Below are 57,671 nucleotides of genomic sequence, written 5' to 3' on the forward strand. Positions count from 1 at the left end.
GGCCCGGCGACCGTGGTGGTGTCGGGTCCGCCGCAGGCGGTCGCGGATCTGGTCGAGTCGTGTCAGGCCGACGGTGTGCGGGCCCGGCTGATCCCGGTGGACTACGCCTCGCACTCCGCCGCCGTGGAGGAGGTCGCGCAGCAGCTCCGCACGGAGCTGGCGGGGGTGACGCCGCAGGCCGGTCACATCCGGCTGGTGTCCACACTCACCGGGGACTGGGTGGACCCGGCGACGATGACCGCCGACTACTGGTACGACAACCTGCGCCGCACGGTCCAGTTCGACACCGCCGTGCGTACCGCGATCGAGGCCGGTCACACGACGTTCGTGGAGATCTCGCCGCATCCGGTGCTGACCATGCCGGTGACCGCGATCCTGGACGACCTCGGCACGGCCGGGCACACGTTGTCGACGCTGCGGCGGGGTGAGGACGACCCGACCCGGCTGTTGACCAACCTGGCCACCGCGCACACCATCGGCCTGCCGGTCGACCTCACCGCGGTGCTGGCCCGGACCGACACCGTCGCGCTGCCCACCTACGCGTTCGAGCAGCAGCGGTTCTGGCTCGACCCGCCCGCCCACCGGGCCCAGGACGTCGCCTCCGCCGGCCTCCAGGACGCCGGGCACCCGCTGCTCAGCGCCGCGGTGGAGTTCCCCGACAGCGACCGGCTGGTCCTCACCGGCCGACTCTCCGTCCGCACCCACCCGTGGCTCGGCGAGCACCGGGTGATGGACGCGATCCTGCTGCCCGGCACCGCCTTCGTCGAGCTGGCCGCGCACGCCGGCGAGCAGGCCGGCGCACCGGTGGTGGAGGAACTCACCCTGCTCGCCCCGCTGGTCCTGCCCGAACTCGGCTCGCTGCAGATCCAGCTCGGCGTCGGCGAGCGCGACGAGACCGGCCGTCGGTCGGTGCAGTTGCACTCCCGCCCGTACCGGGACGGATCCGACGAGATCCTCGCCGACGTGGCCTGGACCTGCCACGCCACCGGCCAGCTCGCCCCGCGCGGCACCGAACCGCCCGCGTTCGACCTCGGCGTGTGGCCACCGCCCGGCGCCACCCCGGTCCCCTCCGACGCCTTCTACGCCGGCATCGAGTCGACCGTCTTCGGTTACGGCCCGGTCTTCCGCGGCCTGCGCGCCGCCTGGACCCGGGGCGACGAGGTCTTCGCCGAGGTGGCGCTGCCCACCGACCACCACGCCGAGGCCGGCCGGTTCGGCATCCACCCGGCGCTGCTCGACGGCGCGCTCCAGGCCATGTCCATCGGCGGCTTCCTCGGCCGGATGGGCGACGGGGCCGACGCCACCGCGCCCCGGCTGCCGTTCGCCTGGACCGGTGTCACGCTGATCGCCGCCGGTGCCACCGCGCTACGGGTCCGCGTCGCCGCGGCCGGCGACGTGGGCGTCACGTTCCAGGTCGCCGACGCCACCGGCGCGCCGGTCCTGCACGCCGACTCGCTGATCATGCGCCGGGTCACCGGCGACGCGCTCGGCGCCGCCCGCTCCGGCCGACATGAGTCGCTGTTCCAGGTGGACTGGCCGGCGCTGCCGGTGACCGCCGGACCGTCGCCGGCCGCCACCGGATGGGTGGTGCTCGGCGACGACCTCGCGCTCAACGCCGCCGCCGAGGCCGCCGGCGCCCGGGTCCGCCCCGACCTCGCCCCGGAATCCTTCGCCGAGCTGCTCGCCGGTGGGGAACCCGCCCCCGAGACGCTGATCGTCCCGGTCGGCCGCACCGGCGAGGGCGCCGGCCCCGAACTGGCCGCGCAGGCCCGGGCCGCCACCCACCGCGTGCTCGACACCGTCCAGGCGTTCCTCGCCGACGACCGGTTCGCCGCCACCCGGCTGGTGCTGGTCACCCGCGGCGCGGTCGCCACCGGGCAACCGGCCGGGGTCGACCTGCGGCAGGCCCCGGTCTGGGGGCTCGTCCGCACCGCCCAGCTCGAACACCCCGACCGGCTCCAGCTGCTCGACCTGGACGCCGACCCGGCCGGCGGTGACCTGCTCGCCGCCGCGCTCGGCACCGGCGAACCGCAGCTCGCCGTGCACGCCGGCCAGGTACGCGCCCCGCGCCTGGCCCGCGTACCGGCCGGGCTGGCGCCCCTGCCCGGTGGCGTCGACCCGGACGGCACCGTGCTGATCACCGGCGGCACCGGCGTGCTGGGCCGGCTGCTGGCCCGGCACCTCGCCACCACCCACGGCATGCGGCACCTGCTGCTCGCCGGGCGGCGCGGCGCGACCGCCGACGGCATCGACGACCTGGTCGCCGAGCTGGCCGGGGCCGGCACGGAGGTCACGGTCGCCGCCTGCGACGCCGCCGACCCGGACGCGCTCGCCGCGCTGCTCGACGGCATCCCCGCCGCGTACCCGCTCACCGCCGTGGTGCACGCCGCCGGCGTGCTCGACGACGGCGTGCTGGAGTCGCTCACCCCGGACCGGATCGACGCGGTCGGCATCCCCAAGATCGACGCGGCGTGGCACCTGCACCGGCTGACCGCAGGCCGGGACCTCGCCGCGTTCGTGCTCTTCTCCTCGGCCGCGGCCACGCTCGGCAGCGCCGGCCAGGCCAACTACGGCGCCGCGAACGCTTTCCTCGACGCGCTCGCCGCGCACCGGCGGGCCCAGGGGCTGCCCGGCATCTCCCTCGCCTGGGGCCTGTGGGAGCAGGCCAGCGGCATGACCGGCCACCTGGCCGACGCCGACGTGCGGCGGATGGCCGAGCAGGGCGCCGCCGGGCTCGCCACCGAGCAGGCACTGCACCTGTTCGACGCCGCCTGGCGGCTGGACACCGCCGCCGTCGTACCGATGCGGTTGGACGTGGCGGCGCTGCGCGGCCAGGCCGAGGCCGGCGTGCTCGCGCCGCTGCTGCGCGGCCTGGTCCGGGTGCCGCTGCGCCGCTCGGTCGACGCGGGCGGCGCCGGCACCGGCGGCGTGCCGCTCACCCAGCGGCTCGCCGGCCTGGCCGACCCGGAGCGGCGCAAGGTGCTGCTCGACGTGGTCCGGGCGAACGTGGCCGCCGTGCTCGGCCACGCCGGGCCGGAGGCCGTCGACCCCGGCCGGCTCTTCACCGACCTGGGCTTCGACTCGCTGACCGCGGTCGACCTGCGCAACCGGCTCAACACGTTGTCCGGGCTGCGGTTGCCGGCCACGCTGGTCTTCGACTACCCGACGCCGCACGCCCTCGCCGAGAAGCTGGCCGGTGAGATCGCCGCCGACGCCGCCCCCTCCACCCAGCCGCTCTTCCAGGGCATCGACGCGGTGGAGGCGCTGCTCACCACGCTCGCCCTCGATCCGGCGACCCGGGACCGGTTCACCACCCGGATGCGCGACCTGCTCGCCAAGGCCACCGACGTCGCCGGCCCCACCGGCGAACCGGACCGGCCCGATCTCGACGCGGCCAGCGACGACGAGATCTTCGACTTCATCAGCAAAGAGTTTGGAATCTCCTGACATGACCACCGCGGATCAAGGCAGGGACGCGATGAGCGACGACGACAAGCTGCGGTACTTCCTCAAGCGGGTGACCGCCGACCTGCACGACACGAAGCGCAAGCTGCAGACCGTCGAGGCGCGGGACACCGAACCGCTCGCCATCGTGTCGATGAGCTGCCGGTTCCCCGGCGGCGTACGCTCCCCGGAGGACCTGTGGGACCTGGTCGCCGGCGGGCGCGACGCGCTCACCGAGTTCCCCGACGACCGGGGCTGGGATCTCGACGCGCTGTACGATCCCGACCCGGACAAGCCGGGCAAGAGCTACACCCGGGTCGGTGGCTTCCTCGACGGCGCGGGCGACTTCGACCCGGCCCTGTTCGGCATCTCGCCCCGTGAGGCGCTCGCGATGGACCCGCAGCAGCGGCTGCTGCTGGAGACGTCCTGGGAGGCGATCGAGCGGGCCGGGATCGACCCGCTGTCGCTGCGCGGCAGCGCCACCGGCGTCTTCGTCGGCCTGAGCACGTCCAACTACGGAATGGGCCTGCCGTACGTGCCCGACGGCGTGGACATGTACCTCGGCACCGGCAACACCACCAGCGTCGCCTCCGGCCGGATCTCGTTCACGCTCGGCCTGAACGGCCCCGCCGTCACCGTCGACACCGCCTGCTCGTCCTCGCTCGTGGCGCTGCACCTGGCCGGGCAGGCGCTGCGCCGCGGCGAGTGCGACCTCGCGGTCGCCGGCGGCGTCACCGTGATGGCCACCCCGGGCGTGTTCATCGTCTTCTCCCGCCAGCGCGGCATGTCCGTCGACGGACGGTGCCGGGCGTTCGCGGCCGGCGCCGACGGCACCGGCTGGGGCGAGGGCGGCGGCGTGGTCGTGGTGGAACGGCTCGCCGACGCCGAACGCAACGGCCACCCGATCCTCGCCGTGATCCGCGGCAGCGCGCTCAACCAGGACGGCGCCTCCAACGGGCTCACCGCTCCGAACGGCCCCTCCCAGCAGCGGGTGATCCGGGCCGCGCTGGCCGACGCCCGGCTCGGCGCGGCCGACGTCGACCTGGTCGAGGCGCACGGCACCGGCACCACGCTCGGCGACCCGATCGAGGCGCAGGCGCTGATCGCCACGTATGGTCAGGACCGTCCCGCCGACCGCCCGCTCCGGCTGGGCTCGGTGAAGTCGAACATCGGTCACACGCAGAGCGCCGCCGGCGTCGCCGGGCTGGTCAAGATGGTGATGGCGCTGCGGCACGGCACGCTCCCGGCGACCCTGCACGTGGACGAGCCGTCGCCGCACGTCGACTGGTCCGCCGGCGCGGTGGAGCTGATCACCGAGAACCGGCCCTGGCCGGAGCTGGGCCGGCCCCGCCGGGGCGGCGTCTCCTCGTTCGGGGTCAGCGGCACCAACGCCCACGTCATCGTCGAGGAGTACCGCCCGGCCGCCGTAGAGCCGGCGGACGGGCCGCCCATCGACGAGACCCAGGCGCCGCCCCGGGCCGGGCTGGTCGCCGGTGGCGTCACCGCCTGGCCGGTCTCAGCCCGCAGCCGGGGCGCGCTCGCCGGGCAGGCCGCCCGCCTCGCCGCACACCTGCGCGCCCACCCGACCGACCCGACCGTGGTGGCCTGGTCGCTGGCCACCACCCGGTCCACGCTGGACCAGCGGGCCGTCGTCGTCGGCGCCGAGCCGGCCGAGTTGCTGGCCGGGCTGGACGCCCTGGCCGCCGGTCTGCCGGCGGGCAACCTCGTGACCGGTAAGGCGGCCGCCGCCGGTGCCGGCCCGGTCTTCGTCTTTCCCGGCCAGGGCGCCCAGTCCGCCGGGATGGCCGCCGGGCTGATCGGCCGGTGCCCGGTCTTCGACGCCGCGTTGGCCCAGTGCCAGACCGCGCTGACCCCGCACCTGGACGTCGACCTGGTGTCGGTGCTGACCGGTGACGACGAGTCGTGGCTGGATCGGGTCGAGGTGGTGCAGCCGGTGCTCTGGGCGGTCGGCGTCGCGCTCGCCGCCGTCTGGCGCGCGGCCGGCGTCACGCCCGACGCGGTGATCGGCCACTCCCAGGGCGAGATCGGCGCGGCGTGCGTCGCCGGGATCCTGTCCCTGGACGATGCGGCGCGGACGGTGGCGTTGCGGTCCCGGACGCTGTCCGCGCTGCGGGGCACCGGCACGATGGCGTCGGTCGACCTGTCCGCAGACGAGGTGACTGCCCGGCTGGGCGGCTTCGACGGTGTCGGGGTGGCGGCGGTGAACGGCCCGGCGACCGTGGTGGTGTCCGGTCCGCCGCAGGCGGTCGCCGATCTGGTGGACGCCTGCCAGGCCGACGGCATCCGGGCCCGGCTGATCCCGGTGGACTACGCGTCGCACTCGGCCGCCGTGGAGGAGGTCGCGCAGCAGTTGCGCACCGACCTGGCCGGGGTGACGCCGCAGCCCGGTCACACCCGGCTGGTGTCCACGCTCACCGGGGACTGGGTGGACCCGGCGACGATGACCGCGCACTACTGGTACGACAACCTGCGCCGCACGGTCCGCTTCGACACGGCGGTCCGCACCGCGGTCGAGGCGGGGCACACGACGTTCGTGGAGATCTCGCCGCATCCGGTGTTGGCCATGCCGGTCACCGCGATCCTGGACGACACGGGCACCGCCGGGCACACGCTGGGCAGCCTGCGTCGGGGTGAGGACGACCCGACCCGGCTGTTGACCAACCTGGCGACCGCGCACAGCATCGGCCTGCCCGTCGACCTGACCGCCGTGCTGGCCGAAACCGACACCGTCGCGCTGCCCACCTACGCGTTCGACCACCAGCGACTCTGGCTCGACGGCAGCGGCGGCCCCGACCGGGAGAGCCAGCCGGCCGACCACACCGGGCCGGATGACAGTGGCTTCTGGGCCGCCGTCGAACGCGACGACCTGCCCGCCCTGGCCGGGCTGGTCGCCGGCGAGGACACGCACGGCGTCCAGGCGCTCGACGCGCTGGCGCCCGCGCTGCCCGTGCTGCACCGCTGGCGGCGGCAGCGCCGCCGCCAGTCGGACATCGACAGTTGGCGCTACCAGGACACCTGGAAGCCGCTCATCGGTCTCACCAACCGCGGCATGGCCGGCAGCTGGCTGGTCGTGCTGCCCACCGGCGAGATCGTCGAGCCCTGGCAGGAGGCGTGCGTCGAGGCGTTCACCGCCGCCGGCGCCACCGTCGTGCCGGTGCCGGTCGACACCACCGACGCCGGCCGGGACGTGCTGGGCAAGCTGCTGGGCGCAGCGCTCGCCACCGGTGCGGGCGAGGTGACCGGCGTGGTATCCCTGCTCGCGTTCGACGAGCTGAGCCACCCGATGCACCCGTCCGTGCCCGGCGGCTTCGCCGCCACCGTCGCGCTGGTCCAGGCGCTGGGCGACATCGGCCTCACCGCCCCGATGTGGGCGGTCACCTCCGGCGCCGTCTCGGTCGGCCGGGCCGAACTGCTCCGCTCGCCCGGCCAGGCGATGACCTGGGGCTTCGGTCGGGTCGCCGCGCTGGAACACCCGCAGCGCTGGGGCGGACTCGTCGACCTGCCGGAGGCGGTCGACGAGCGCAGCGCCGGCCTGCTGGTCGCGGCGCTCACCTCCGCCGGCGACGAGGACCAGATCGCGGTACGCCCCGGCGGCCTGCTCGGCCGGCGGCTCACCCGCGTCCCGCTCGGCGACAGCCGACCCGCGCACCCGTGGCAGCCCTCCGGCACCGCGTTGGTCACCGGCGGCACCGGCGCGCTCGGCGGGCACGCCGCCCGCTGGCTCGCCCGCAGCGGAGTGGAGAACGTCATCGTGGCCAGCCGGCGCGGCATGGACGCCCCCGGTGCCGCCGCGCTCGTCGACGAACTCACCGCGCTCGGCGCCACCGCCAGCGTGGTCACCTGCGACGCCACCGACCGGGACGCCCTGGCCGCGCTGATCGACGGCATCCCCGCCGAGCAGCCGCTGCGGGTGGTGGTGCACGCCAGCGCCGTACTGGACGACGCACTGATCAACGACGTGCGGATCGACCAGATCGAGCGGGTCCTCGCCGCGAAGGTGGACGTCGCGTACCACCTGCACGAGCTGACCCTCGACCTCGACCTGGCCGCGTTCGTGCTGTTCTCCTCGTTCGCCGGGTCGGTGGGCAGCTCAGGCGTCGGCAACTACGCCCCGAGCAACGCGTTCCTCGACGCGCTCGCCCAGCACCGGCGCGGCCTCGGCCTGCCCGGCACGTCCATCGCCTGGGGGGCGTGGGCCGGCGGCGGTATGGCCGACGGGCCGTTCGGCGAGCTGCTGCACCGCCACGGCGTACCCGAGATGCCGCCGGAGGCCGCGATCACCGCGCTGCACCAGGCCGTCGACCACGGCGAGGCGTTCCTCACCGTGGCCGACATCGCCTGGGAGCGGTTCTCCGTCGCGTTCACCGCGACCCGGCCCGGTCCGCTGATCAGCGATCTGCCGGACGTACGCCGGTTGCGCACCGCCGAGCGGACCACCGGCGGCGAGGTGCCCGACGGCCCGGAGTCGCTGCGCGACCGGCTCGCCGGGCTGCCCGCCGGCGACCGGATGGCGGTGCTGCTCGCGCTGGTCCGCAGCCAGGTGGCGGCCGTGCTCAACTACCCGTCCGGGGAGTCGGTGGACGAGCAGCGCGCGTTCCGCGAGCTGGGCTTCGACTCGGTCACCGCGGTCGAGCTGCGCAACCGGCTCGGCCTGGCGACCGGGGTGGCGTTGCCGGTCACCCTGGTCTTCGACTACCCGACGCCGACCACGCTGGCCGAGTACCTCTACGCCGAGGTGGCCCAGGACGACGTGGTCACCCCGACCGCGTTGCTGGACGACCTGGACCGGATCGCCGACGGGCTCGACGTGGTGGCCCGCGACGAGGCCGCCCGGGTCCGGGCCACCGTCCGCCTCCAGGCCATGCTCACCCGGCTCGCCCAGGGCGGCGGCGGCGACGACCTCGGCCGTCACCTCGGCGACGCCAGCGACGACGAGCTGTTCGCCATGGTGGACCGCGACCTCGGTCTGTCCTGACCCGCACCGGCTCACTCCCGTCCCCTGCGAGGAAGCGGCTCCCGATGGCCAATGAAGACAAGCTCCGCGACTACCTCAAGCGGGTCATGGCGGACCTGCACGACACCCGCCGCCGGCTCAGCGAGGCCCAGTCCCAGGAACTGGAGCCGGTGGCGATCGTCGCGATGAGCTGCCGGCTGCCCGGCGGCGTACGCGACCCGCAGGAGCTGTGGGAGCTGCTGATCGACGGCCGGGACGCGGTCGCCCCGTTCCCCGACGACCGGGGCTGGGACCTCGACCGGCTCTACCATCCCGACCCCGACCACCCCGGCACCTCGTACGCCCGCGAGGGTGGCTTCCTCGACGCGGCCGGGGACTTCGACGCCGCGTTCTTCGGCATCAGCCCCCGCGAGGCGCTCACCATGGACCCGCAGCAGCGGCTGCTGCTGGAGACCGCGTGGGAGGCCGTCGAGTCGGCCGGCATCGACCCCGCCGCGCTGCGCGGCAGCCGCACCGGGGTGTTCGTCGGGACCAACGGGCAGGACTACGGCACGCTGCTGATGATGTCGCCCGACGGCGACGAGGGCCACTCGATGACCGGCGGCGCGGCGGCGGTCGCCTCCGGCCGGGTGTCGTACACGCTCGGCCTGGAGGGCCCGGCCGTCTCCATCGACACCGCCTGCTCCTCCTCGCTGGTCGCGCTGCACCTGGCCGCGCAGGCGCTGCGGGCGGGGGAGTGCGAGCTGGCGCTCGCCGGCGGCGTCACCGTGATGGCCACGCCTGGCCTCTACATCGGGTCGAGCCGGCAGCGCGCGTTGTCCCCGGACGGGCGGTGCCGCTCCTTCGCCGCCGCCGCCGACGGCGCCGGGTTCTCCGAGGGCGTCGGGTGGCTGCTGGTGGAGCGGCTCTCCGACGCCCGCCGCAACGGGCACCCGGTGCTCGCCGTGCTGCGCGGCAGCGCAGTCAACCAGGACGGCGCGTCCAACGGCCTGACCGCCCCGAACGGGCCCGCCCAGCAGCGGGTGATCAGCCAGGCGCTCACCGCCGCCCGGCTGGCCACCGCCGACGTGGACCTCATCGAGGCGCACGGCACCGGCACCACGCTCGGCGACCCGATCGAGGCGCAGGCGCTGCTCGCCACGTACGGGCAGGACCGCGGCGACGCCGGGCCGGCACTGCTCGGCTCGGTGAAGTCGAACATCGGGCACGCCCAGGCCGCCGCCGGGGTGGCCGGGGTGATCAAGGTGGTGCTGGCCATCCGGCACGGACTGGTGCCGGCGACGCTGCACGTGGACGAGCCGTCGCCACACGTCGACTGGTCGTCCGGGGCACTGGAGCTGGTGACGTCGGCGCGGCCGTGGCCGGAGCGCGACCGTCCCCGCCGGGCGGCGGTCTCCTCGTTCGGCATCTCCGGCACCAACGCGCACGTCATCGTGGAACAGGCGCCGGAGGCGCCCGCGTCGAGCGCGCCCGTCCCCGCCCCGGGGCTGGTCGACGCCGACGTCACCGCCTGGCCGCTCTCCGCCCGTACCCGGGGCGGGCTGGCCGGGCAGGCCGCGCGGCTGGCCGCCCACCTGCGCGCCCACCCGGCCGAGCCGGCCGCGGTGGCCTGGTCGCTGGCCACCACCCGGTCGGCGTTCGACCAGCGGGCCGCCGTGGTCGGGGCGTCGGTCGAGGAGCTGCTGTCCGGCCTGGACGCGCTCGCGGCGGGCACGCCGTCGGCGGCGGTCGTGACCGGCACGGCCGAGCGGCCTGCCGGCCCGGTGTTCGTGTTCCCGGGTCAGGGTGCGCAGTCGGCGCGGATGGCTTCCGGTCTGGTGGGTCGGACGCCGGTGTTCGACGCCGCGTTGGCCGAGTGTCAGGCGGCGTTGGCGCCGTACCTGGACGTGGACCTGGTGTCGGTGCTGACCGGCCACGACGAGTCGTGGTTGGACCGGGTCGAGGTGGTGCAGCCGGTCCTGTGGGCCGTCGGCATCGCCCTCGCCGCGGTGTGGCGGCACGTCGGGGTCACGCCGCAGGCGGTGATCGGGCACTCACAGGGGGAGATCGGCGCGGCGTGCGTCGCCGGGATCCTGTCCCTGGACGATGCCGCGAAGACGGTGGCGTTGCGGTCACGTGCCCTGTCGGTGCTGCGCGGCACCGGCACGATGGCGTCGGTCGACCTGTCGGCCGACGACGTCACCGCGCGGCTGGCGGGCAGCGCGACGGCGTCCGTCGGCGCGAGGTCGGCCGGCGACGACACCGGTCCGGCCGCGAACGGATCCCGGTTCGCAGGCGTGGGAATCGCGGCGATCAACGGCCCGGCGACCGTGGTGGTCTCCGGTCCGCCGGAGGCGGTCGCCGACCTGGTGGAGTCGTGTCAGGCCGACGGCATCCGCGCCCGGTTGATCCCGGTGGACTACGCGTCGCACTCCGCCGCCGTGGAGGAGGTCGCCCAGCAGTTGCGTGCCGACCTGGCGGACGTGACGCCGCAGGCGGGTCACACCCGGCTGGTGTCCACGTTGACCGGGGACTGGGTGGACCCGGCGACGATGACCGCGGACTACTGGTACGACAACCTGCGCCGCACGGTCCGCTTCGACACGGCGGTCCGCACCGCGGTCGAGGCGGGGCACACGACGTTCGTGGAGATCAGCCCGCATCCGGTGCTGGCCATGCCGGTCACCGCGATCCTGGACGACACCGGCACCGCCGGGCACACGCTGTCCACGCTGCGTCGGGGTGAGGACGACCCGACCCGGCTGTTGACCAACCTGGCGACCGCGCACAGCATCGGCCTGCCCGTCGATCTGACCGCCGTGCTGGCCGAAGCCGACAGCGTCGCGCTGCCCACCTACGCCTTCGACCACCAGCGGTACTGGCCCGCCCCGCCCCGCTTCGTCACCGAGCGCGACGGCGAACCCGACCCCGACCGCTGGCACTACCGGGTCACCTGGACCCCGCTGCCCGACCTGCCGCTGACCCGGCTCACCGGCGCCTGGCTGGTCCCCGTACCCGCCGACCTGGCCGACGACCCGCTCGTCACCGGCGTGCTCGGCGCGCTCGGCAACGTCGGCGCCGACGCCGTACCCGTACCGGTCGACCCGGCCGACGACCCGGCCGCGCTCGCCGACCGGCTGCGCGCCGCGCTGCCCGCCGACGGGCCCGCCGCCGTGCTCTCCCTGCTCGGCCTCGACGGGCGGGCCCACCCCGAGCACCCGGCCACCACCCTCGGCGTCGCCGGCACCGCCCACCTGGTCCAGGCGCTCGGCACGCTCGGCGTCGAAGCGCCGCTCTGGTGCGCCACCCGCCGCGCGGTCACCACCGGCGACACCGACCCCGCCCCCGACCCGGCCGCCGCCGCCGTCTGGGGCCTCGGCCGAGCCGTCGCGCTGGAACACCCGGCCCGCTGGCGCGGCCTGGTCGACCTGCCCGACCAGCTGGACGCGACCACCGCCGCGCTCCTCGGCGCCGTGCTCGGAGCCGACGGCCCCGAAGACCAGATCGCCGTCCGCGCCACCGGCGCCCACGCCCGCCGGCTCAGCCGGTCCACCGACCTCGCCGACGACACCGTTCGGCTGCGCGACACCGTGCTGATCACCGGCGGCACCGGCGGCCTCGGCGGGCACCTGGCCCGCTGGGCCGCCCGGGCCGGCGCCGCGCACGTGCTGCTGGCCAGCCGCCGCGGCCCTGACGCCCCCGGCGCCGGCGACCTCGCCGCCGAGCTGACCGACCTCGGGGTACGCGTCACCGTGGCCCGCTGCGACGTCACCGACCGCGCCCAGCTCGCCACGCTCCTCGCCGACCTGCCCGACGACGCGCCGCTGCGGGCCGTGCTGCACACCGCCGCCGTGCTCGACGACGGCATCGTGGACACCGTCACCCCGGCCCGCCTGCACACCGTCGCCGCGCCCAAGAGCGCCGCCGCCGACCACCTCGACGCGCTCACCCGCGACCACGAGCTGGACGCGTTCGTGCTCTTCTCCTCCGTCGCCGGCACCACCGGCAACGCCGGCCAGGGCGCGTACGGCGCGGCCAACGCCCACCTGGACGCGCTCGCGCACCGGCGTCGCGCCGACGGGCTGCCGGCGCTCTCCGTCGCCTGGGGCGCCTGGGCCGGCGCCGGCCTGCCCGCCGACAACGAACGCGCCCAGCAGCGGCTGCGGCGCGGCGGCATGGTCGCCATGGACCCGGAACTGGCCGTCGCGGCGCTGGCCCGGGCGTTGGGCCGCGACGAACCCACAGTGGTCGTCGCCGACGTCGACTGGGGTCGTTTCGCGCCCGCGTTCGCGCTGGTCCGGCCCAGCCCGCTGCTCGGCGACCTGCCCGAGGTCCAGGACGCGCTGCGCCCGGCGGAGACACCGACCACGCCCGAACCGGCCGACCAGCCCGGCTCGGCGCTGGCCCGGCAGCTCGCCGGCCGTACCGCCGCCGAGCGCACCGAGACGTTGCGCGACCTGGTCCGCCAGTGCGCCGCCACCGCGCTCGGCTACGGCGCCGCCGACGACGTGCCCGTCACCCGCCCGTTCCGCGACCTCGGCCTCGACTCGCTGACCGCGGTGGACCTGCGCAACCTGCTCGCCACCGCCACCGAGCTGCGGCTGCCCGCCACGCTCGCGTTCGACTACCCGAACCCGGCGGTGCTCGCCGGGCACCTCGACGAGCTGCTCACCGGCGCCGGCGCGCCGGTCGACGGGCCGGCCGCCGTGGCCACCCCCGACGAGCCGCTGGCCGTGGTCGCGATGAGCTGCCGCTTCCCCGGCGGCGCGGACGACCCGGAACGGCTGTGGCAACTGCTCGCCGCCGGCGGCGACGCCATCGGCGACTTCCCCACCGACCGGGGCTGGGACCTCGACCGACTCTTCGACACCGACCCGGCCGTCGAGGGCACCAGCTACGCCCGCCAGGGCGGCTTCCTCCCCGACGTGGCCGACTTCGACCCCGGCTTCTTCGGCATCAGCCCGCGCGAGGCGCTCGCCATGGACCCGCAGCAGCGGCTGCTGCTGGAGACCTCGTGGGAGGCGATCGAACGCGCCGGCATCGACCCGCGGACGCTGCGCGGCACCCCCACCGGCGTCTTCGTCGGCACCAACTACCAGGACTACCGCAACCTCATGCTCACCGCCGAGGGCGCCGAGGGGCACCTGATGACCGGCAACGCCGGCAGCGTGCTCTCCGGCCGGGTGTCGTACACGCTCGGGCTGGAAGGGCCGGCCGTGTCCGTCGACACCGCCTGCTCCTCGTCGCTGGTCGCGCTGCACTGGGCCGGCCAGGCGCTACGCGCCGCCGAGTGTTCCCTGGCGCTGGTCGCCGGCGTCACCGTGATGTCCACCCCCGGCGTGTTCGTCGGCTTCAGCCGGCAACGCGGACTCTCCCCGGACAGCCGGGTCAAGGCGTTCGCCGCCGGCGCCGACGGCACCAGCTGGGGTGAGGGCGTCGGCGTCCTGCTGGTCGAGCGGCTGAGCGACGCCCGCCGCAACGGCCACCCGGTGCTCGCCGTGGTACGCGGCAGCGCGGTCAACCAGGACGGCGCGTCCAACGGGCTCACCGCTCCCAACGGGCCGGCCCAGCAGCGGGTCATCCGGGCGGCGCTGGCCAACGCCCGGCTGGACGCGGGCGACGTGGACGCGGTCGAGGCGCACGGCACCGGCACCCGGCTCGGCGACCCGATCGAGGCGCAGGCGCTGCTGGCCACGTACGGGCAGGGCCGCCCCGAGGACCGGCCGCTGCTGCTCGGCTCGATCAAGTCGAACATCGGCCACACCCAGGCCGCCGCCGGCGTGGCCGGGGTGATCAAGATGATCCTCGCGCTGCGCCACGGCTACCTGCCGCCGACGCTGCACGTGGACGCGCCCAGCGACCAGGTGGACTGGACGACCGGCTCGGTGGACCTGCTGACGCAGGGGCGGCCCTGGCCGCTGACCGGCCGGCCGCGCCGCGCCGCCGTCTCCTCGTTCGGCATCAGCGGCACCAACGCCCACACCATCCTGGAGCAGGCCCCCGAGCCGCCGGTGCCGACCGGTGAGCCGGCGGAGCCGCCGGTGGTGCCGGTGCTGCTGTCCGCCCGTACGGCCGGGTCGTTGGCCGCTCAGGCCACGCCGTGGGCCGACCGGCTCGCCGGCCCGACCGCGCCCCCGCTGGTCGACGTCGGCTGGTCCTCGGCGGTGTCCCGGCCCGCGCTGGACCACCGCGCGGTCGTGCTCGCCACCGACCGGCGGGCGCTGCGCGCCGGGCTCCGCGCGCTCGCCACCGGCGACGACTCGCCCACGCTGGTCACCGGCGCGGTGGCCACCCGGCCCCGGGTGGCGTACCTGTTCTCCGGGCAGGGGGCGCAGCGACCCGGCATGGGCCGCGAGCTGGCCGCCGCGTACCCGGTGTTCGCCGACGCGCTGACCGAGGCGTGCGCCGCGCTCGACCCGCACCTGGCCCGGCCGCTGCGCCCGCTGCTCGACGCCGACCCCGGCAGCGACGAGGCGGCGTTGCTGGACCGCACCGAGTTCACCCAGCCGGCGCTGTTCGCCGTCGAGGTGGCGCTGTTCCGGCTGCTCAGCGCCTGGGGGCTGCGCCCGGACGCGGTGGCGGGGCACTCCATCGGCGAGTTCGCCGCCGCGTACGCCGCCGGGGTGCTCACCCTGGCCGACGCCGCCGAGCTGGTCGCCACCCGCGGCCGGCTCATGCAGGCGCTGCCCGACGGCGGCGCGATGCTCGCGGTCGCCGCGAGTGAGGACGACGTCCGCGCCGCGCTCGGTGACCGGCTCGCCGTCGCCGCCGTCAACGGCCCCGCCGCCGTCGTGGTCGCCGGCGCCGCCGACGCCGTGGACGCCGCCGCCGCCGAGTGGACCGCACGAGGGGTACGCACCCGACGGCTCACCGTCAGCCACGCGTTCCACAGCCCGCTGATGGAACCGGTGCTCGACGAGCTGGCCGCGCTCGCCGCCCGGCTGCCGCACCACCCGCCGACGGTGCCGCTGATCTCCACCGTCACCGGCGCGCCGGTCGACGTGGCCGGCGTAGGCGCGCCCGGCTACTGGGCCCGGCACGCCCGGGACGCCGTACGCTTCGCCGACGCGGTCACCGCCCTGCGCGAGTTCGGCTGCACCGCCTACCTCGAGGTGGGCCCGGACGGGGTGCTCACCGCGCCGGCCCAGGGCGTGCTGGCCGCCGCCGGGCCGGTCCCGCCGGTCCTGCCCACGCTGCGTCGGGACCGGCCGGAACCGCTCACCCTGCTGCGCGCCGTGGCCGCCCTGCACGTGCACGGCGTCCCGGTGGACTGGCCCGCGCTCCACGCCGGCACCGATCCGCAACCGGCCGACCTGCCCACCCACGTGTTCGACCGGCAGCGCTACTGGCCGCAGCCGCCGGCCTGGCTGACCGCGCCGCCCACCGAGGACACCGAGGTGGAACGCCGGTTCTGGGCGGCGGTCGAGGCGGAGGACCTGGACGGCCTGCTCACCCAACTGGACGTGGCTCCGGACCAGCCGTTCGACGCCGTGCTGCCGGCGCTGTCGGCCTGGCGGCGACGCGGCCGGGAACGGTCGCTGGTGGACGGCAGCCGCTACCGGGTGCGCTGGGAGCCGGTCGACACCACCACCGGGCCCGCGCCGGACGGACCGGGCCGCTGGCTGGTGCTGCTGCCCGCCGACCGGGCCGCCGAACCGGGCCTGGTCGCGCTGGCCGGCGCGCTCGGCCCAGCGGCCACCACCGCGCCGGTGGACACCGCCGCCGACGCCGACGAACTGGCCACCCGGCTGACCGAGCTGGTCACCGCCGCCACCGCCGACGGGCCGCCACGCATTCTGTCCCTGCTCGGGCTGGACGAGACCCCGCACGCCGAGCATCCCGCGCTGCCGCGCGGCCTGGCCGCCACCGTCGGACTGCTCCAGACGCTCACCGACCTGGACGCGCCGGCCCGGCTCTGGTGCGCCACCCGGGGCGCGGTCGGCGTCGCCGACGACAACGCCCCGCCCCGCCCCCGGCAGGCGGCGCTGTGGGGCCTCGGCCGCGTCGCCGCGCTGGAACAGCCCGCCCGCTGGGCCGGCCTGGTCGACCTGCCCGCCACCGGGGACGATGACACCGCCCACCGGCTCGCCACCCTGCTGACCACCACCACCGAGGACCAGCTCGCGGTACGCGGCGACGCGACGTACGCCCGGCGGCTCGCCACCGCCGCCACCGACGGGGAGCGCACGCCGTGGCAGCCGCGCGGCACCGTCCTGATCACCGGTGGCACCGGCGCGCTCGGCGGGCACGTGGCCCGCTGGGCGGCCGACGCCGGCGCCGAACGTATCGTGCTGACCAGCCGGCGCGGCGTCGACACGCCGGGCGCGGCCGAGCTGCTGGCCGAGCTGGCCGCGTCCGGCGTCGACTGCCGGGTGGCCCGCGCCGACGCCGCCGACCGGACCGCCATGACCGCGCTGATCGCCGAGCTGCGCGCCGACGGGCCGCCGCTGCGCGCCGTCGTGCACGCCGCCGGGGTCAGCGAGGTGGTGCCGCTGGCCGAGACCACCCTGGAGGACCTGGCGTACGTCGTCGGCCCGAAACTGGCCGGCGCGGAGCTGCTCGACGAGCTGCTCGACGGCGTCGAGCTGGACGCGTTCGTGCTCTTCTCCTCCATCGCCGCCACCTGGGGCAGCGGCGGGCAGGGCGGGTACGCGGCCGGCAACGCCGCGCTGGACGCGCTCGCCGAGCGGCGCCGGGCCCGCGGGCTGCCCGCCACGTCGGTGGCCTGGGGGCCGTGGACCGAGTCCGGCATGTTCGACGACGACGCGCCGGAGCAGCTGCGCCGCCGCGGCCTGCGGGTGCTGCCGCCGGGGCCGGCGATGGCCGGGCTGCGGCACGCGCTCGCCGCCGGCGACACCTGCGTCACCGTCGCCGACGTCGACTGGGCCACCTTCCACCCGCTGTTCACCTCACTGCGGCCCAGCCCGCTGCTGGCCGACCTGCCGGCCGTGCGGGCGCTCGCCACCGCCGCCGCCGAGCCGGCGGCGACCGGGCCGGAGAGCCGGGACCGGCTCGCCGAGCTGCGCGCGCTGCCCGCCGACGACCGCCGGGACGCGCTGCTGGACCTGGTGCGCACCGACGCGGCGAAGGTGCTCGGCCACCCCTCGGTCGACGCGGTCGAGCCGGAGCGGGGCTTCCTCGACCTCGGGTTCGACTCGCTGACCGCGGTGGAGCTGCGCAACCTGCTCACCGCCGCGATCGGGCGGGAGCTGCCCACCACCGTGGTGTTCGACTACCCGACCCCGGCCGGGCTGGCCGCGTACCTCGACGACGAGCTGTTCCCCGGCGGCGCCGAGCCGCCCGGCGCCGCCGACGAGGAGACGGTCCGGCGGGTGCTCGCGGCCATCCCGCTGGACCGGCTGCGCCAGGCCGGCCTGCTCGATGAGCTGCTGCGCCTCGGCCAGGACACCGCCGCGCCGGCCGCGGAGCCGACGCCGGCCGCGCCGGCCGCCGAGATCCGCGACCTAGACGTCGCCGGGCTGGTCCGGATGGCCCTCGAAGGATCCGACTCGTGACCCGGCCGGCCGCAGGGAGGGCCCGATGAGCGTCTCACTGGACGAGGTGGTGGGCGCGCTGCGCGCGTCCCTGCTGGACAACCAGAAGCTCAAGCAGCAGAACCAGCAGCTCACCGACCGGCTCAGCGAACCGGTCGCGATCATCGGGATGAGCTGCCGGTTCCCCGGCGGCGTCCGCTCACCGGGGCAGCTCTGGGAGCTGGTCGACGCCGGCCGCGACGCGATGGCGCCGTTCCCCGCCGACCGGGGCTGGGACCTCGACGCGCTCTACGACACCGACCCGGCCAGCCGGGGCACCTCCTACGTCCGCGACGGCGGCTTCCTGCCCGACGCCGGCGACTTCGACCCGGCGTTCTTCGGCATCAGCCCGCGCGAGGCGCTGGCCATGGACCCGCAGCAGCGTCTGCTGCTGGAGACCGCCTGGGAGGCGTTCGAGTCCGCCGGCGTCGACCCCACCGCGCTGCGCGGCGCGCCGACCGGCGTGTACGCGGCCACCAGCAGCCAGGGCGACTACGCGGCGCTGCTCACCGGTGTCGGCGGCGGCGTCGAGGGTTACCTCGGCACCGGCAGCGCCGCCGCGGTGGCCAGCGGCCGGATCGCGTACGCGCTGGGCCTGGAGGGCCCGGCGGTCACCGTGGACACCGCCTGCTCCTCGTCGCTTGTCGCGCTGCACCTGGCCTGCCAGGCGCTGCGGCTGGGGGAGTGCACGCTGGCGCTGGCCGGCGGGGTGTCCGTGATGGCCACCCCCACCGTGTTCGTGGAATTCTCCCGCCAGCGTGGCCTGTCCACCGACGGGCGGTGCAAGTCGTTCGCCGCCGCCGCCGACGGCACCGGCTGGTCCGAGGGTGTCGGCATGCTGCTGGTCGAGCGGCTCTCCGACGCCCGCCGGCACGGCCACCCGGTGCTCGCCGTGGTCCGCGGCACCGCGGTCAACCAGGACGGCGCCAGCAGCGGCCTCACCGCGCCCAACGGCCCCGCCCAGCGGAAGGTCATCCGCGCCGCGCTGGCCAACGCCGGGCTCAGCGCCGCCGACGTCGACGTGGTCGAGGCGCACGGCACCGGCACCACCCTCGGCGACCCGATCGAGGCGCAGGCGCTGCTGGCCACGTACGGGCAGGACCGGTCCACGCCGCTGCTGCTCGGCTCCGTCAAGTCGAACATCGGGCACACCCAGGCCGCCGCCGGCGTCGCCGGGATCATCAAGATGGTGCTCGCCATGCGGCACGGCCGGCTCCCGGCCACGCTGCACGTCGACCGGCCCACCCCGCACGTCGACTGGACGGCCGGCGCGGTGGAGCTGCTGACCGACGCGCGGCCCTGGCCGGCGACCGGTCACCCGCGCCGGGCCGGCGTCTCAGCGTTCGGCGTCAGCGGCACCAACGCCCACGCCGTCATCGAACAGACCGAGGACGCTCCGACCCCGCCGGCCGGACGCCAGGCCCCGCCGGCGCCCTGGGTGGTCTCCGCGCGCTCCGGGCCGGCGCTCGCCGGGCAGGCCCGCCGGCTGCTGGAGCACCTCGACGCCCACCCCGACCTGCGCCCGGCCGACGTCGCGTACGCGCTGCTCACCACGCGGGCGGCGCTGCCGCACCGGGCCGCGGTCACCGGCGACGACCCGGCGGCGCTGCGCGCCGGGCTGCGCGCGGTCGCCGAGGACCGGCCCGCGCCCGGCGTGGTCCGCGGCGTGGCCCGGACCGCCGGCAAGCTCGCCGTCCTCTTTCCCGGGCAGGGCGGCCAGCGGCCCGGCATGGGCGCCGAGCTGCACCGCCGGTTCCCGGTCTTCGCCGCCGCGTTCGACGAGGCGGCCGCCGAACTCGACAGGCACCTGAGCCGGCCGCTGCGCGAGGTGGCGTTCGCCGCGCCGGACACCCCCGAAGCGGCGCTGCTGGACCGCACCGAGTGGACCCAGCCCGCGCTCTTCGCCTACCAGGTGGCCGCATACCGGCTGGTCACCGCGCTCGGCCTGCGCCCGGCGCAGCTGCTCGGCCACTCCGTCGGCGAGCTGGCCGCCGCGCACGTCGCCGGCGTGCTGTCGCTGCCGGACGCGGCCACGCTGGTGGCCGCCCGGGCCCGGCTCATGCAGGCGCTGCCGGCCGGCGGCGCGATGCTCGCGGTCCGCGCGTCCGCCGCCGAGGTGACGCCGCTGCTCGACGCGCGGGTGGCGCTGGCCGCGGTGAACGGCCCCGAGTCGGTGGTGCTCTCCGGCGACGAGGACGCCGTGCTCGCCGCCGGCGAGCGGCTCGCCGCCCAGGGCCGCCGGACCCGCCGGCTGCGGGTCGGCCACGCGTTCCACTCGGCCCGGATGGACGACATGCTGGCCGAGTTCCGGGTGGTCGCCGAGAAGATCACCTGGCAGCCGCCGAGCGTGCCGCTGGTCTCCGACCGCACCGGCGAGCCGCTCACCGACGCGCAGGCCACCGACCCGGGCTACTGGGTCGAGCACGTCCGCGACACGGTGCGGTTCTCGTCGGCGGTGGCCACGCTCGCCGCCGCCGGGACCGGCACCTTCCTGGACCTGGGCCCGGACGCCGCGCTGACCGCGCTGGCCCGCGAGTGCCTGCCCGACGCCGAACCGGCCGCGTTCGTGCCGGTCGCCCGGCGTGAGCTGTCCGAACCGGCCGGCCTGCTCGCCGCGCTCGCCGCCGTGGACCTGCGCGGCGCCGGCGTACGCTGGCCCGCGCTGTTCGCCGGCACCGACGCGACCCGGGTCGAGCTGCCCACGTACGCGTTCGCGCACGAGCGGTTCTGGCCCGACCCGATCCGGCTCGACCTGACCCCGCGCCCCGCCGACCCGGCCGACGGCGAGTTCTGGTCCACCGCCGAGGGCGGCGACCCGGCCGCGCTCGCCGACCTGCTCGGCCTCGACGACGACGCGGCCGGCCCGCTCGGCGACCTGCTGCCGGCGCTGACCGGCTACCGGGACCGCCGCCGCCGGGCGGCCACCCTGGACGGACTGCGCTACCGGACCGGCTGGACCCCGGTCGACCCGCCGACCGGCGCCGCGCCCACCGGGCCGTGCCTGATCGTGGGCCCACCCGGCGACCTGCTCGACACCGTCGCCGACGCGGTACGCGCCGCGGGCCTGGACCCGGTGCCGGTGCCGTCCGGCGTCGACCCGGCCGGCGCGCTGCGCGACCGCCTCGACACCGTCACCCCGGTCCGGGTGGTCTCGCTGCTGCCCGCCGGGGCGCACGCCCTCGCCGGCACCGTCGCGCTGGTGCGGGCGCTCACCGACGCCGGGGTGACCGCGCCGCTGTGGTGCGTCACCCGGGGCGCGGTCGCCGTCGATGCCGACGACCCGGCGCCCGACCCGACGGTCGCCACCGTCTGGGGACTCGGCCGGGTGCTGGCGCTGGAACACCCCCGGCTCTGGGGCGGCCTGCTGGACCTGCCCGCCGAACCGGCCGGCCCCGACGTCGCCCGGCTCGCCCGCGTGGTGGCCGGGGACGGTGTCGAGGACCAGCTCGCGGTCCGCGCCGGCGGCCTGCGCGCCCGCCGGCTGGAACGCGCGCCGGCCGGCGTCGACCGCCCGTGGCGGCCGGGTGGCGCGGTGCTGGTGCACGGTGACGCCCCGGTCCGCCGCCCGCACCTGCTGCGCCGGCTCGCCGAGGCGGGCGCGACCCACCTGCTGCTGGCCGGCCCGCCGCTGCCGGCCGGCACCGACCGGGCCGGCCCGGACGGCGTCGAGCGGACCACCGGCGAGGGCGTCGAGCGGACCTCGGTGGACGGTGTCGAGCGAACCATGGTGGACGGCGTCGAACGGACCACCGTGTGCGGTGTCGACGCGACCGTCGTGGACGACATGGACGCGCTGGCCGCCGCGTTGGCGCGGCTGGCCGCGGCCGGCACGCCGGTGCGTACCGTGCTGCACGTGGCCGACGCCGGCGGGGCCGGCGAGCCGGTCGCGGCGGCCGACCCGGACCGGTTGTCCGACACCGTCGGCGCGCACCTGGCTGCCGTGGCCCGGCTCGACGCCGTCTGCGCCGACCACCCGGTCGACCAGTTCCTGATCTTCGTCTCCACGGCCGCCACCTGGGGCAGCGGCGGCGCCGCGGTCACCGCCGCGACCGGCGCCGGACTGTCCGCCCTGGCCGCCCGCCGCCGGGCCGCGGGCCGGCCGGCCACGGTGCTGGCGTGGGCGCCGTGGCACGGCGAGGCCACCGACCCGGAGCAGTTGCGCCGCCGGGGGATCCGCCCGTTGGATCCCGGCATGGCCCTCGACGCGCTGGACCGGGCCGTCGCCGCCGGCGGCGACGAGGTCGCCGTCGCGGACGTCGACTGGCCGGCGTTCGTGCCCGCGTTCACCGCGGTCCGCCCGGCCCCGCTGCTGCGCGGCGTGCCGGACGCGGTGACCGAACCGGCCGCCCCGACCGGTGCGACTGGCTCCGACCCGGCGACCGCGCTGCGGGACCGGCTGGCCGCCGTGCCCGCCGCCGACCGGCAGCGGATCCTGCTGGACCTGGTCCGGGCGCAGGCGGCCACCGTCCTCGGGCACGCCGGGCCGGGCGCGGTCGAGCCGGACCGGGACTTCCTGGAGCTGGGCTTCGACTCGCTCACCGCGCTGGAGCTGCGCGACGCGCTGCGCCAGGAGACCGGCGCCGAGCTGTCCGCCACCCTGCTCTTCGACCACCCCACCCCGGTCGCGCTGGCCGGCCACCTGCTCGGCGCGATCCTCGGCGGGCCGACCGCCGACGCGACCGCCGACGCGGCGTCACCGGAGGGCGCGGGCGGCCTGCTCGGTGGGCTGTTCCGCGAGCCCAAGGCGCGCGCCGACGCGGCCGGCTACGCCGAGCTGCTGGTCAAGCTGGCCCAGTTCCGGCCCAGCTTCCGCACCCCGGAGGAGCTGACCCGACCGGCCGCCGTCATGCGGCTGGCCGACGGGCCGGCCACGCCGGTGGTCTGCTGCTGCACCATGTCGCTGCTCTCCGGCGCGCACGAGTACGCCCGCGTCGCCGCCGGGCTGCGCGGCCGGCGCGGTGTGTGGGCGCTGCCCAACCCCGGCTTCGGCGTCGGCGAGGAGCTGCCCGCCGACCTCGACGCGCTGCTGCGGGTGCACGCGGACACCGTGCTGCGCGCGGTCGGATCCGGCGACTTCGTGCTGGCCGGCCACTCCGGCGGCGCCATGGTGGCCAACCTGCTCGCCACCGAGCTGGACCGGAACGGCCGGGCGCCGGCCGCGGTGGTGCTGATGGACACCTACCCGCCCGGCAGCGAGGTGCTCGGCGGCTGGACGTCGCAACTGCTCGACGGGATGGTCGAGCGGGACAGCGCGTACACCCCGATGGACGACCACCGGGCCACCGCGTGGGCCGGCTACCTGCCGCTGTTCCTGGACTGGCGTCCCGCGCCGATGGCAGCGCCGACGCTGCTGGTGCGCGCCAGCGAGCCGCTGGGGGAGTGGACCGGGGAACCCGGCGGATGGCGGTCGGTGTGGCCGTACCCGCACGAGACGCGGGACGCGGCCGGTGACCACTTCACCATGGTCGGCGAACGCGGCCCGGAACTCGCCGCCACCGTCGACGGGTGGCTCGCCGAGCGGGGGCTGTGAGGCGGCCCCTTGCGCTGCCCCTAGTGCCCCCTAAGGCGGCGGCGGACAACTGTCTTACCAGGACCCAGGACGGGAGCATGACGACGTGGACGAGGCAGTGGTGGTCGACGGGCTGGTCAAGAAGTACCGGCCCGACATGCCGCCGGCGGTGGACGGACTGAGCTTCTCGGTCGCCGCGGGCGAGGTCTTCGGTCTGCTGGGGCCGAACGGCGCCGGCAAGACCACGACGATCGGGGTGCTGACGACGCGGGTGCGGGCCACCTCGGGCCGTGCCCTGGTCTGCGGCGCGGACGTGTCCCGCGCACCCGCGGTGGCCCGGCAACTGCTCGCGGTGGTGCCGCAGCGGGTCAACCTGGACCGGGCGCTCACCGTCCGGCAGAACCTGCTGTTCCACTCGGCGTACCACCGGGTGTCCCGGGCGCGCCGCGTCCGGCGGGCCGACGAGCTGCTGGAGCAGATGGGCCTGAAGGACTTCGCCAAGGCGCGCACCGACTTCCTCTCCGGCGGCCTGGCGCAGCGCACCATGATCGCCCGGGCGCTGATGCACGCGCCCCGGGTGCTCTTCCTCGACGAGCCGTCCGCCGGCCTCGACCCGCAGTCCCGACTGTTCGTGCACGACCGGATCGCCGACCTGAAGCGCTCCGGGGTCACCGTCGTGGTGACCACGCACGACATGGAGGAGGCGGAGAAGCTCTGCGACCGGGTCGGCATCGTCGACCACGGCAAGCTGCTCACCCTGGACACGCCGGCCGCGCTGACCCGGACCCTGCCCGGCAGCAGCACGCTGACCCTGGTGGTCGCGCCCGGCGCCCCGGTGGAGGCGGTGCAGACCGCGCTCGCCGACGTGCCGGACGTGGAACGGGTCGAACGGCTGCGCGCGGGCGGCGCGGCGGAGCTGCCGATGTTCCCCGGCATGCCCCCGATGCCGGTGCCGGACGCCCCCGTCGACCCGGACGCGCCGCTGTCGTTCCGGGTCTACACCGGCGGCGCCCCGGCCAACGCCGTGCCGATGGCGTTGAAGGTCCTCACCGACCTCGGCTGCGAGGTCCGCGATCTCAGCGTCGGCCAGCCCAGCCTGGAGGACGTCTTCATCCACCTGACCGGAAGGGAACTTCGGTGACCGTCACCGCCCCCGCCGCGCCGGCCACGCCGGCCGTCGCCGCACCCCCACCGGTACGCCTGCGCGACCAGCTCACCACGTTCCGAGCGGTGCTCTGGCGGGACATGTTCGTCACCAGCCGGGAGGTGGGTGCGTTCCTCGCCCAGGTCTTCCTCCAGCCGCTGTTCATGCTGTTGATCTTCGGGAAGGTGCTCACCGACCTGGGGTACGCCAGCGCCGACTTCGCCAACGTGCTGCTGCCCGGCATCATCGCGCTCAACGCGTTCCTGATCGGCCTGGAGAACACCGCGCTGCCGATGGTGATGGACTTCTCCTTCACCCGGGAGATCGAGGACCGGTTGCTGTCGCCGATGGCCATCCCGCTGGTCGCGTTCGAGAAGATCGTCTTCGGGGCGATCCGCGGCCTGGTGGCCGGCCTGGTGCTCATTCCGGTCGGCATGCTGATCCTCGGCGTCACCTGGCCGCTGTCCACGTTGCTGCCGGTGGCGGGCGTGCTGGCGGCCGGCGCGCTGGTCGGCGCCGCCATGGGCCTGACCTTCGGCACCCTGGTCCCGCCGCACCGGATCCAGATCATGTTCACGGTCACGTTGACGCCGCTGATGTTCACCGGTGCCACCCAGTTCCCGCTGCGCGCGCTGGACTCGCTGCCCTGGTTCCAGGTGGTCTGCGCGCTCAACCCGCTCACCTACGTAAGCGAGGCCACCCGGTCGCTCGTCGCGCCGCCCGGCGTCGAGTCGGTGCCGCTCTGGCTGGACCTGGTCGTGCTCGCCGGGGTGTTCGTGGTCTTCACCGCCGTCGGCATCCGCGGCTTCATGCGCCGGGCGATGGACTAGGGGCCGGCCGCGATGAACCCCGACGACGCCCCGCTGCTGCTGGTCAGCTCCGGCAGCGCGGGGTTGTTCAACCCGCTGCTGACCCTGGCCGGTGAGCTGAAGCTCCGGGCCGCCCGGCCGGTCCGGTTCGCCTGCACCGACGAGCGCCGGGCCGAGATCGAGGCGCTGCCCGGCGGCGGTGACGTGCGCTTCGTCTCGCTCGGACCGCCCCGGGTGGAGGTCCGCCCGGAGCACTGGGACGACGAGACGCATCGCCGCATGTCCACCGGCTCGCGGGTGGTCAACTTCGCCAGCTACGTCGACGCGTCCACCGACTTCGACCACCTGCACGAGCTTTACGAACGCTGCCTGGCGGTGATCGACGAGGTACGCCCGGCGCGGGCGGTGGTGGACTCGTTCGCCTCGTTCGGCCTGGACGCGGCGACCACCCGCGGGGTGCCGTTCGTCATCAGCGTCACGGTGCCGCCGTCGAACTTCCTCCAGGACAGCCTGCCGCCGGCGTACCCGATGGCATTGTCCGGGCTGCCGCTGGCGATGAACCCGAGCCAACGGGCGGCGAACGACCGCTACCGCGCGGCGCTGCTGGCCACGCTGACCGAGCCGGAGCGGCTCGCGCGCGGCACCGCCGCCGCCGAGCGGCGCGCGGCGGCCGGGATCAGCAACGTCGAGCTGCGCCCCTCCCAGTACGCCGAGGCGGCGGAGGCGCTGCTCGCCTACACGGTGTTCGGGCTGGAGTACCCGTTCGACACCGCGCCGGCGCACCTGCGCACGGTGGGTTCGATGGTGCCCCGGGAGATCGTGCCCAGCCCGGACGGCGCCGAGCTGCGCGCCTGGCTCGACGCCCACGAGTCGGTGGTCTACGTCGGGTTCGGCACCATCATGCGCCCGAGCGCCGCCCAGGTGGCCGCGCTGGTCGAGATGGCGGCCCGGCTCGGCCCGGAGCACCAGGTGCTGTGGAAGCTGCCCGCCGCTCGGCACGAGCTGCTGCCGCCGGCCGGCGAGATGCCGGCCAACCTGCGCGTCGAGGCGTGGCTGCCCTCGCAGGTGGAGGTGCTGGCGCACCCGCACGTACGGGTCTTCTTCAACCACGCCGCCGCCAACGCGATCCACGAGGCGGCCTGGTTCGGGGTGCCGCAGTTGGTGATGCCGTTCTGGTTCGACTGCTACGACGGGGCCGTGCGGGTGGTCGACGCCGGGTTGGCGCTGGCCGTCGAGCACGAGGACCCGCTCGACGTCGACGACATCGTCGGCAAGCTGGGCCGGCTGCTCGCCGAGCCGGCCTTCGCCGACCGGGCCGCCCGCTGGCGCGACTGCCTGCACCGGGCCGGTGGGGTGCAGGCCGCCGCCGACCTGGTGCTGAGCCGGTAGGTCGGCGCCCCGCTCGACGCTTCCGGCAACGGCGGGGCCCCGCTCGACGTCCGGGTCGAGCGGGGCCCCGCCGTTGCGCGTCGTGCTCAGGCCGACGCGGTCTGGATCTCCTCGGCCAGCGGCTCGGCGAAGGCCAGCAGCCGGCCGGGCAGGTCCGAGCGGCGCTTGACGTCGAGCTTGCGGTAGACCCGGGTCAGGTGCTGCTCCACGGTGCTCACCGTGATGAACAGCTTGCTGGAGATCTGCCGGTTGGTGTGGCCCTGCGCGGCGAGCGCCGCCACCCGGCGTTCGGCCTCGCTGAGCCCGTCCTCCGGCTCCGGCGGGTCGGTCGGCGGGCCCGCGGGGACGCTGCCGGGCTCCCGCCGGACCAGCCGCTGGGCCAGCACCGACGCGCCGCAGTCCTGGGCCAGCTGGTACGCCCGACGGACCAGCAACCGCGCCTGTGCCGAGTCGCCCGCCCGCTGCAACGTCTGTCCGGTGTCGCCGAGCGCGCGGACCAGCTCCAGCCGGTCGCCGCAGCCCTGCAGCAGGTTCACCGCCTCGCTGAGCAGCTTGCGCCGGTGGTCCGGCGCGGTGGTGCCGGCCAGCAGCCGCAGCGCCCGGCCCCGGGTGCGGGCGTCCACCCCGTGCGGCGCCCGCAGCTGCTCCTGCAGCAGCTGGGTGGCGTGCGGCTTGTTGCCCACGGCCAGTTGCACCCGGGCCAGCTCCAGCCGCCAGGGCACCAGCCCGGCCACGTCCACGCCCCAGGCGCGCATCAACTCGGCGCATTGACGCAGGTCGGTGGTGGCCGCGTGGGCCCTGCCGAGCGCCAGGTGGTGACGGGCCCGGGCGGCCAGGTAGTGCAGGCCGAGCGGGGTGCGGAAGGTGCCGGCCGGCACGCTCTGCGCCAGCCAGCGGTCGGCCTCGGTGTGCCGCCCGGACTCGGTGGCGCAGGCGATCAGCGTGGCCAGCGGGCCTGCCGCGGCGACCCCCCAGGCGGCCACCGGCAGATCGTCCAGGGCGGCGCGGGCCTGCTGGTCGGCCAGGGTCAGGTCACCCAGGCGCAGCGCCGCCTCGGCGCGCAGCGCCCGCAGCACCGCCCGCCAGAGCGGGGCGTGCCGCACGGCCGGTCGGTCCAGCAACGCCGCCGACCAGGCGGCCACCCGGTCCGCGCGGCCGGCCCAGAGCAGCGCCAGCAGCGGCGCGGCCAGCAGCGGGAGCATGCCGTCGTCCCCGTGGTGGCGGTTCAGCAGTTGTTCGGCGCCGGCGACCGGGTCGTGGTCACCGGTAGGGGTCAGCGCCGCGCCGACGAGGGCGAGCGCCTGTGCGGACGAGGAGCTCCCGGTCAGCAGCGCCGTCCGCGGTGTGCCGGCCGCCTCGCGTACGGCGGCCAGATGGTCCGGGTGGGAGAGTCCCCGCAGCAGGTGCATCGCCCGCTGGCGTCCGGCGGCGGCCGAGTGGGCCTGCTCGTCGTCGCCGGCGCACCCCGCGATCGCCTCGTCGGCCTCCTCGAGCCGCCCCTGCCACAGCAGGTACGGCACGGCGGACAGGGCGGCGCCGGTGGGCCAGCCGTCGGCCCGGGCGGCCCCGACCAGCTGGTCGAGCTGGCCGTTGACCGCCAGCGGGTTGAGCTGCCAGCGCGCCCTGACCTGCATCGCGGTGCTGGTGATCCGCTGCTCGTCGTCCATCTCGGCCCGGCCGACCAGGCGCAGGCAGCCGGCGGCCACGTCGGGCCGGCCGGCGGCGAGGGCCTGCGCGGCGGCGTCGTGCAGCACCGGTACGGTCCAGCCGGCCTCCGCCCAGCCGGCCGCGACCAGGTGCTCGGCCACGTTGCCCGGCTCGACGCCGTGCTCGTGCAGCACCTCGGCGGCGCGCTGGTGCAGACCGCGTCGCTCGTCGACGGACATGTCGCCCAGGATGGAGCGCCGGATCCGGGGGTGGCGCAGCCGGTCCTGGTCGAGCAGGCCGGTGGTGCGCAGCACCTGGACCATCGGCGTGACGGACTCCGGCACCACGTCGAGCAGGTGACCGAGCAGGTCCGCCTGGCCGCCCGGGCGATCCAGCACGGCCATCGCCTGCGCCACCCGGCGCACCCCCGGCTCGTGCCGGTACAGGCAGCCGAGCACGGCCTGGTCGAACGCGTCGCCGGAAACCGCGTCCGTGGCGGATTCGTCGTCCGGCTCCGGCCGCGGCCGTTCCTCGATCAGGGCGCGGGTGAGCAGCGGGTTGCCGCCGGTCATCCGCAGGCAGCGCTCGGCCGTCTCCCGGGCCGCCGGCTGCACGTCGTCGTCGACCAGCCGGGCGATCGCCTCGACGGTCAGTGGCGGGAGGGTGATCCGGGTGAAGTGGGGCTGGCTGAACAGCTCAGCCCGGAAGTGGGGGTGCGACGGGCGGGGCGTGCGCGCCTCGGTGAGCACCACCATGATCGGGGTGTGCCGCAGCCGGCGGGCGACGTAGAGCAGGCAGTGCAGCGATGCCGGGTCGGCGTGGTGCACGTCGTCGACGGCCAGCACGAGCGGCCCCGACTCGGCCAGGTCGAGCAGCGTGCTGAACAGGCCGTGCAGCACCGGCGCCCAGACCCGGTCGTCGTCGACGGGCCTGTCGGCGGTGTCCTGCCCGGGCTCCGGCGGGGACGCCGGGCAGTCTCGCAGCAGGCGGTCCACCCGTGCCCCCACGTCCGGGGAGAGCCGCGCCCCCTGCAGGAGCTGGCCCAGCACCCCTAGGTGCAACCCGCGCTCGGCCCGCGACCCGGCCGCGCTGACCACCCGGCCGCCGGCGGTGGCGGCCCAGTCGCCGAACGACTCCAGCACGCTCGTCTTGCCGCTGCCCACCGCGCCGGTGACGAGTGAGACGTGTCCCCTGCGCTGCCGTTCGCAGCCGCGGAAGGTCTCGCGCAGCAGGTTGAGCTGTTCCTCTCGCTGTACCAGCACGTGTCCTGTCAGCCCTTCTCGTCCGCGGCACGCCGGAATCACCGCCGCCGGAACGCCGCTCCACCCGGTGCCGTCGGCGGCCCTCACCACACCCGCCGCTGCCGCGGAACAGGGGTGGTGCACACTGGGCCGCCGGCCGGGTGGACCCTGGAATCCTCCCCACCGGAGCGCGTCGTCGGACGAAACGTTCCGGCTGAAGGCGAGTCTGGCACCGGCTCCGGTGAGCGACAACGGTCCTGGGACCCCACCGTTTCGGCGCTAAACCTGCGGTGCCGACGAGCCGTTAGGGGTTGTCCCGCTGACCGGAAGGGGTGCCTCGTCCGGTCGGATGACGGGCAGGTTTCACCATGATGGATGGTCGATGGCAGTCGATCGAGTGGATCGGATCCCGGTGCGCCGGTAGCCGCACGCCGGACGGCCGGACGGCGTGGGCCGTCCGGGTGGGACGGGGCGGCCGATCGGCCGTCCTCAGTGGTCGACGCGGAGCCGGGCGGCCAGTTCGCTGCGCGAGTTGACGTCGAGTTTGCGGTAGATCCGGGTCAGCCGCTGCTCGATGGCACTGACGGTGAGGAACATCCGCTCGGCGATCTCCCGGTTGGTGTGCCCCTGCGCGGCCAGCGCGGCGACCCGCGATTCGGCGTCGCTCAGGCCGGTGAGCAGGACCCCCGGCTCGGCGGCGGGACCGGGTGCGGTGCTCCGGCCGGTGCCGGCCGCCGGTCGCAGCACCGGGACCCCGCACTGGTCGGCGAGGTCCCGCGCGGCCCGGGCGGTGCCGCGCGCCTGGCGCAGGTCGCCGCTTTCCTGCTGGGCCTGACTGAGGTCGCCGAGCGCGCGGGCCAGCTCGACCCGGTCGTCGCACTGGCGCAGCAGCCGCACCGCGTGGCACAGGTGCCGGATCCGCTCGGCGCCCTCGTGCACGGTGCCGAGCACCCGCAGCGCGGCGCCGCGGTAGCGCAGATCGGTCGGGCGGAGCCGGTCCAACTCTTCCCGGAGCGCCTTCTCGGCCGGCTGCCGGCGGCCCATCCGCAGCAGCGCCCGCGCCGACTCGGTGCGCCAGGGGACCAGCGGCGCCACGTCCAACCGCCAGGAGGTCATCAGCTGCCCGCAGAGCTGGAAGTCGGCCAGGGCCGCCTCGGGACTGCCCGCCGCGAGCGCGTGCAACCCCCGGGCGTGCAGGTAGTGCAGACCGAACGGCGTCTCGAACAGTGCCGGCGGCACCGGCGTACGCAGGCAGGCCGCCGCCTCCTCCCACTCCTCCAGACAGGTCAGCGTCCGCAGCCGTACGGCCAGCGGCGCGCCGATGACCACGCCCCAGGCCTTCGGCGACAACCGGTTGAGCGCCGACTCGGCCAGGTCCCGTGCCTGGCGGAGGTCGCCGCGCCGACCGGCCACGGCGGCGGCGACCGCGGCGAGCAGGGCCCGCGGCGTGCGATGCCCCCGGGCGGAGGCGATGCTGTCCAGTCGGTCGCACCACTCGCCGGCCAGGTCCAGCCGGTCGGCGTAGATCATGGCGAGCACCGTGCACACGACGTTCCACATGCTCGTCTCGTCCTCCAGCCCGAGGGTCCCGAGCGTCCGCTCGGCGTCCTCGAGCGCGCCCAGGTCGCCGCGCTCCAACACGGTGCCGAGCAGGAGAACGCCGCGTAGCCGGTGCTTGATCCGGGCCAGCGCGAGTGGATCACGGGTCGCGCCCGCCGGTGTGGGGCCGTCGAGCGGGACCCCGGGGTAGAGCGTGGACATCCAGCCCCTGATGATGATCAGGTCGGCGGCCGAGTGCGCGTCCACGGTGTCCGGACGCTCGCCGAGATGACGGATGAGCTCGACCGCCCGGCCGATCTGGCCGTGCCAGAGCAGGTACTGGATCGGGCCGACGGCCTGTCGGGTGCTCAGGTGCCCGGCACGGACCGCCGTGGCGACACCGAGCAGGTGGGGGACGGCGCCCTGCGGGTCCAGCCGCCATTCGGCCCGGGCCAGGGCGGAGCGGATCCGGGCCCGCAGGCAGTCGTCGTCGCAGTCCCGGTTGGCGCGGCGCAGGTAGCGCCGCCCGGTGTCCAGGTCGCCGTCGGCCAGTGCCTGCTCGCCCGCGTCGAGCAGGGCCTGCGGCATCCACGGCTCGGTCAGCTCGTCGGTGGTCAGCAGGTGCGGGGCGAGCCGCGACGGTGGGGCGCCGTCGTCGTGCAGCAGTTCGGCGGTGGTCCGGTGCAGCCGGGCGCGTTCCTCTCCGGTCATCCCGTCGAGGACCGCCCGGCGCACCGCGGGGTGCCGGAGCCCGTCGGCCGTGACCAGGCCGGCGCTGGTGGCGGCGTCGACCGCGTGCAGGTTCAGCCCGGAGGGAAGGTCCACCAGGTGGGGCAGGAGCGGGCCGTGCAGCGGTTCCTCGGTCACCGCGAGCGCGCGGGCGGTCTTCAGCACCAGGTGCTCGCACCGGTAGAGGCAGCTCAGCACCGCCTCCCGGAACGCCTCACCGGGCGTCAACGCGGCGGCCCCGGCCGCATGGTCGTCGGCCAGGGCGTGCACCAGCAGGGGATTGCCGCCACTGATCCGGTACGCCTCGTCGGCGAGGCGCCGCGCCACCGGTGCGCCCAGCCGGTCGGCCAGGACCCGGTGGGTCCCGTCGGGCGAGAGCAGGGGCAGCCGCACCCGGTCCAGCCGGGCCGGCTGGAGCAGCTCGGCGTACGCGGTGGGGTGCCAGGGTCGGGTACGGGGCGCCTCGGTCAGCAGGATCAGCACCGGCAGGCCGGTGACCCGCCGGGCCAGGTGGTCGAGGCAGCGCAGCGACGGCGCATCGGCGTGCTGGACGTCGTCGACGGCGACCACGGTGTGCGCCTGCGTCGCCAGTTCCAGCAGCTCACCGCCGATGGCGGCGGTGAGCGGGGCGAGCGCCTCCTCGTCGGCGGACTCGGCCCAGTGCAGCACGGCGCGGTCCAGTGTCCGGCTGATCCGGTCGCGGTCGGCGTCGGCCACCGCGGCTCGGCGGATGAGCTGACGGACGACCTCCAGCGGCACCGTGCGTTCGCTGCGGGAGGCGCTGGCGCTGAGGAAGGAGACTCCCGCGTCGGCGCAACGACGGGCGAAGGACTGCAGCAGGGTGGTCTTGCCGGCCCCGACCGGCCCGGTGATCAGCGTGATCGGACCGGACGCGACGGGGTGTTCGCCCGGCTGGAGCAGACCGGCGAGCCGATCGGTCAGGACGTCGAGCTGCCGGTCCCGTTCGGCCATCGTCATCGGGCGGACCTCCGCCCGGCGGCGGCCTGCGGGCCGACGGTCCTCCGTGGTCTCCGGCGACACCCCTTGCAGTCAGAGGCCCACAAATTCTTGACCCATTCCGGTTGGCGGATACCGAAAACGATGGTACGACGTGCGCGATTCATCGAACGTCACACCTGGTCTGAATACGCCGAAACCACCCCGGCCTGCGTTCCCGCATTCCGGCGGATCGGCGCCCTCCGCCTCTATCGATCCCGATTCATGGAGTGGAGTATGTCAGCCCGGCAATTGGGCGGCAAGTCGAGGGATGTAAAGGATGGGCAAACATGGCCTCGCCCGGAGGCGTGTGATCCGCCCGCGGAGAGAGTCACAACAGCGGAAAGTGATCCAGCCGATCCGCACCGTGACGCCGATCGGCCGGTGCCGGGTGCGGAGGGGGCGTCGGCCTCGGTGACAGGGCGTTCCGCCAGTGGTTGCGATCTGCGTGCACGAGCCACCCGCCGCCAGCGTCGACCGATTGTCGGCACGACGTTTCCGGCGGCCGCCGAGCCACCTTCCTCTCGCCCAACTTGCCCGTTTCGGTCCGTCTGGAAGCCCTTTGCTGCAACTTGTTGTTAAACAAGGAATTCATGGCACAAGCCGGTTCCCGGAGCGTCGGCCAGAACGGAACCCGCACCCGGGCAGCCGCCCCCGAACCATTTTCATGTCGCTATCGTGAGTGCTCAAAGATGTCTTTCATTCGGAAGGAGAGCGATTCCAACGGCAATTCCACCCAGGTCCGCAGTGTGTCTTTCGATGGTTCGACGACCAGCGCGAACAACCATTAAGACCCTCTTGTCCGTCGGCCCTACCTGCTGATCCGGCCGCGCCCGCGCCCGGCGACGGCGGTGACCGCCGGCTCGTCGGGCCGGATGCTAGGGGTTGTCTGACGCCGTACGGCCGCCTAATTTCGGACTGTCCTCCGCAGCCGACGGACGACAATCCGCCACACCGACGGGGAGATCGGCCACGGGCCGCGTGCCCGGGACGTGAAGGGTTTGCGCGTGATCTGCCAACCACCGCCGCGGCATCGGGGCCCGGTGCGATGACGCTTCTGCCCGGGCTGCGGGGACCCTGGGCGGACCGCTCCGACGCGCTTCGGGTCGCCGGCCGGACCCTCTCCGCCGAGGCGCTGCTGGGCTGCGCGAACGCGGTCGCCGGCCGGATCCACGGCGCCCGGGCGGTCGCGGTCGACGCCGCGCCGAGCCTGGAGACCATGGTCGGGATCGTCGGCGCCGTCCACGCCGGTGTGCCGCTGGTGCCGATTCCACCCGGCGCCGAGGCGGCCGAGCGACACCGGATCCTGCGCGAGTCCCGGGCCGACGTGCTGCTCGGGCGCGCAACCGGCGGCGCCGCCCTGCCGATCGTCCCGGTCGACGTGCGGGAGCGGTCCTGGGCCACGCACCCCGAGCCGTCGCCCGGCAGCGATGCGGTGATCCTCTACACCGGTGGCGTGGGCGGGCCCTCACGAGGCGTCCGCATCTCGCACCGGGCCATCGCGGCCGACCTGGACCTGCTCGCCGCCGCCTGGCGGTGGAGCGACGAGGACGTACTCGTCCAGGGCGCGCCGCTGTTCCGGGCGTACGGGCTGGTGGTCGGCCTCCTCGGCGCGCTGCGGGTGGGCAGCCGGTTCGTCCACCTCGACCGCCACGCCACCGCCGGTCCGGCCGGCACCATCTATCTGGCGCTGCCCCGGCAGTGGGCCCGCATCGCCCGGGACGCGCCCCGGGCCCGAACGCTGTCCGGGGCGCGCATGCTGGTCTCCGGTGACGCCCCGCTGGCGCCCGCGATAGGGGAGCGGTTGCGGTTGCTGACCTCGCACCACCCGGTGGAGGGGTACGGCACCACGGAGACGCTGGTCGTGCTCACCGGGCCGGCCGGGGCGCCCGGCACCGCGCTGCCCGGCGTGCATACCCGGGTGCTGGGTCACGACGGCCGTCCGGTGGCCGCCGACGGCGACTCTGTCGGCGAGTTGAGCATCCGGAGCCCGACGATGTTCAGCGGATACGTCGACCGGCCCGGTGCCGCGCCGCCCGCCGACGGCTGGCACCCCACCGGCGACCTGGCCACGGTCGAGCCGACCGGCGGCCACCGGATCCTCGGTCCGGCCGGCACCGACGTGGTGCGCTGCGGGGGGCGTTCGGTGCCGGCCCGCCAGGTCGAGGAGGTGCTGCTCACCCATCCCGGGGTGCACGACGCGGCGGTGGTCGGCGCGCCGCACCGCAGGCTCGGCGAGCAGGTCGTCGCGTACGTCGTCGCGGCGGCCGGGCTCACCGCGCAGACGCTCATCGACCACGTCGGCCGGCGGCTCTCGGCGGCGGCCCGTCCCCGTCGGGTGCACTTCGTCGACGAGCTACCGCGCAGCGCCCAGGGACGGGTCCGCAAGTCGCTGCTGATCCGCCTCAGCGGACACCTGCCCGTAGCCGACCCCTGACGTCGGACCGCGGGCGGACATGGCGGGCCGCACCGCCTAGCATCCCCCGTGTGATCGAACGGATCCTGCCGTCGGCAGTGGTGGTGGAGGAGTGCTTCACCGACCCCGACGGGCTTCGCCCGCACCCCGCCGAGGAACGGATCATCGCCAACGCGGTGGCGAAACGCCGGCGGGAGTTCACCACCGTCCGGCACTGCGCCCGGCGGGCGCTGGCCCGGCTGGGCCTGCCCCCGGTGGCCATCCTGCCCGGCGTCCGGGGCGCCCCGGGCTGGCCGGCCGGGATCGTCGGCAGCATGACCCACTGCGACGGCTACCGCGGCGCCGTCCTGGCCCGGGCCACGGCCATCGGCAGCGTCGGGGTGGACGCCGAGCCGCTGGCGCCGCTGCCCGACGGGGTGCTGGACGCGATCGCGCTGCCGGCCGAGCGCACCCGCACCGCCGCGCTGCTCGCCGACCGCCCCGACGTCTGCTGGGACCGGTTGCTGTTCAGCGCGAAGGAGTCGGTCTACAAGGCCTGGTTTCCGTTGACCGGGCGCTGGCTCGACTTCGCCGAGGCGGACATCGTGTTCGACCCGGCCGGCACGTTCCGCGCCCGGCTGCTGGTGCCCGGGCCGCGGCTCGGCGGGACGGAGCTGACCGCCTTCGATGGCCGTTTCCTGGTCGACCGAGGGCTCGTGCTCACCGCCGTCACGGTCCCGGCGCCGCCCGCCTGACCGGCCGTCACCCCTCGGTCAGCCGGTTCTTCTGCACCTTGCCCATGGCGTTGCGGGGCAGCGCGTCCACCAGCCGCACCTGCCGGGGTCGCTTGTGCACGGACAGCTGGCGGGCCACGAAGTCGATCAGCTCGGCCTCGGCCAACCCGTCGCCGACCACGTACGCGGTGACCTGCTGACCCAGGTCGGGGTGGGGGGTGCCGACCACCGCCGCCTCCCGGACCCCGGGGTGGGCCAGCAGCGCGTCCTCCACCTCGCCGGCACCGATCCGGTAGCCGCCGCTCTTGATCAGGTCGGTGGCGGCCCGGCCGACGATCCGGTGCCCGCCGTCCGGGCCGACCGTGGCCACGTCGCCGGTGCGGAACCAGCCGTCCGAGGTCCGGGCCGCCGCGTCGGCGTCCGGCCGGTTGAGGTAGCCGTCGAAGAGCGTGGTGCCGCGCACCTGGAGCTCGCCCATGGCCGCGCCGTCGGTGGGCAGCGGTGCGCCTCGCTCGTCGACCACCCGGGAGTGCACGCCGGGCAGCGGCACCCCCACCGTGCCCGGCCGCCGGGGCCCGTCCGCCCGGGCGCTCACCGTGATCAGCGTCTCGGTCATGCCGTACCGCTCGATCGGGCGGTGGCCGGTCAGCTCGGCGAGCGCGGTGAAGACCGGTTCCGGGAGTGCGGCGCTGCCGGAGACCAGCAGCCGGGCGCCGCTCAGTGCCCGCGCCGCCGGCGCCGCGGCGATTCGCGACCAGATGGTGGGTACGCCGAAGTAGAGCGAGCCGGCCGCGGCCGCGTACCGGTCGGGGCTGGGGCGGCCGACGTGGTGCAGGCGACTGCCGATTCGCAGCGGGCCGAGCACGCCGAGCACCAGACCGTGCACGTGGAACAGCGGCAGCCCGTGCGCCAGCAGGTCGTCCGGCGTCCAGGCCCAGGCGTCGGCGAGCCCGTCCAGGCAGGCGGCGACCGCGCGCCGGGACAGCACCGCGCCCTTCGGCGCTCCCGTGGTGCCGCTGGTGTAGAGGATCAGCGCGGTGGCCGTCGCGTCCGGCTCGGGATGCCGGGTGTCCGAGCGCCGGGCCAGGTCCACCGGGACGATCGGCGGTGCGACCGGCCCGTCCAGGGGCGGCGCGCCGGGCGGCGCCACCACCACCTCGGCCCCCGAGTCGCGCAGCACGTGGTCGCGCTCCACCGGCCCGGCGTCCGGCGGCACCGGCACCACCGCCGCGCCGGCCAGCAGCCCGCCGACCACACCCACCACGGTCTCCAGGCTCGCCGTCGCGGGCACGGCGACGCGGCGTACCCCGTGCAGGTCGTCGGCGACCGCGGCGGCCGCCCGGCGCAGCTCCACCCAGGACAGCGACCGGTCGTCGACGCGGACCGCGTCCGGACGTTCGTCGGTGGATCCGTCGAGCCAGCTCAGCAGCGGCACGGGCGCCCCTCTCGCGGTTCGTCGCCGTCGGCGGACGCCCCGACCGTAACCGGATCGTCCGGGGGCGGCCACCCCTGCGCCGCTGCGCGCGAGGCCCGGCGGTGGCCGACACGCCGGGTGACCGGCCGACACCCCTGGCCACCGGCCGACACCCCCGATTCATCGGCCGATGGGTTGAACCCGCCCTCGGTTGCCCGGATGATGGTCGGGACGGCCCGCGCGGGCCGTCCCGATTCCCGCACCCGACGCCGCGACACCCCAAGGGACCGGCGGCAACCGTACGTGACGGAGGACCCCGCCAGATGCCGGTCATCGAAGTCGAACACCTGCACAAGAGGTACGGCGACAAGGTGGCCGTCGACGACGTCTCGTTCACCGTGGAGCAGGGCGAGATCTTCGGCGTGCTGGGCCGCAACGGCGCCGGCAAGACCACCACGGTGGAGTGCGTGCAGGGCCTGCGCCGCGCCGACGGCGGCACCGTCAGGGTGCTCGGCCTGGACCCGGTGCGCGACCGCACCGAGGTGCGCCAGCGGGTCGGCGCCCAGCTCCAGGAGAGCCAGCTCCCCGACAAGCTGCGGGTACGCGAGGCGCTGGACCTCTACCGGTCCTTCTACCGCAACCGCGCCGACATCGACGAGCTGCTCGCCGACCTGGGCCTGGCCGAGCAGCGCAACACCGCCTTCCACAAGCTCTCCGGCGGTCAGAAGCAGCGCCTCTCGGTGGCGCTGGCGCTGGTCGGTCGCCCCGAGATCGCCATCCTCGACGAGCTGACCACCGGGCTGGACCCGAAGGGCCGGCGCGACACCTGGGATCTGGTCGAGCGGATCCGCGACCGGGGCGTGACGGTGGTGCTGGTCACCCACTTCATGGCCGAGGCGGAGCGGCTCTGCGACCGGCTCGCCCTGATCGACGCCGGCCGGGTCGTCGCCATCGACACCCCGGCCGGCCTGATGTCCCGGGTGGACGCCGAGCACCGGGTGCACTTCCGCCCGCTCGACGAGGTGGACGACACCGTGCTCTCCGCCCTGCCCGAGGTCACCTCGGTCCGCCGGGACGGCGACGAGGTCACCGTCACCGGTCCGGAGGAGGTGTTGCAGGCGGTGCTGTCGGCGCTGACCGAGCGGAAGATCCGCTACTCCGGCCTCCGGGTCGACCAGCCCACGTTGGACGACGCCTTCGTCTCTCTCACCGGCCACCCCGGCACGCCGCCGGCGCTCGACGGAAGGTCCTCGTGAACGCCCTGTCCAAGCTCGTCGCCGTCGAGGCGAAGCTGTTCCTGCGCGAGCCGGTCTCGCTGTTCTTTGTCTTCGCGTTGCCGCTCGGCCTCATGCTGGTGTTCGGGCTGCCGCAGCGCGGCGGCGGCCAGGAGGCGACTACCGGCCAGCACGGCGAGCTGACCTTCCTGCCCTCGATCGCGCTCTCGCTCACGATCGGGATGCTCGCGCTCTTCACGCTTCCGATGGCGCTGGGCATCTACCGGGAGCGGAGGGTGCTGCGGCGGCTCGCCACCACCCCGGTCAGCCCGGCGCTGCTGCTCGTCGCCCAGGTGGTGGTCAACCTGGCCATGGGCGTGGCGGGCGCGGTGGTCACCGCGATCGGCGTACGCCTGCTGCTGGACCAGCCGGCGCCGGCCAACCTGCCCGGTTTCGTGCTGGCCTTCCTGCTCGGCGTGGCCTGCCTGTTCGCGATCGGCCTGCTGATCGCCGCGCTCGCGCCGTCGGCGCGAGCGGCGCAGTCCATCGGGCCGACGCTGTTCTTCCCGCTGCTGTTCCTGGCCGGGGCCTGGCTGCCACGCGACCAGATGCCCACGGTGCTGGCCCGGATCGGCGAATACTCGCCGCTCGGCGCCACCGTGGACACCATCTCGGCGGCCTGGGCCGGGCGGGATCCGTCCGTGTCGCAGCTGCTGGTGCTGGCCGGCACCGCGGTCCTGGGCTGCCTGCTCGCCACCCGCCTGTTCCGCTGGGAGTAGGGCCCGTGGCCGCGCCGGTAGGGGGCGGCTAAGGGTTCTTCCGAAGTGTGAGCGGGATTACGTTCGTACCGCACGGGAGGCCGCCTTCCCGCCACCCGGTGGAGATCGGCGGCGACCTGCCCGGCACCTGCGTGCGGCACGGTTGCCGCGCGCACGGCGAGGCGGAACGTACGAGCGACGGAGGTCGTGCCATGACAGCTTCTTCCGATCCCGCCCCGGCCGTCCGGACGGCGTCGTCCTTCGTCAACGCTGACGACCGGACCGCCTGGCCGATGACGGCCCACCAGATAGGCGCGGACGCCACCGGCATCGTCGAGGCGGTGCTGGAGGGTGGGCCGGCGACGCTGCCGGCAGAGCTGCGCAGCCACCGGGTGTCCCCGGTGGAATCCAAGATCAAGGTCCGGCACTACGGGGGCTACGAGCACTTCGAGCGGGATGCCGCCTTAGCCATCGACGGCTCGCCGGCGGTGTTCCGCTGGACCGGCCGGACCCGTATCGCCGAGTGAACGAGAGGCGGTAGCGCGATGGACGTCGGGGATCCGCGCAACGGAGCGCACCTGACGGTGACCGACGTGGCCACGGTGACCGCGTTCTACGCGGAGGTCTTCGAGGCGGTGCCGGTGCAGCGGGAGTGCCTGCTGGACGGCCGCGTCCTGCACGCCGAGTTGGTGGTCGGCGGTCACCGGCTGACGGTGAGCGAGTGGTCCGACCGACCGGCCGGGCCGGGAAGCCCGGCGGTCCCGCTGCCGCTCACCCCGGCCGATCCGAACCTGCTGGTGCAGCGGGCACTGGCCGCCGGCGCGACGCTCGAACCGACGAACAGCGGCCCGCCGTTCGGAGTGGTGTTCCGCGACCCGGCCGGACTGCGCTGGGCGGTGCCGGGCCCGTAGCTGTCCGACGATGAGCAGCGGCCCCGACACCGACGACGGTGGCGGGGCCGCTGCGGTCGGTCTGACGATCAGCGGCGCAGCGTCGAGCCGAGGCCGCCGCCACTGCGCCGGCGGTGCTGCCAGTAGAGGTCCCGCCGAGCGCCCTGCGGGAAGGCGGGCTGCCAGGGCTTGACCGGGCCGGCGGTGTGGATGATGGCCGAGTCGGTGAGCTTGCCGCCGAACGCCGGCTCCCGCCGCCAGGCCATCAGGTCGTTCCACCGGTGCGACAGTCGCAGCCAGTTGCCGTGCACCGCGAAGTTGAGCGCGTCCTGGTCCGGGTAGCGGGACTCGTGCGCGTGCCGGCGCAGGTAGTCCAGTGACACCTCGGTCACCTCGCACTCCTTCCAGCGCGGCACGTCGATCAGCAGCACGCCGGAGTTGAAGTAGATCGCGTGCGGGTCGAGGTGGTCGTAGCCGGCCAGGCCGGGGATGCCGCCCATGTCCAGCAGCCGGCGGTTGAACGGGTCCCGCACCCCGCCGAGCGGCACCCCGCCCATGTCCACCTCGAACAGCGGCTTCAGGCTGTTCAGGCACATCGTGTCGCAGTCCAGGTAGAGCAGCCGCCGCACGTCCGCCGGGAGCGCGGCCGGCACCAGCAGCCGCAGGTACATCGCCGGCGACAGGTACGCCATCAGCGGGTCGACGCCCTTGGGCAGATTCACCTGGGCGGCGTCCACCCGCAGGAACTCCACGGTCGCGTGCGGCCCGGCGATGCGGGTGAGCGTGGCGCGGGTGCTGGCCGGCACGTCGTCGGCGGCGACCAGCCAGTACCGAAGCTCCTCGCCCGGGTTCGACTCGGCGACGGTCGACAGGACGACCGCGGCGTGCGCGGCGTACGCGTTGTCAAAGGTCAGGGTGAGGTCCACGGGTGCTCTCCTTCGTGGCCGTGCGTGAGCGCAACGTCGAGAAGGTAGCCGTGGGGTTGCCGGCGCGGCAAGGATCATCAATGTCCTCAGGGGGTCCGAACGGCGACCCCTGAAATCGCCCCTCATTTCCGCCCGCCCCAGGGGCGGGCCCGCACCGGTCACCCCCGACACGAGGTGCGGCGGGTTCGACGCACTAGCATTGCCGCGTTCCGACCGGCGGTTGAAGCGAGGCGAGATGGGCTGGCTGCGGCGGCTGCTGGGTGGCGACCCGGTTCAGCTCGATCCGGTACGGCAGCAGGCGCTGCTGCGGGACCTGCGGCAACACTACGGCGCCCAGGCCCGGATCCGGTTCCCCGACCAGGCCGAGGCGGTCGCCCGGCTGCTCGGCGGGGACGACGGGCTGGTGGTGGCCACCATGATCGTGAACGAGGCCGCCGACGAGGCCTACGCGGATCTGCGGGCGCAGGCCCACGACGTGCACCGGCGGACGGGGCGGCGCCTGCTGGTGCACCGACGCAACTACCGGCCACTGTGGAAGGAGGCCGGCCCGGTGCTGCGGTGGCCGCTGTTCACGCTGCCCGGCGGCCTCCACCCGTACGCGCAGGTGGCCGCCGCCGTCGCGGTGGTCGGCGACGGGGCGTCCCGGCTGGACCGGGTGACCGACCCGAGCCCGCTGCTCACCCGGCTGTTCGAGCTGCTCGACCTCACCGCCGCCGGCTGGGAGTACGGCCGGGTGCGGGTCGACACCGACGCCGTCGCCCTGGTCGAGCGGCTGAACACGACCGCCGCCCGGGTCCTCGCCGCGATGGACGACCCGCCCCGGCTGCCGCCGCCGGTCCGTGAGCTGATGCGCCGCAACAACGCCCTCGACGTGCACGATCCGGGTCACCCCCGGGTGGTCGGCGCGATCAACCTCGGCGCGCGGATGCGTGAGGTGCTGCTGGCCTGAGGCGGCCTCGGCCGGGGCCGGCGGGCTACGGAGCGTGACGGTGCACGGCCGATGATGTTCGGAACGGCGTGATGACTCTGAGGCATCAACATGCCTCAGAGTCATCACGCTCGTTCCCGCGTGCGCCTCCCGCAGTGCGCGGTGCGCCGCTCAGGCCCCGTCGGGGCCCTGCCGCCGCAGGTCGTCCACCGTGGACATGGCCTGCCGCAGCTGGGAGAGCCAGTCGTCGGTGTGCCGACCGACCAGTCGGACGCACCAGGCCAGCGCGTCCGCGCGGGACCGGGCGACGCCCGCGTCCACCAGCGTGTCGAGGACGTGCCGCTCGGGCTGACGCAGCCGGGTCATCACCGGCGCGGCCAGGTGCGAGAAGAGCTGCTCGCTCTCACCGCACCGGATGCCCCAGCTCGCCTTGCGCTGGTAGCGGTGCTCGACCTGGCGGGCGACCCGGATCCGGTCGTCGCGGGTGTTCTCCCGGAACTGGTGGATCCGACCGGCCTGGGCGGCGGTGCGGTCGGCCTCGGTGGCGTCGTCGGCCAGCTGAGGCTCGGGCAGGCGCCCCCAGATGATGATTTCTTCGCGGTCCGTCACGACCTGGGGCGGCTCGGTGAACCAGCCGTCCGGAACGGCCCCGGTGATCCAACCCGCGGCGTCGTCGGCGGCCGGCGGGTCCTGGCGTGCCCCGGGCGGGGCGGTACGAGGGGACATGGCACCTCCTACGGTGTTCGGATTACATGATTACATAATTACCCCGCAACGACGTAACGATTTCGCCCAGCGCGAACGACCGGCGATCCTTCCGGCCGTGGCGAACACGCAGAGTGATGGCGCGACATCTTGTGCTTTACCTATCTTTCGATAGGCTGCGGTGCACTCGCCACCCACGCACGACGTCCAGGGTGGTCGGCCCGAGAGGGCGGTTGATGAACGAGACATCCACCCGGGACGGCGCGTCCCGATCCGCACCACGGGACGTCCCGCCAGCCGGGGCGACCCTGCCGGTACGTCCGCTGCGGCATCCCTGGCGCTGGGTCTGCGCGCTGGTCGTGCTGACCATCGCCGCCGCGCTGCTGTCCTCACTGTTGAAGAACCCGAACGTCAACTGGCCGGTGGTACGCGAGTACCTGTTCGCCCCGGTGACGCTCAAGGGGATCGTGGTCACGCTCTACCTGACGGCCCTCGCCATGGTCATCGGAATCGTCGGCGGCACCGCCGTCGCGATCATGCGGTTGTCGACGAACCCGGTGCTGTCCGGGCTCGCCCGCGCCTTCATCTGGTTCTTCCGCGGCACCCCGGTCCTGGTGCAGATCATCTTCTGGGGCTACCTGGGCGCGCTCTACCCGACGCTGCAACTGGGCATCCCGTTCACCGACGTGGTCTTCCTCGAGGGCCGCACGAGCGACATCATCACCCCGTTCCTGGCCGCGACCCTGGCGCTCGGGCTGAACGAGGTGGCGTACGCCGCGGAGATCGTGCGCGGCGGGATCAGCTCGGTGGACCGCGGCCAGACCGAGGCGGCGCTGTCGCTCGCGATGACCCCGGCGGCGACGACCCGGCGCGTGGTGCTGCCCCAGGCGATGCGGGTCATCATCCCGCCGATGGGCAACGAGGTCATCACCATGCTCAAGACCACCGCCCTGGTCTCGGTCATCGCCGGTCAGGACCTGATGACCAACCTGCAACGGATCTACTCCCAGAACTACCAGGTCATCCCGCTGCTGGTGGTGGCCGCGCTGTGGTACCTCGCGCTGACCACGCTGCTGTCGGTCCCGCAGGCCTGGCTGGAACGCCGGTTCGGTCGCGGCCACCTCGCCGCGGCCCCGTCCATGTGGTCCCGGCTGCTCGGCATCGCGGCCCGGCGCCCAGCGAAGGAGGCGTGATGAGTACGGCACCCGGCACCCCGCCGGACGTGGTCGTCCGGGCCGTCGACGTGCGCAAGAGCTTCGGCCGGCTGGAGGTGCTGCGCGGCATCGACCTGCAGGTGCGCCGCGGCGAGGTGCTCTGCCTGCTGGGCCCCAGCGGGTCCGGCAAGTCGACCTTCCTGCGCTGTGTCAACCACCTGGAGAAGATCGACTCCGGCAGCCTGGAGGTGGCGGGCGAGTACATCGGCTACCGCCGGGTCGGCGACCACCTGCAGGAGCTTCCGCAGCGCAAGATCGCCCGGCAGCGGACCGCGGTGGGCATGGTCTTCCAGCAGTTCAACCTCTTCCCGCACATGAAGGTGCTGGACAACCTCGTCGAGGCGCCGATCCGGGTACGCCGGGAGCCGCGGGCCCAGGCCCGCGCGCACGGCCTGGAACTGCTCGATCGGGTCGGCCTGGCCGACAAGGCGGACGCGTTCCCCCGGCAGCTGTCCGGCGGCCAGCAGCAGCGGGTGGCGATCGCCCGGGCGCTGGCGATGCGGCCCCAGCTGATGCTCTTCGACGAGCCCACCAGCGCCCTGGACCCGGAGTTGGTCGGCGACGTGCTGGACGTGATGAAGCAGCTCGCCACCGACGGCATGACGATGATCGTCGTCACCCACGAGATCAACTTCGCCCGCGAGGTCGCCGACACGGTCACCTTCATGGACGGCGGTGTCGTGGTCGAGTCCGGGCCGCCGGCCCAGGTGATCGACCAGCCGGCCAACGCCCGTACGCGTTCCTTCCTCTCCAAAGTCCTCTGAACCGCGCCCGGGAGACAAGCACATGCCTCAGCCCCTGATCCTGTCCAACGTGTCCCTCTTCGACGGCCGGGGCACCGAGCCCGCCGAGGGGGTCACGGTCGTCGTCGCCGACGGCCTGATCCAGGAGGTGCACACCGACGGCGCGGGCACCTCGACCGACGGCGAGCGGATCGACGGCGGCGGCGGGACGTTGCTGCCCGGACTGATCGACGCGCACGTGCACATCGGCGCCGTCGACGTCTACTTCGAGACCCAGGCCGACCGCTACAGCCCCAGCCTGATGGCGTTCAAGATGGCCCACCGGCTGCGGCACCTGCTGGACCTCGGCTACACCACGGTGCGCGACTGCGGCGGCACCGACTGGGGGTTCAAGCAGGCCGTCGGGCAACGGCTGATCGCCGGGCCGCGGATCGTGATCAGCAATCGGATGCTCAGCCAGACCGGCGGGCACGGCGACATGCGCACCCGCGCCCAGACCGATGAGCCCTGCCGCGGCGGGCACTACGGCATGGTCTTCTCCATCGCCGACGGGGTGAGTGAGGTCCGCCGCGCCGTCCGCGAGCAGGTCCGGATGGGCGCGGACTTCGTCAAGGTGATGGCCAGCGGCGGCGCCGCCTCACCGACCGACAAGCTCGACCGGCCCCAGTACTCGGAGGAGGAGCTGCGGATCGTCGTCGAGGAGGCGGAGATGGCCGGCGTGTACGTCGCCGCGCACGCACTACCGTCGATCGCCATCACCCGCGCCGTCCGGGCCGGCGCGCGCACCATCGAGCACGGCAACTTCCTCGACGACGAGGCCGCCGGCCTGATGGCCGCGCACGACACCTTCCTGGTGCCCACGGTCGCCACCTACGTGATGGCCAGCCGGCACCCGGAACGCTACGACTACCCGCCGGAGATCACCGAGAAGGTCGACAGCGCCGCGAACGCCGCCCTGCACTCCCTGGAAGTCGCCGCGCGGCACGGGGTGCGGATGGGTTCGGGCAGCGACCTGCTCGGTGAGGAGATCGCCTGGCTCAACCACGAGTTGGAGCTCAAGGCGGAGGTACTGGGCGCCGCAGCGACCCTGCGCAGCGCCACCTCGGTCAACGCCGAGCTGATCGGCCGCGACGACCTCGGTGTCGTCGAGCCGGGCCGCCGCGCCGACCTGCTGATCGTCAACGGGGACCCGCTGACCGACATCTCCGTCCTCGGCGCCCCCGGCGCCGTGCGACTGGTGATGAAGGACGGCGAACCGCACGTCAACACCCTCTGATTCCTCTCCGTCTAGGAGCAAGCATGCGTCCCACCCTCCGCCTCCTGACCACCGCCGTCGCCGGCAGCCTGCTGGCCACCCTCGCCCTGTCCGGCTGCGGGTCGGACTCCGGCGACGCGGCGACGCCCGCCGACGCCACCACCACGATCAACGGCCTGACGGTACGCACCGACGCCGAGGCCGCGAAGACGCTGCCGGCCCAGTACAAGAAGTCGATCCGGATCGTCACCTCCGCGCCGTACCCGCCGTTCGAGTACTTCGACGCCCAGCAGAAGCTCGTCGGCCTCGACGTCGACCTCGGCAACGCGATCGCCGCCACGCTCGGCACGAAGGCCGAGTGGACCTCGGTCGACTACAACGCCGTCATCCCCGCGCTGCAGGCCGGCAAGCACGACATGGTGCTGGCCAGCATCGGCGACACCCCCGAGCGGGAGAAGGTGCTCGACTTCGTCAACTACTCGAAGCAGGGCCAGATCCTGCTGGTGGCCAAGGGCAACCCGGAGAAGATCACCGAGATCCGGGACATGTGCGGTAAGACCCTCTCGGTCGAGGGCGGCAACGTCACCGAGGCCTACTTCAAGGACCTGGACGCCTACTGCGCCGGGCAGGGCAAGCCGAAGATGGCCGTCAAGGAGCTGCCCAAGACCTCCGACGCGCTGCTGGCGCTCAAGAGCGGCCAGGCCGCCGCGGTCTACCTGGGCGTCGCCACGGCCGCGGACCTGAAGACCAAGCCCGAGGGCGCGGCGTACGACATCGTGACTCCCGCCGACCGGCCGTTCGGGTACCTGCCCCGCTGGGTGGGCGCCGGCATTCCGAAGAACGCCCCGCAGCTGCGCGACGCCGTCGCCGCCGCACTGAAGAAGCTGCTCGCGGACGGCACCATCAAGTCCCTGTACGCCAAGTACGGCCAGGAACGGATCCTGGTCGACGCGATCGAGATCAACAAGATCGTCGAAGAGCCGCTCTTCTCGTGACCGACGACATCAGCACCCCCGTTCCGGGGACCCTGCCGTGGCGGTGGTCCCCGGGCGGGGTGACCGCCGAGGTGAACCGGGTCCGGGCCGGCCGCCGCGCCGACCCGTGGCCCGGCGGCGCCCGGGTGGCGGTGGCCCTGTCGTTCGACGTGGACCACGAGACGCCGTGGCTGCGCGAGGGCCAGCTGTGGCCGGGGCTGCTGTCGGCCGGCGAGTACGGCTCACGGCGGGGCCTGGGCCGCATCCTCGACCTGCTCGACCGGCACGCCGCCCCGGCCACCTTCTTCGTCCCCGCGGTGGCCGCGTCCCTGCACCCCGGGGACGTCCGCGCGGTGGTCGCCGCCGGCCACGAGGTCGCCGCGCACGGCTGGATCCACGAACGACCCGAACTGCTCGACCCGGACGAGGAGGCGAAGTTGCTCACCCGCTCACTCGACCTGCTGGAGCGGCTGAGCGGGTCCCGCCCGGTCGGCCAGCGCACCCCCTCGCTCGGCACCTCCCGGCACACCCTGCACATCGCCCGCGACGCCGGGCTGCGCTACGACTCCTCGCTGATGGCCGACGACGACCCGTACGAGCTGCTGCTGGACGGCGTGCCGTCCGGGCTGGCCGAGATCCCGGTGGACTGGTTCCGGGACGACGCCGCGTATCTCGTCATGGACCGGCACGACACCCTGCGCCCGGTGCCCGACCCCGGCGCCCTCGGCGCGGCGTGGTGGCGCGAGTACGCGCAGGCCCGCGCCGAGAACGGGCTGTTCCAGCTCACCCTGCACCCGGACCTGATCGGCCGGCGCGGGCCGTTCACCGTGCTGGCCGCGCTGCTCGTCCGGATCGCCTCGGACGACGGCGTGTGGTTCGCCACCCACCGGGAGCTGGCCGAGCACACCCTGAGCACGGGAGATCACCGATGACGAGCGCCCCCACCGACCCCGGGCCCGCCCAGCCGGACGGCCGCCCGAACGACCGCACCCGGCCCCTCGGCGACGCCCGGGTGCCGGACGACCTCGGTTGGCTGCGCGACCCCGATCGCGGGCCGGCGCTGCGCGACCTGCTGCGCCGGGAGCGGGCCTTCCACGACGAGCAGTCCCGGCGCTTCGCCGGCCAGCAGGACGCGTTGACCCGCCGGGCCCTCGACCTGCTGCCCCCGACCGCCGCCACCCCCACCTGGTCCGCCGGCGCCGGAACCTTCCACTGGCACTGGCCGCACCACTCCGAACACCCCCGGTTGGTGCGTGTCGGTGCCGGCCGGGGCGCGGACACAACCGACGAGCGGGTCGTCCTCGACGTCGCCGGCCTCTCCGACACCGGCTTCGTCCGGCTCGGCGACGCGGCGGTCGACCCCACCGGTGAACTGCTCGCCTACACCGTCGACGTGACCGGTGACGAGGCGTACCGGTTGCGGGTCCGCGAGCTGGCGACCGGCCGGGAGCGGAAGCTGTCCGACCGGGTGTACTACGGGCTCGCCTGGAGCCCGGACGGCCAGCGGCTGCTGTCCGTGCGGGCCGACGCGGCCGACCGCCCGTACCAGCTCTGGTGTCACCGGCCCCGCCACGACGGGCCGCCGGTGCTGCTGCACCAGGAGGACGACGAGCGCTTCCACCTCGGCCTGCGCACCAGCGGTGACGGCCGGTACGCCGTCCTGCGCGCCGCCGCCCGGCTCACCGCCGAGGAGTGGCTGCTCGACCTGACGTCCGCCGAGACCACACCCCGCAGCGCCGGCGGCCGTACGGAGGGGCACGACTACCTCGTCGAACCGGTGCTGCTGGACGGGCGGCCGCACCTCGTGGTCTGCGCCGAGACGGACGCCGACCGGTACGTGATCGGCCTGCACCGCGGGCACCGGGCGGACACCGAACCGGTCCGGGTACTGCTGCCGCCCGCCGCCACCCGGCGGCCGCGCACCCTGGCCGGACACGACGGTCTGGTGGTCGCCACCGGTCGGCAGGACGGCCTGCCCGCGCTGTGGGTGCTCGACCCCGGCCGGACGGGGCCGATCACCACGCACCTGGCCGACCCGGGCACCACGTTCACCGTCGCCCCGTACGACAGCCCGACCGGCACCGTCTGCCTCGCCGGCGACAGCCTGCGGCAGCCCTCCTGGTTCGACACCCTCGACCTGCGCACCGGTGCGGTCACGACCCGGCTCGCCGCCGCGCCGGCCGCCCCGGCGGCGCCCACGGTGGTCGAGCGACTCACCGTCACCGCCCGCGATGGCGCCCAGGTGCCGGTCACCGTGCTGCGCCGCCGTGACGTGCCGCTGGACGGCGCAGCCCCCTGCCTGCTCTACGGCTACGGTGCGTGGGAGACGGTCATCGAGCCGACCTTCGACCCCGCCCGCCTGGCGCTGGTCGAGGCCGGCGTGGTCTACGCCCACGCGCACGTGCGCGGCGGCGGCGAACTCGGCCGGGCCTGGTGGCGGGCCGGCCGGACCGCGGACAAGCACCGCACCTTCGACGACTTCGTGGACGTCGCCCGGCGGCTGCGCGCCGGTCTGGTGGATCCGGAGCGCATCGTGGCCCGCGGCCTGTCCGCCGGCGGTCTGCTGATGGGCGTCGCCTACAGCACCGCGCCGGACCTGTTCGCCGGTGTCGTCGCCGAAGCGCCGTTCGTCGACCCGGTCACCACCATGTCCGACCCGACCGCGCCCCTGGTCGTCGTCGAGCGCGACGAGTGGGGAGATCCACGACGTGAGCCGGACCTGCGCCGGATGCTGTCCTGGTCGCCGTACGACAATCCGCCACCGCCCGGCGGTCGGCCCCGGCTGCTGGTCACCTCCGCGATCAACGATCCCCGGGTCTCGGTCTGGGAACCCGCCCGTTGGGTGACCCGGCTGCGCGCCGACCAGACCGACCCGGCGGCGGTGCTGTTCCGGGTCGACCTGGGGCCCCGGGGGCACTGGGCGCCACCCGGACGCCACGAATCCGTCGCGTTCCACGCGGCGCTCCTCGCCTGGGCGGCTGACACTATGGACCTTCCGGTTCCCGGTCGCAGGGACGCCGGCCACCGGCCGACCCAGCGTGGACAGGAAGGGCTTCGACAGTGACCACGGCACGACAGCCGGCGAGCCGGCCGACGCGGGGCGCCGCGACCCGCAAGCGGATCCTCGTCGAGGCGTCCCGGCAGTTCGCCGTCCGCGGCTACTACGGCACCGCCACCCGGGACATCGCCGAGGCGGTGGGCGTACGCCAGCCGTCGCTGTTCTTCCACTTCCCGAGCAAGCAGGCGATCGTCGAGGAGCTGCTGCGCTACAGCCTGGAGCGGCCCTCCGAGGTCGCCCGGCAGATGCTCGCCGTGCCGCAACCCGCGGCCGTGCGCATCTACCGGTACGTGTGGTTCGACACCGACCACCTGCTCGCGTCGCCATACGACCTGACCGGGGTGCACCGGGACGAGCTGATGGACGCGCCCGACTTCCACCAGTGGCGGGCGAAGGCCCAGCGGCTGCGCCGGGACATCCAGGAACTGGTCCGCGCCGGGAACGAGGACGGCTCCCTGCGCCCGGCCGACCCGGTGCTCACCCAGGAACTCATCTCCGGCATGAACCTGAACACCATCCGGATGGCGCACGCCGGCCGGCCGTCGCCGCGGGTGGACGTGCCCACCTTCGTCGCGGGGTTCACCCTCCGCGCCCTGCTGACCGACGTCACGACGCTGCCCGAGGTCGCGGCCGCGGCGATGGCCCTGCAGCTGGAACCGTCCGAGCCGCTGCCGTAGCCCACTGGACCCGCGCCCGGTGCGGAGACCGGCCGGTCAGTCTCCGTCGATCGCCCGCATGGTGTGCCGGAAGCCCACCAGCTCGTGCCCGACCACCTCGACCAGCGCCGACAGCGCGACCAGCGCGATGACGGTGACCAGGATGGTCAGGCTGGCCGGGTCGACCGGTCCGGTGGCGCAACTGGCCGGCCAGGGCGGCCCGATTCTGGCTCATGAGACCTCCGCGTGGCGCTGGACGCGTTGATCGTACGACCGGACCGTCCGCGCGGCAGCGCGTCAGTGCACGGCGTCGATCATGCGGGGGAGCAGCCGCCGGCCGGCCCGCAGCACCGCCCCGTCGGGCCGGACGACGGCCACCCGGGCCCCGCCCGCCCGGAGCCAGCGGTGCAGTTCGCCGGCCGGCCGGGCGACCACCAGCACCGCCCCGCGCCGCTGCACGGCGGCGCGCTGCGCGGCGGTCGGCGCGACGGACGTGACGACCGCCCATCGGCCGGCGGCCACGTCGTCGAAGCGCCGGTCGCCGTCCACCACCGCGTTCGGGCACAGCCCGCCGGCCAGGCCGCGGCGCAGCCGGGGCCGCGCCACCAGGGCGGAGCGGCGCAGCGGTGGGGTCCGGCTGTCCGTCGCCATTGCGGTCAGCCCGGGCACCAGGTGCAGTCGGGGCGCCACCGCCCGCCGGACCACGTCGCCCAGCTCGCCGCCGGCCGTCATGGCGGTGCCGAGCAGCTTCGCCAGCCTGATCATGGCCCGGACGTGCCGCTCGCGCTCCACCTGGTAGCTGTCCAGCACGGTTCCCGGCTGTCTGCCGTCGAGCACGCCGGCCAGCTTCCAGGCCAGGTTCATCGCGTCGCGCAGCCCGGCGCCCAGTCCCTGGCCGATGAACGGCGGGGTGAGGTGGGCGGCGTCGCCGAGCAGGAACATCCGCCGGTCGCGCCACCGGTCGGCCACCTGCGCCCGGAAGGTGTACTCCGCGACCCGGACCAGCTCCAGCGCCGACCGCGGCACGTCCGGGGTCCACCGGGCGATCAGCGGGTGCAGTCGGGCCAGGTCGCGGAAGTCGTCGGCGCTCTCGCCGGGGCGCAGCCGGAACTCCCAGCGGTAGCGGGTCCGCCCGACGCGCATGTAGGTGCCGGCGCGCGCCGGGTCGGAGAGCTGGTGCACGCCCTCCCACTGGCCGAGGTCGGCCTCGGTGGCCACGTCCACGACCAGCCAGCGCTGGGTGAAACCCAGCTCGCGCATGGTGGCGCGGATGGCCGGTCGGGTCGGCCCGTTGGCGCCGTCGCAGCCAAGCAGGTACGCCGCCCGGATCGTCTCCTGGCCGCCGGTGTCGGTGACGTCGACCCGTACCCCCTCCGGGTCCTGGGTCAGCGCGGTGACCTCGGCGCCACCGCGCAGGGTGACCGTCGGGTACCGGCGGAGGTTGTCCCGCAGGATGGCCTCCAGCTCCGGCTGGTGGAACATGCTGCCCTGCGGGTAGCCGTGTCGGCCGGGCGCGGTGTCCCGGGCGAACTCGGCCAGCACCCGCAGGTCCCGGTCGAGCAGGCGCAGGCCGCGGTGCGGCCGGGAGATCGCGGCGAAGGCGTCGCGCAGCCCGAGCCGGGCCAGGATCCGGTGCACCTCGTCGTCCAGGGCCACGGCCCGGGGGCGCGGATAGATTGTCGCCCAGCGGTCGAGGACGAGGCACTCGACGCCGTACTGGCCGAGCAGGGTGGCGACGGTGAGCCCGGTAGGGCCCGCGCCGACGACCACCACGGGCACCGTCCGCACCGGACCGGCCCCGGGCGGGCCGGCGGGTGCCGAGTGGACGGTCATCCCGATCACCCCACCCCGTTCGCCGGCGAAGAACCACCGCCGGCGATTCTTCCCGACCGGGGACCGGTCGTCGAACCGCGTCGGGGTCCTCGCCCGGCGACGGGCGTGGTCAGCGGGGTGGGCGCCGGTCGTGCCAGGGTCGGGCCCGCTCGAACTGCGCGGCCACGTTCAGCACCAGCGCGTCGGCGTGCAGGCCGCCGCCGATCTGTAGCCCGACCGGCAGGCCGGCCGCGGTGAACCCGGCGGGCACGGTGATCGCGGGGGTCGCCAGCATGTTGTACGGGTAGGTCAGCAGCCAGCCCAGCACCCGCCGCTGCAACGACTCGCCGAGCAGGTCGTCCGGGCACAGCTGACCGACCGGGTACGGCGACCGGGCCAGCGTGGGGCTGACCAGCACGTCGAAGCGGCCCATGAAGGCGGCGAACTGGTCCCACATCCGGCCGCGCGCGGCGTCGGCGCGCCCGTACCGGGCGACCGACAGCTCGCCGGCCTGCCGCATCAGCTCGATGAAGCCGTCGTCCACCTGGCCGGGCAGCGACTCCCAGTCGGCCAGGTCCACCTCGCAGGCGAAGCCGGGCACCCAGATGCTCTCCCACATCGCCTGCTCGGGGTCGTCCCAGCCGGGGTCGGCCCGCTCCACGGTCGCGCCGAGGTCGGTGAACGCCTGCACCGCCCGCTCGCAGACCTCGACGATCTCCGGGTCCACGTCGGCGTAGCCCAGGTCGGGCGACCAGGCGACCCGCAGCCCCTGGATCGGCCGGTCGAGGACGTCGACGAACCGGCCGGCCGGGTCGGGCAGCGAGAGCGGGTCACTGACGTCCTCGCCGGAGATCACATCCAGCATCAGCGCGGCGTCCGCCACGGTGCGGGCGATCGGCCCGTGGAAGCACCAGGTGGCGTACCGGGACGGCAGCAGCGTCTGCGGGGCCCGGCCGAGCGACGGCTTGAAGCCGACCACCCCGTTGCACGCCGACGGGATCCGTACCGACCCGGCCCCGTCCGCGCCCTCGGCGATCGGGGTCAGCCCGGACGCCACCGCCGCCGCCGAGCCGCCGCTGGACCCGCCCGGCGAGAGGCCCTGCCGCCAGGCGTTGTGGGTGGGCCCGTAGAGGTGGTTGTCGGTGCCGCCGTAGTAGCCGCCCTCGGGGGCGTTGGTCTTGCCGAGGAAGAGCCCGCCCGCCGCGCGCATCCGGGCCGGCACCGCCGCGTCGACCTCACCCATCCGGTCGCGGAACGGCGGCATCCCGGAGTTGTAGGGCAACCCCTTCATCGAGGTCAACAGCTTGATCGCGTACGGGACGCCGGCCAGCGGGCCGAGCTCGTCGCCCCGGGCGACCGCCTCGGTGAGCCGCCGCGCGTCCGCCCGGACCTGCTCCGGGTCGTGGTGCACGAACGCGTTCAGGTCGGGGTCGACCCGGTCGATCCGGTCGAGGAACGCCTCGGCGAGCTCGCTCGGTGAGACGTCGCGGGCCCGTACCAGGGCGGCCAGCTCCGCCGCCGGCTTCCAGCACAGTTCCTCGGCGCCGCCGTCGTTGGTCACCGGGAACCTCCTACGATCGCTTCGGTCGCTCGTGGGGAGCACCGGAGCACCGAGGGGGCGGCATCCCGGCGTGTCCTCGGCGGACACCGCACCACCCTACGAGCGCGACGGCCTCGCCGGTGGCGGGAGCGCGGGCCGGTCACCCGTACGCGCCGTGCCTTCGGCGGCGACGGCGTCGGCGCAGCGCGCCGAGCGTTCAGCAGGCGAAGCGGCCGTACCGGCCACGGAGGAACAGCAGGGGCTCAACGCCCGTCCCGTCGTGCAGGTGGTGCACCCGCAGCACCACGATGACGTGGTCGCCGGCCTCGTGTTCGGCGTCCACGGAGCCCTCGATCCAGGCCACCACCCCGGCCAGCACCGGCGCACCACCGGGGGACAACTGCCAGTCGAGGCCGTGGAAGCGGTCCACTCCCGAGGTGGCCATCCGGCGGCAGACGCCCCGCTGCTCGACGCCGAGAATGTTGACGCAGAGCCGGTCGGCGGCGCGCATGAGCGGCCAACTCCCGCTGTCTCGGCTGACGCAGAAGGAGACCAGCGGAGGACGGAGCGAGACCGACACGAACGAGTTCACGGTCAGCCCGACCGGTCGGTTCGATGCCGGATCGAGGGCGGTCACGGTGGTGATGCCCGTGGCGAAGTGGCCCAGGACGCGGCGGAACTGGTCGGGTTCCACCGTTGAGGCGGGTAGCTGCACGAGCCTGTCCTCCCGTTCGCAGCCGGCTCACGGTCGCCAGGCGGTGGGTTCGCGGCGATCGGCCGGCTGGCCTGAGAAAGTGACGCAACCGCAGGTGAAGTCCGCATTCGTCCGGGATGATGCCGGCCACAGCGAACAATTCGAGGATGAGTTGGGTAACTGTCGGAGGCTGGCGGCGCCTGGTGAAAGAAGCTGGCGGTGATGATAACCCGATTTCGGGGTCGAGTGCGCGCCGTGGATGCGGTGAAGCGCGGTTGGCTGTCCGATCGGCCCGATACCGCCGGTAGTCTAAACATTGGTAATAAGACGCGAACTTCTGCCTCAGCCATCGACGTGCGGCAACGCCCGGCCGAGCCGGCAGATCCCCCGAGGCCCAGTGCGACGAGGCTGATTCGGCCCTGGGCGGCTGGTCGGCAAGGTGTGGCGTGCATCACAATCACGCCTCGTGGTCGCCTGGTAGCGTGCTGACATCGGCCGGTGGGCGGCGCATTCCTGACTGTGCCCCCATTCGCCGTAGTCGACGCCTCCAAGGGGAAATGCAGTGCCACCAGCACGTTCGCAATCTGTTCCGGCGCTCGTGGAGCGCTGGGTCGACAGTCGGCCGCAGAGCACCGCCGTTCTCGATCCGATCGGCGGAGAAGCGCTCAGTTACGCGCAATTGTGGCAGTCGTCCGGAATGCTGGCCGCCCGCCTCCGCGAGCAGGGTGTCGCCCGCCGTGCGGTGGTCGCCCTCTCGCTGCCGCGCGGCCGGTCGCTGGTCGTGGCGATGCTCGCGGTGGCGCGTGCCGGCGCGGCGTACCTGCCGGTCGACCCGGCCGCGCCGGCGCACCGGGTGCGACAGGCGCTGGACGCCGCCGACGTGTCCGTCGTGATCGCCGATCACGATGAGCCGTGGCTCGGCGACGCCCGTCGGGTCGCCCCGGCCGGCCCCGGCGTCCCGGCCGGCCCCGGCGTCCCGGCCGGCCCCGGCGTCCCGGCCACCGGCCTGATCGGCCCGGACGACCCGGTCTACCTCATGTTCACGTCCGGCTCGACCGGCCTGCCGAAGGGGGTCGTGGTCCCGCACCGGGCGGTGGCCCGCCTCGTGGTCGAGCCGCGCTTCTGCACCGTCAACCCCGGTGACCGGGTGGCGCACACCTCGAATCCGGCGTTCGACGCCAGCACGTTCGAGGTCTGGGGCGCGCTCGCCGCCGGGGGCTGCGTGGTGCCCCTGCCCGCGGTCACCGACCAGCCGCTGGACGAGTGGACGGCCCGGTTGGAGGAACTGTCGATCGACGCGCTGTTCCTGACCACGTCGCTGTTTCACCTGATCGCCCGGGAACGTCCGACCGCGCTGCGGACGGTCGGTACCGTCATCGTCGGCGGCGAGCAGCTCGATCTCGCCGCCGTGCGGCGGGTCCTCGCCGGCTCTCCGCCGGCACGGCTGGTCAACGGGTACGGCCCGACCGAGACCACCACCTTCGCCGCGTACCACGACTGCACGCCGGAGAGCCTCGCCGACCGGGACCGGGTACCGATCGGCGTTCCCCTGCAGCGCACCAGCCTTCGGGTGCTCGGCCCCGATCTTGCCGAGGTCGCTTCCGGCGAGGTGGGCGAGCTGTGCATCGGCGGTCCCGGCGTCGCCCTGGGCTACCTGGGCCGCCCCGACCTGACCGCCGAGCGGTTCGTCACCACCCCGGACGGCGAGGACCGGTTCTACCGCTCCGGCGACCTGGCCCGCCGACTTCCCGACGGACTCTTCGAGGTGCTGGGCCGGCGGGACCGCCAGGTGAAGATCCGGGGCTTCCGGATCGAGCTCGACGAGATCGAACTCGCCCTCACCGCTACCGGCCTGGCGGAGGCGGCGTACGCGGAGAAGCTCGGCGAGGGACCGCAGGCGCTGCTCGCCGCGGCTGTCGTACCGGCGGGCGGGTCGCTGGATCCGACCGAGCTGACCCGCCGGCTGGCCGAGCGGCTCCCCGACTACATGCTGCCCTCGCGGTGGATCACGCTTACCCGGCCCCCGATCGGACCGACCGGCAAGGTGGACCGGGCCGCGATCGCCCGGCTCCTGGCCGAGGCGGGCGCGGGCGCCGCGGCCCCCGACCCGGTCGGGCCCGAGGACGGGCCCGGGTCGCAGAGCGATCCGGTGACCGCCGCCCTGCGGGTGATCTGGCGGGACGTGGTCGGCAGCGACCCCACCCCGACCCGCAACTTCCTGGAGATGGGCGGCAACTCCATCATGGCGGTCCAGCTCGCCGGGCGGCTCCAGGACCGCCTCGGCGTCCGGGCCGAGCCCCACGACGTGCTGCTGTCCGAGTCGTTCGCCCAGCTCGCCGACCAACTCAGGCTCGCGCTCGCGCACCCCCGGTGACCAACCAGCCGGCTCACGCGGCCGTCCATCGGGGCGACCTCGGCGGCCACAGGTGACGACGAGAGGAACCCGAGTGGACACCCGTACGGCCCGGCTCGCCCCGGAGACCGACACCCCGGCGTGCGGCCCGCTGTCGTTCGCGCAGGAGCGGTTGTGGCTCATCGACGCCGCCGCCCCCGGCGCGGCCACCTACCTCGTACCCGTGCTGCTGCGCTGGCAGGGCCGGGTCGACCCGGACGTGCTGGGCGCGGCGCTGACCGCGGTGGTGGCCCGGCACGAACCGCTGCGGACCGGTTTCCGGTTGCGGGGCGACGAACCGGAGCAGTTCGTCACACCGGCGGCCACGGTGCCGGTCCGGGTGGTCCGCGCTCCCGGCGGGTCCTGGGCCTCGGTCGAGGACGAGGTACGCCACCTCTGCACCGCGCCGCTCGACCTGTCCACCGGCGACGTGCT

General features: G+C 74.9%; 31 protein-coding genes (2 of these 31 cut by a window edge). 23 read left to right on the forward strand and 8 right to left on the reverse strand.

The genetic code is table 11. The features are described 5' to 3' along the window. The 7 genes from ACFY3U_RS21330 to ACFY3U_RS21360 form a co-directional block, all read left to right on the forward strand. Window positions 1-3,447, forward strand: the 3' end of a protein-coding gene (locus tag ACFY3U_RS21330; protein ID WP_387204294.1) for an SDR family NAD(P)-dependent oxidoreductase. It extends 7,536 nt beyond the left edge of the window; only the last 3,447 of its 10,983 coding nucleotides appear in the window; its start codon lies off the left edge, out of view; it ends in the stop codon at window positions 3,445-3,447. 70 nt (window positions 3,448-3,517) lie between these two features. After that, on the forward strand, window positions 3,518-8,440 hold the full coding sequence (locus ACFY3U_RS21335) for a type I polyketide synthase (protein ID WP_387204482.1): 4,923 nt from the start codon (window positions 3,518-3,520) through the stop codon (window positions 8,438-8,440). Between the two features lie 44 nt (window positions 8,441-8,484). Further along, window positions 8,485-17,913: a type I polyketide synthase gene (locus ACFY3U_RS21340; protein WP_387204297.1), complete on the forward strand. Its 9,429-nt coding sequence runs from the start codon at window positions 8,485-8,487 to the stop codon at window positions 17,911-17,913. Between the two features lie 25 nt (window positions 17,914-17,938). Then, the gene (locus ACFY3U_RS21345; protein ID WP_387204300.1) at window positions 17,939-23,461 is read left to right on the forward strand and encodes a type I polyketide synthase; all 5,523 of its coding nucleotides are present in this window, start codon (window positions 17,939-17,941) and stop codon (window positions 23,459-23,461) included. 85 nt (window positions 23,462-23,546) lie between these two features. Further along, window positions 23,547-24,581 (forward strand): ABC transporter ATP-binding protein, encoded by a 1,035-nt coding sequence (locus ACFY3U_RS21350; RefSeq protein WP_387204303.1) that lies wholly within the window; start codon window positions 23,547-23,549, stop codon window positions 24,579-24,581. Then, entirely contained in the window at window positions 24,578-25,414 is an 837-nt protein-coding gene (locus ACFY3U_RS21355; protein ID WP_387204304.1) for an ABC transporter permease, read from the forward strand. Before ACFY3U_RS21350 ends, ACFY3U_RS21355 begins: the two co-directional genes overlap by 4 nt. A gap of 12 nt (window positions 25,415-25,426) precedes the next feature. Continuing rightward, the gene (locus ACFY3U_RS21360; protein WP_387204307.1) at window positions 25,427-26,782 is read left to right on the forward strand and encodes a glycosyltransferase; all 1,356 of its coding nucleotides are present in this window, start codon (window positions 25,427-25,429) and stop codon (window positions 26,780-26,782) included. An 86-nt stretch (window positions 26,783-26,868) separates the two neighbouring features. Here ACFY3U_RS21360 and ACFY3U_RS21365 read toward each other — a convergent pair whose 3' ends face one another. Both ACFY3U_RS21365 and ACFY3U_RS21370 read right to left on the reverse strand, forming a co-directional pair. Continuing rightward, window positions 26,869-29,691, reverse strand: a complete 2,823-nt coding sequence (locus ACFY3U_RS21365) for an AAA family ATPase (RefSeq protein WP_387204310.1) — start codon at window positions 29,689-29,691, stop codon at window positions 26,869-26,871. A 468-nt stretch (window positions 29,692-30,159) separates the two neighbouring features. Beyond that, window positions 30,160-32,916 carry an AAA family ATPase gene (locus tag ACFY3U_RS21370; RefSeq protein ID WP_387204313.1) on the reverse strand — a complete coding sequence of 919 codons (2,757 nt, stop codon included), beginning with the start codon at window positions 32,914-32,916 and terminating at the stop codon, window positions 30,160-30,162. A 1,066-nt stretch (window positions 32,917-33,982) separates the two neighbouring features. Between ACFY3U_RS21370 and ACFY3U_RS21375 the strand changes: the two genes are divergently transcribed. Continuing rightward, the gene (locus ACFY3U_RS21375; protein WP_387204315.1) at window positions 33,983-35,371 is read left to right on the forward strand and encodes an AMP-binding protein; all 1,389 of its coding nucleotides are present in this window, start codon (window positions 33,983-33,985) and stop codon (window positions 35,369-35,371) included. A 50-nt stretch (window positions 35,372-35,421) separates the two neighbouring features. Continuing rightward, window positions 35,422-36,084 (forward strand): 4'-phosphopantetheinyl transferase, encoded by a 663-nt coding sequence (locus ACFY3U_RS21380; RefSeq protein WP_387204318.1) that lies wholly within the window; start codon window positions 35,422-35,424, stop codon window positions 36,082-36,084. A 7-nt stretch (window positions 36,085-36,091) separates the two neighbouring features. Here the strand turns inward: ACFY3U_RS21380 and ACFY3U_RS21385 are convergent, their stop codons facing one another. After that, window positions 36,092-37,498: an acyl-CoA synthetase gene (locus ACFY3U_RS21385; protein ID WP_387204322.1), complete on the reverse strand. Its 1,407-nt coding sequence runs from the start codon at window positions 37,496-37,498 to the stop codon at window positions 36,092-36,094. Window positions 37,499-37,800: 302 nt separating this feature from the next. Between ACFY3U_RS21385 and ACFY3U_RS21390 the strand changes: the two genes are divergently transcribed. The 4 genes from ACFY3U_RS21390 to ACFY3U_RS21405 all read left to right on the forward strand — a co-directional run bounded on the left by ACFY3U_RS21390 (window position 37,801) and on the right by ACFY3U_RS21405 (window position 40,360). Further along, window positions 37,801-38,733, forward strand: coding sequence for an ATP-binding cassette domain-containing protein (locus tag ACFY3U_RS21390; RefSeq protein ID WP_387204325.1), 933 nt, complete (start codon window positions 37,801-37,803; stop codon window positions 38,731-38,733). Continuing rightward, window positions 38,730-39,470 carry an ABC transporter permease gene (locus ACFY3U_RS21395; protein ID WP_387204328.1) on the forward strand — a complete coding sequence of 247 codons (741 nt, stop codon included), beginning with the start codon at window positions 38,730-38,732 and terminating at the stop codon, window positions 39,468-39,470. The genes ACFY3U_RS21390 and ACFY3U_RS21395 overlap by 4 nt, the downstream gene beginning before the upstream one ends. Before the next feature lie 191 nt (window positions 39,471-39,661). Next, complete coding sequence (locus ACFY3U_RS21400; protein WP_387204331.1) at window positions 39,662-39,976, forward strand: DUF5988 family protein; 315 nt, start codon at window positions 39,662-39,664, stop codon at window positions 39,974-39,976. A gap of 18 nt (window positions 39,977-39,994) precedes the next feature. Then, complete coding sequence (locus ACFY3U_RS21405) at window positions 39,995-40,360, forward strand: VOC family protein (RefSeq protein WP_387204334.1); 366 nt, start codon at window positions 39,995-39,997, stop codon at window positions 40,358-40,360. Between the two features lie 68 nt (window positions 40,361-40,428). Here ACFY3U_RS21405 and ACFY3U_RS21410 read toward each other — a convergent pair whose 3' ends face one another. Then, window positions 40,429-41,265, reverse strand: a complete 837-nt coding sequence (locus ACFY3U_RS21410) for a glycosyltransferase family 8 protein (protein WP_387204337.1) — start codon at window positions 41,263-41,265, stop codon at window positions 40,429-40,431. A 235-nt stretch (window positions 41,266-41,500) separates the two neighbouring features. On the opposite strand from ACFY3U_RS21410, the gene ACFY3U_RS21415 reads away from it, so the two are divergent. Next, window positions 41,501-42,214 carry a hypothetical protein gene (locus ACFY3U_RS21415; RefSeq protein WP_387204340.1) on the forward strand — a complete coding sequence of 238 codons (714 nt, stop codon included), beginning with the start codon at window positions 41,501-41,503 and terminating at the stop codon, window positions 42,212-42,214. Between the two features lie 150 nt (window positions 42,215-42,364). Here ACFY3U_RS21415 and ACFY3U_RS21420 read toward each other — a convergent pair whose 3' ends face one another. Beyond that, the gene (locus ACFY3U_RS21420; RefSeq protein WP_387204343.1) at window positions 42,365-42,919 is read right to left on the reverse strand and encodes a hypothetical protein; all 555 of its coding nucleotides are present in this window, start codon (window positions 42,917-42,919) and stop codon (window positions 42,365-42,367) included. Between the two features lie 215 nt (window positions 42,920-43,134). On the opposite strand from ACFY3U_RS21420, the gene ACFY3U_RS21425 reads away from it, so the two are divergent. Genes ACFY3U_RS21425 through ACFY3U_RS21455 form a run of 7 tightly spaced genes read left to right on the forward strand, consistent with a single transcriptional unit; the run spans window position 43,135 to window position 50,819 of the window. Further along, window positions 43,135-44,091: an amino acid ABC transporter permease gene (locus tag ACFY3U_RS21425; RefSeq protein WP_387204346.1), complete on the forward strand. Its 957-nt coding sequence runs from the start codon at window positions 43,135-43,137 to the stop codon at window positions 44,089-44,091. Next, window positions 44,091-44,876, forward strand: a complete 786-nt coding sequence (locus tag ACFY3U_RS21430; protein ID WP_387204349.1) for an amino acid ABC transporter ATP-binding protein — start codon at window positions 44,091-44,093, stop codon at window positions 44,874-44,876. Before ACFY3U_RS21425 ends, ACFY3U_RS21430 begins: the two co-directional genes overlap by 1 nt. Before the next feature lie 22 nt (window positions 44,877-44,898). Beyond that, window positions 44,899-46,131, forward strand: coding sequence for an amidohydrolase family protein (locus ACFY3U_RS21435; RefSeq protein ID WP_387204352.1), 1,233 nt, complete (start codon window positions 44,899-44,901; stop codon window positions 46,129-46,131). 23 nt (window positions 46,132-46,154) lie between these two features. Next, on the forward strand, window positions 46,155-47,105 hold the full coding sequence (locus tag ACFY3U_RS21440; protein WP_387204354.1) for an ABC transporter substrate-binding protein: 951 nt from the start codon (window positions 46,155-46,157) through the stop codon (window positions 47,103-47,105). Next, on the forward strand, window positions 47,102-48,016 hold the full coding sequence (locus ACFY3U_RS21445) for a polysaccharide deacetylase (protein WP_387204357.1): 915 nt from the start codon (window positions 47,102-47,104) through the stop codon (window positions 48,014-48,016). The genes ACFY3U_RS21440 and ACFY3U_RS21445 overlap by 4 nt, the downstream gene beginning before the upstream one ends. Then, window positions 48,013-50,148 carry a prolyl oligopeptidase family serine peptidase gene (locus ACFY3U_RS21450; RefSeq protein WP_387204360.1) on the forward strand — a complete coding sequence of 712 codons (2,136 nt, stop codon included), beginning with the start codon at window positions 48,013-48,015 and terminating at the stop codon, window positions 50,146-50,148. Before ACFY3U_RS21445 ends, ACFY3U_RS21450 begins: the two co-directional genes overlap by 4 nt. Then, entirely contained in the window at window positions 50,145-50,819 is a 675-nt protein-coding gene (locus ACFY3U_RS21455; RefSeq protein WP_387204363.1) for a TetR/AcrR family transcriptional regulator, read from the forward strand. The genes ACFY3U_RS21450 and ACFY3U_RS21455 overlap by 4 nt, the downstream gene beginning before the upstream one ends. A gap of 276 nt (window positions 50,820-51,095) precedes the next feature. Here ACFY3U_RS21455 and ACFY3U_RS21460 read toward each other — a convergent pair whose 3' ends face one another. The 3 genes from ACFY3U_RS21460 to ACFY3U_RS21470 form a co-directional block, all read right to left on the reverse strand. Beyond that, window positions 51,096-52,631, reverse strand: coding sequence for a bifunctional 3-(3-hydroxy-phenyl)propionate/3-hydroxycinnamic acid hydroxylase (locus tag ACFY3U_RS21460; protein ID WP_387204366.1), 1,536 nt, complete (start codon window positions 52,629-52,631; stop codon window positions 51,096-51,098). A 109-nt stretch (window positions 52,632-52,740) separates the two neighbouring features. Then, window positions 52,741-54,171 carry an amidase gene (locus tag ACFY3U_RS21465; RefSeq protein WP_387204369.1) on the reverse strand — a complete coding sequence of 477 codons (1,431 nt, stop codon included), beginning with the start codon at window positions 54,169-54,171 and terminating at the stop codon, window positions 52,741-52,743. Between the two features lie 196 nt (window positions 54,172-54,367). Beyond that, window positions 54,368-54,844, reverse strand: coding sequence for a flavin reductase family protein (locus ACFY3U_RS21470; protein ID WP_387204372.1), 477 nt, complete (start codon window positions 54,842-54,844; stop codon window positions 54,368-54,370). A gap of 598 nt (window positions 54,845-55,442) precedes the next feature. Here ACFY3U_RS21470 and ACFY3U_RS21475 point away from each other — a divergent pair. Then, window positions 55,443-57,218, forward strand: a complete 1,776-nt coding sequence (locus ACFY3U_RS21475; RefSeq protein ID WP_387204374.1) for a non-ribosomal peptide synthetase — start codon at window positions 55,443-55,445, stop codon at window positions 57,216-57,218. A 73-nt stretch (window positions 57,219-57,291) separates the two neighbouring features. Continuing rightward, window positions 57,292-57,671, forward strand: the beginning of a protein-coding gene (locus ACFY3U_RS21480) for a condensation domain-containing protein (protein WP_387204377.1). It continues 2,578 nt past the right edge of the window; the window shows 380 of its 2,958 coding nt (coding positions 1-380); it begins with the start codon at window positions 57,292-57,294; the stop codon falls past the right edge of the window.

Origin of the sequence: Micromonospora sp. NPDC000089 (genome assembly GCF_042899365.1) — a bacterium.
Lineage (GTDB): Bacteria > Actinomycetota > Actinomycetes > Mycobacteriales > Micromonosporaceae > Micromonospora.

Coding starts and splice junctions, on each gene's coding strand:
- ACFY3U_RS21340 (WP_387204297.1), top strand. CDS start 8,485: ATGGCCAATGAAGACAAGCTCCGCGACTACCTCAAGCGGGTCATGGCG.
- ACFY3U_RS21345 (WP_387204300.1), top strand. CDS start 17,939: ATGAGCGTCTCACTGGACGAGGTGGTGGGCGCGCTGCGCGCGTCCCTG.
- ACFY3U_RS21360 (WP_387204307.1), top strand. CDS start 25,427: ATGAACCCCGACGACGCCCCGCTGCTGCTGGTCAGCTCCGGCAGCGCG.
- ACFY3U_RS21370 (WP_387204313.1), bottom strand. CDS start 32,916: ATGACGATGGCCGAACGGGACCGGCAGCTCGACGTCCTGACCGATCGG.
- ACFY3U_RS21375 (WP_387204315.1), top strand. CDS start 33,983: ATGACGCTTCTGCCCGGGCTGCGGGGACCCTGGGCGGACCGCTCCGAC.
- ACFY3U_RS21390 (WP_387204325.1), top strand. CDS start 37,801: ATGCCGGTCATCGAAGTCGAACACCTGCACAAGAGGTACGGCGACAAG.
- ACFY3U_RS21400 (WP_387204331.1), top strand. CDS start 39,662: ATGACAGCTTCTTCCGATCCCGCCCCGGCCGTCCGGACGGCGTCGTCC.
- ACFY3U_RS21405 (WP_387204334.1), top strand. CDS start 39,995: ATGGACGTCGGGGATCCGCGCAACGGAGCGCACCTGACGGTGACCGAC.
- ACFY3U_RS21415 (WP_387204340.1), top strand. CDS start 41,501: ATGGGCTGGCTGCGGCGGCTGCTGGGTGGCGACCCGGTTCAGCTCGAT.
- ACFY3U_RS21420 (WP_387204343.1), bottom strand. CDS start 42,919: ATGTCCCCTCGTACCGCCCCGCCCGGGGCACGCCAGGACCCGCCGGCC.
- ACFY3U_RS21425 (WP_387204346.1), top strand. CDS start 43,135: ATGAACGAGACATCCACCCGGGACGGCGCGTCCCGATCCGCACCACGG.
- ACFY3U_RS21430 (WP_387204349.1), top strand. CDS start 44,091: ATGAGTACGGCACCCGGCACCCCGCCGGACGTGGTCGTCCGGGCCGTC.
- ACFY3U_RS21435 (WP_387204352.1), top strand. CDS start 44,899: ATGCCTCAGCCCCTGATCCTGTCCAACGTGTCCCTCTTCGACGGCCGG.
- ACFY3U_RS21440 (WP_387204354.1), top strand. CDS start 46,155: ATGCGTCCCACCCTCCGCCTCCTGACCACCGCCGTCGCCGGCAGCCTG.
- ACFY3U_RS21450 (WP_387204360.1), top strand. CDS start 48,013: ATGACGAGCGCCCCCACCGACCCCGGGCCCGCCCAGCCGGACGGCCGC.
- ACFY3U_RS21460 (WP_387204366.1), bottom strand. CDS start 52,631: ATGACCGTCCACTCGGCACCCGCCGGCCCGCCCGGGGCCGGTCCGGTG.